Raw genomic sequence first — 57,671 nt, 5'->3', positions numbered from 1 at the left:
AGAGCAGACCGACCGTGCCCGACCCCTTTGCGCCGTTCGAGTCTTCGCTCCCTCGATGGCGGTTATCCGGATCCAACGGTCATCCGCGCACACATTCGCTCCGGCAGTTGGTCGGCCTTCCCAGACGCTGGCCGGTTGGTAGTTGGCTGGCAGCTTCAATGTGCGACGCTGCCAGTCAACATATACAAAGTGCTGTTCTCCCACAATGAGTGGCCCGATCAACGGACGCCGGCTGGTCTATGTCGAATCTCCTCTTCATGCTTCATTTTCCGACCGGTGGTATCGGAATGATCCCCGGGAAGACGTAGGCTTGCAGAAGCGCTATCAGACCGATAACCGCGGCTCCGGCGATTGAGTGCCAGAAAATCGTGCGGAAGATCGGTCCCAGCGCATGCGATCTCTCCTCTGGCTCGTCATAGCATGCCGCGCAGGCCACCATGATGGACTGCGCGTCGATCATTTTTCCCATCACGCCACCGGTCGAGTTCGTGGCGACGATCAGGATCGGATTCAAATTGAGTTGTTGGGCAGTGATTCGCTGCAGGCTACCGAACAGGGCATTGGAAGCCGTGTCGGAGCCCGTCAGGAAGACGCCTAGCCAGCCCAGGTAGGCGGCAAAGAAGGGATATAGGAAGCCGGCCCCGGTGAACGCGAGGCCGAGCACCGCGTCAGTACCCGCGTACCGCGTCAGGAAGCCGAGTCCAAGGACCTGCGCAATCACCAGGACCGGAATCTTCATGCGCTGGAGGGTCTGGGCGAAAGCCGCTTTCCATTGCGCCGCGCTCAGCCTGAGAACCAGGCCGGACAGGATCGCGGCCACGAATACGCCGGTCCCGGCGGCCGAGAGCCAGTTGATGGTGAACCTTGCCACTTCCGGCTTGGCATTGACCGGCGCCACCGGCGGCATCCGTTGCACCAGGTTGTGCAGGGCCGGCATGTCCCAGACCGGTAGCGAGAGCGTTCCTGAGAACGGTGAGCCGAGCAGGGCTGTGGAAAACGTGACCGAGGAGAACAGGTTGTTCAGATACTTCTTAAACTCCGGCATGCCCCAGATGGCGCAGCAAAGGATCAGGATCACCCAGGGCAGCCATGCGTAGACTGTCTCCCGGGTCGTGTACGAGTACTTCCACTCGGTACTGTCGACTGTGGCAGTCGCGCTGGACTTGCCGGCAATAGCCAGCGCCTCGCGCTCGGCCCTGAGCAGGAAGCGTGTCTTCGGATGCCACACAAAGCGCAGGAACAGCGCAGTGCAGATGACCGAGAAGACGCCGGAGACCACGTCCGTCATCAGGTGGAACTCGTTGGTTCCTGACGCGAACCACTGGATGACGGCGAACGATGCCCCCGCGCACAGCGCCGCCGGCCACACCTCGAATGCTTCCTTCCAGGTGCCGCCTTCCATCTTCACGAACGTGGCAACAAGCCAGAACGGGACCAGGATCGAGACAAAGGGCAGTTGGCGGCCGGCCATTGCGGACAGCGTGACCTGGTCCAGGCCGCTCACCGCGGCCAGCGTGACGATCGGCGTCCCAATTGCTCCCCACGCGACCGGCGCGGTATTGGCCAGAAGATTCAGGACGGCGGACTGGAAGGGCTTGAATCCCAAGCCAACCATCACCGCACCGGCGATTGCCACCGGCGTCCCGAAGCCCGAGGTTCCCTCGATGATCGCCCCGAATGAAAACGCGATCAGCACGCACTGCAGCCGCCGATCGAACGAGATATGGATGATGGACTCCTTCACAATCTCGAACTTTCCCGTTACCACGGTCATCGTGTACAGGAACATCGCGGCCAGGATGATCCAGATGATTCCCAGGAAGCCGGACAGCGACCCGAGCGCAAAGGCTGACGCCGCGGAGGCAAGCGGCATCCTGAAGACGATGCAGGAGACCAGGAAAGCTGCGATGACGCCATAGAACGCCGCATAGGGCGCGGAGATGCCGAGGTGCACGTTGCCTTGTGAATCGCGGTGCCGATGCAGGGCGATGAAGTACAAGAGCACAAGGATCGGGATCGCTGCCACCACTGTGGAAAGGAACACGTTCCCGAGCGGATCGTACGTCTGCTGGTACATGGTTTCCCTCGTCGGTTACCCCCGTTCAAATGAATCGGATGCTGCACATTCATTGAGCGAATTGGTATCCGGTACGCGAGTTGTTCTTTGGCCGGCGAAGAGCAGCGGGGTCCGCAAAAATTCTACCGCCGCGTGTGCCAGCCAGCAAACCAGAAGGTGTTCCGGGATCCTGGCCCGATGTCACGACCGCGCGCGTGGGTAACAACAGGCATCGTCATGGCACAACGGGCAGGCATGGCGGTGGAAGCCTGCGCTTTCTGGGCTAGCCACCTAAACTTGCATTGATCAGAAGCATTTCCCAGTAATCGGTGGCTGGCCGGAATCCGTGGAACTTGCAGCTTCCATGCCAACGCCACGTCACTTGAAGTGAGGCATCTGTCAGTGCACTAGGAGGGCAAGATGTTCAAGCATCTTCTGGTAGCGGTCGATGGGTCTCCATTGGCCGAAGCGGCCTTTACCAAGGCTGTGGAAATCGCTAGCGAGACTAATGCCGAGATCACCGTAGTCCGAGCTTGCCCGGACTATCACGTCTTTTCCTACGTCGAGCCGCTCAGTGATTCTCGTGAAGAGTACACAAGAGGGGCCAAGGAGGAAGCGCGGAGATATCTTGAAAGCCTCCAGCACCAGGCCAGCAACGTTGGCGTGCGCTGCAGCACGACCTATGTTGTCGATGATCACCCCTACGATGCCATCATTCGTACGGCCGAAGGCGAGAAGTGCGATCTGATTGTGATGGCATCTCACGGGCGACGAGGCGTGAAGGGGTTGCTAATCGGTAGTGAGACGCAAAAAGTTCTGACGCATAGCAAGATCCCGGTGCTGGTCTATCGGTAGCAACGCGGGCTGGAGCGATGAAATGCGTTCTGAGTCAAAGCCAAACTGGCGCGATCACGGGGTCAAGATCATTCCTGGCTCCCAACTCGATCTCAATACACCTCAAACGCCTGGCATGATGAGAGCGGCCGCAATCACAAATGCGCGGGCGGGGGCTAGCAAACTTTGGGCAGGCACGGTCACCATTGATGCCAATGCCAAAACGGGGGCTCACCATCATGGCGAATTGGAAAGCGTCATTTACGTTGTGAGCGGCCGGGCACGTATGCGATGGGGTGAAAATCTGGAGTTTGTCGCAGAGGCAGGGCCTGGCGATTTCATCTACGTTCCGCCATTCGTACCTCATCAAGAGATCAATGCGAGCAAGACTGAGGTTCTCAGTTGCGTGGTGGTCCGCAGCGGTCAAGATCCAATTGTCATTAACCTGGATATCGAACCTGCCGAGCCACCGGAAGAAGTCTATTGGGTCGATCCCATTCATCCGCATCCGTGAGTCCGACATGGGTATGAGCGGTTTGGGCGCGGGCGTGCGGGAGGACCGCAGGCAGGTAACGCTGCTGCCTGAATGCCTCGATGATTTCATTGCCGAGGACAACCCATCAGGATAATCGACTCGCTCGTAGATGAGCTGAAGCTCACCGTGCATGGATTCGACGGCATAAAGCCTTCAGCCGGATCCAGACGCTGAATGCACAAATGAAAAGCCTGAAGCGGGCATTGCCTTCGAGTAGCTCGAACGGCTCCTACTTCGTGGCCATTTTAGTCATCTGGCAAACAACGCGTCAACGCCAGAGAAGGCCAATAAGACGACGCACACATACGGCGCGAATGACTGCTGTCTGGGTGTAAGCGACGCTAGATCGCCTGCACAGACAGGCGGGCCGAAGACCGCTTCTGGCCGGTCTCGGACCAATGCTCGTCCCGATACTTCGACCGTCCCTGATAGACCCAAAGTGGCCGGTGAATAACTCAGGAAGCGCCCATTCAAAGATCGAATGGGGTGTGGGCTAGTTTCACACGAACTTGCTTGGACAAAGTCTTGGCAGCGGGCGATTCCCGCACCGCGCCCCGCAGAAGTTCTTTATTGGATTCGGACAGCGGACCCTCGTGATCGATCTCGGCGCCTAAGTTCGTATGTCTCGAGGCGCTCGATGGCGACCTTTACGCTGAATCCTGTGAAGCTCAGGCCCGCCCTTTGTCCCACCATTTCAGGCGATGACCTTCTACTCTGCGGCAGGCTGCTCACGCATGCGACGGGCTTCGTCGCGCAGGAACTGCTGGTAATCGTCCAGATCGCCGTCGAAGGGCTCGACGCCGCCCTTGGTGACCAGCCAAAACTCGTCACATACGGCGCGCAGCAGGGCCCGGTCGTGACTGACCAGCATCACTGTGCCTTCGAATTCGTTGAGCGCCATGCCTAGCGCTTCGCGTGTGGCCAGGTCGAGGTGGTTGGTAGGCTCGTCGAGTAGCAGCAGGTTGGGGCGCTGCCACACGATCATGCACAACACGAGCCGCGCCTTTTCGCCGCCGCTCATCGTGCTAACCGCCTGATGGACCATGTCGCCACTGAAGTTGAAGGTGCCGAGGAAGGTGCGAAGCGATTGTTCGGTGCCACTCTGGCCGGGGGCGCGCATGTGCGCCGGCGTGTCCTTGGCAAGGCGGATCATGTGTTCCATCGGCGTGTCAAGCGGGCGCAGCACGTCGAGTTCCTGCTGTGCGAAGTAGCCGATATTCAGCCCTTTGCCTTCGCTGATTTCGCCGGCAATCGGCGCCAGCGCGTGCGCCACCGTCTTCACCAGCGTGGACTTGCCTTGGCCGTTGGCACCGAGAATGCCGATGCGCTGCCCGGCCAGCACGGAACGGTTGATGCCCCGCACGATGACCGTGGGCGGCGTGCTCGGCAGTGCGCCGGTTGGCGCCGGGTAGCCAAAGCTCGCGTCCAGCATCGACAACAGCGGGTTCGGGACGTTGAGCGGCTCCTTGAACTCGAAGTTGAACTCTGCGTCGGCAAGCACCGGTGCGATCTTCTCCATGCGTTCGAGCGCCTTGACCCGGCTCTGCGCCTGCTTCGCCTTCGAGGCCTTGGCCTTGAAACGGTCGATGAATTTCTGCAGGTGGGCGATCTTGTCCGCCTGCTTGGCCATCGCTGCCTGCTGCAATACGAGTTGCTCAGCGCGCATGTCTTCGAATTTGCTGTAGTTGCCGCCATAACGCACGAGCTTGGCGTTGTCGACGTGCATCGTCACCTGCGTCACCGCGTCGAGGAATTCGCGGTCGTGGCTGATCACTACCAGGGTTCCTTGATAGCGCTTGAGCCAGGCTTCCAGCCAGACCAGCGCGTCGAGGTCGAGGTGATTGGTCGGCTCGTCGAGCAGCAGCAGGTCGGATGGGCACATGAGCGCGCGCGCCAGTTGCAGTCGCATGCGCCAACCACCGGAGAAACTGTTGACCGGCTGGCTAAGCTGCGCAGCACTGAAGCCAAGGCCCAAGATCAGCGCTTGAGCACGTGCGGGGGCATCGTGTGCACCGGCGTCGTGCAGGGCCATGTAGGCGTGCGCCATGCGCATGCCGTCGTCGCTGGCCTCGGCGGCGGCTACTTCGACCTGCGCGGCCAACAGCACGGTGTCACCCTCGACTACGAAGTCGGTCGCGCTCTGCTCGGTCTCCGGCATCTCCTGCGCGACCTGGCCCATCTTCCACGCAGCGGGAATCGAGAACTCGCCACTGTCTTCGTGCAGCGTCCCGTTGAGAAGGCCGAAGAAGGACGACTTGCCGGCGCCATTGCGGCCGACAAGACCAATCTTTTCGCCGGGGTTGAAGGTGACGGACGCGCGGTCGAGTACGACATTGACGCCGCGACGCAGCGTGACATTACGGACGGAAATCATAGGGAGCCACTTCGGAGGGGATTGGCATGATAGCCGACCGGACGTGCAGGGCTGTCTCTTTTCTGGCCGCACGCGTGAAGAGCCGCTTGCGCTTTGCGGCGCCCACGGGCCACAAAGCAAGGAGCCCCTGGCGCACCGGGCGTTCCGGCTGCGGGGCCAGCGAACATAGCGGTGAATGATGGCTCCTGGCTGGGAAGCGACTTCCGTCAGCCGCAAAGCGGTCGGCTCTTGCCGGATGCCGCCGTCGCGTTTCCCATCCACTCGGACAAGGAACGGGGTGCCTCAGCGAGCGGCGTTCGGATGAAGGTGACGCAGCAACGCGGGAGGCGGGGATAAGGCACGATAACGGGGCCCTACGTCGATCATCCGGATCGAGGTGTCTACCGCGCCACCATCTCTGGATCTAGTCGCGATCTACACACGATGGGTGTAGGCGCCCCCACCCGATCTGGGCGCACCTACACTGGCGCGATCGGCTCAGTGCAAAAGAGTCTGCGCGCGCACGTATCCCTTTACGCGATGCAGAGGGGCTTGTATCATAACTTCTCATGAATTTTGAGAACTCTCACAGCTCATGAGAACTGACGAGAAAGTGTTGCCTGATCCCTGGCATTTTGGTCGCCCCGAGCTGGCGAACGCGTATCTGCATGCTTTTGACTTGAAACTATCCGCAGCCCGCGGACTGTTCGCTCGCCGTCGCATGGGCAAGACCGAGTTTCTGCGCCGTGATCTGATGCCGTCCGCCGTTGAGCATGGTTACCTCACAGCGTACACAAACCTTTGGGATAACCGTACCTCGCCTGAAACGGCCCTTGTGGCGGCACTTAGCGACGCACTCGAACCCAAGGGAGCCGCCGCAATGTTGTCCAGGCTTCGCGCACCGGTCAAAAAGATGAAAGCCAGCGCGAAGATTCCGGGTGGGTTCGAAGGCTCATTGGAAGCCGAACTAGAAAAAGCTGGCGTGGACAGGACTGCGGCGCTGCACGAAGTACTAAAGCAGCTTGATCGCACCAAAAAGCCACTGCTCCTCGTTATTGACGAAGCCCAGGTTCTGGCCGGCGCGGACCACAGCGATTTCGCTCACGCCCTGCGCGCGGCGCTCGATATCCGGAAGGATCGCGTCAAAGTTATTTTCGCCGGCAGTTCCGAGACGACCCTTCGCGCCATGTTTGCGAGAGCTTCGGAGCCGTTTTTCAACTGGGCCCCTCTCGAGCCGTTCCCCTTGCTTGGAGACGAGTTCGTTGCCTTCACAGTTAAGCTCCTGAACAGCATGGCGCGCCAGAAGCTAACGCTGGAGCAGGGTATGCGCGCGTTCGACGAACTGCATCGCACCCCGGAGTTCTTCAAGCGGTTTGTCGAAAGGTACATGCTCTATCAACCGCAGGGAGACGTCGCAGCGCTTGCCTACACAAAGGCTTCAGTGTTCTCAGACGAACACTCGCTCGCTCACTGGCGCAAGCTTAAGCCTGCCGACCGAGCGATTCTATATCTGCTGGCACGCGGTGAGTCTGACTTGCACTCCTGCGCCACACTGGAAAAGCTCGGTACCATGCTTGGCAAGCCCGCCACCCGGAACACCACGGCCCATGCACTACGCCGTTTGCTGGCCGATAACGTCGTGACCCGTCTGGCTATGGGCGACTACCGCATCGAAGATGAAGCATTTGCCGAGTGGATTCGCAAGCGTCAGGAGCCTGCGCCGGAGACCTGATTCCGGTGGGGCACGAAGGGGGCAGGGCCTAATGGGCTGAGGCTTAGACGCATACTTTTTTGCACACAACGCCCAACCCCGAAATTTTGCTCTAACGCTAATACCACAAAATCCGAGCGCACAGCGCACAAGACGCGCCTCCGCGGCTCGCCACACACTTGCCACTGGTCTGGTGGAGTGTCTAGATGAACCTAGGGCGAGTCGATCTCAACCTGCTGCGCGTGTTCGACGCGATCTTCGAGGACAGGAACCTGCTGCTCGCCGGCAAGCGGCTGCACGTGACGCAGTCCGCGGTCAGTCATGCGCTGGGCCGGTTGCGCGACCTGCTAGGCGACGACCTGTTCGTGCGCACAGCCCGGGGCATGGAGCCGACAGCACGCGCGATGAGCATGGCGGAGCCGCTGCGCAGCGCACTGCGGCAGATCGAGGCCGCGCTCGGGATCGAGCCGTTTGTGCCCGATGCCGCGAGGCGCGAGTTTGTCGTCGCTGCCAATGACTACATCACCTGGCTGTTGCTGGCACCGCTGAGCGAGCGCCTGGCGGCGCTGGCACCGCATGTGAATGTCAGCATCCGCCCATCCACGCGGCTGGACCTTGCCGGCCAGATCGACCTTGGCAGGATCGACATTGCCGTGGGGATCTTTGCCGACGTCCCGGGCCGGTTCCACGCGACGACACTGTGGGAGCAGGCTGACGTGCTGCTCATGCGGCAGGCACACCCAGTCGCGCATCGCACCGTGACGCGGGAAGACCTGCGCACATACCCGCTGTTGACGGTATCCACCGGTGGCCAGGAAGAGGGGGCGGTCAGCGGCTTCATTACCGAGCGCGGGCTCGCTCGTCAGTCGGAGATGTTCAGCCGGCAGTCACTGGAGGAGGCGTTTCCCGATATGGATGCCGGGCCGCGATTGAGGATATCGGTCGCGCACTCGCTGGCGATTCCCGCATTGCTGCGCAACAGCGACATGCTGGCGCTGGTGCCCGGGCCGCTGGCCCGGGCGTTCGTCAGCCAGGGCGGTTGGGTCTGCCGCGCCACACCGTATGCGGCCTCTGTTGCCGCGGTCCGTGCGATCTGGCATGCCCGCAATGCACACGATCCCGCGCTGCAATGGCTGCGTGGCGAACTTGCGGGCATTGCGGCATCACTGGGCGTCGGGGGCCTTGATGTTGTAGGCGATGCGGCCGGCGGGCAGGAAAAATAGTGCGATGACGGCGCCGCCCTTGGCTTCCGGGTAGTGGTGACTGCCGGGTTCCGGCGCGGTCCACCCCCCGTAGCACCATCCGTTCGGGCCGGCCAGCGCCGCGCCTTCGTCAAGCGCTACCACCATGTTGAACTCGCCATACGGATGGCTGTGGTAGTCGCCGCGGAACGAGTCTTCGGGATTGCGCTGCGTATTGCCGGTGCTGTCCATGTACACCGCGGTGATGCTGAACCAGTTAGTCTGCTCGCAAGGGGCGAGCAGGCGCGCGCGCCGATAGCGGCGGCCCGCGATCTCGGTATCTGCCGCCCAGCCTTCCTTCACGCCGGCAGTGATCATGCGCGCGAGGTCCTGGTAGAGGTCGCTGTGCACGCCGTACTTGTCATTGAGCCAGCGCTCGACTTCGGTGCCGGGCGTCATGTCCCTGACTTCTTGCAGGAAGGGCAGGCAACGTGCGATCAGGGCGTCCTTGTTGTCGACCGGAAGAGCGTTCTTCATTGGATATCCTCACTTCAGTGTGTGTGCGAATAACGATGCCACACGCCCTGCGGCTGCGGAAGCGATGATGCTTCAAGCTCAAATTGAACGTCGTGCAAGACGGCGCCGGCCGCGGTAGCGGCTCAGGAACGATCCCGCCGAAAGCGCGCCGGCGTGGTACCGGCAAGCCGGCGGAAACAGGTCGTCATGTGAGCTTGGTCGGCAAAGCCGCAGTCGTGCGCAATGCTGACCAGCGGCGTGTTGCCCTTCAGCAGCAGCGATTGCGCGTGCTTGACGCGCCGCTGCATGATGAAGCGCAGCGGCGCTTCGCCGGTCGAGGCGCGGAAGGCACGCATGAAATGCGGCAGGCTCAGTGCGGCCATGGTTGCAAGGTCGACCAGTGCGATCTCGGTGCCGAGATTGGCTTCGATGTAGTCGAAAACGCGGCGTAAGCGGTAGGGGGCCAGGCCACCCTTGTTGGCCGCGCGCGTCTGTGACTGCCGCCAGCGGACGATCTCGACGGCCAGCAGGCCGACCAGGCTCTCGCAGTACAGGCGCCGGCCCGTCCCCGGGGCGACGCATTCCTGCGCCAGCTTGTCCGCGATGTCCCACATCGCGCGATGCTCGAACATCAGCCGCGTGCCCAATGTGGCGTGGATCTGCTCGCTGTCGGACGCGTCGCGCATCAACTCGTCAGGGAAATGCACCACGGCACAGCGGAACTGCTCGATGCGTTCGGTGTGGCCATAGGCCTCGGCGCTGCCGGCGATCAGGCTGAGGTGGTCGTTGCCGTGGTAGGCATTGTCGAGCGGCTTCCACGGTTGCAGGCGCGCATCGATATGGCCGCCGGCTTCGCGCAGCGCTGCGCGCAACGACAGCCTGTCTGAGCCGATCGGGCGCGCGATGTCTTCCAGCGGGCCGAATTCCAGCACCTCGATCTCGGTACCGGCCCAGGAGGCGGTGACGCGGCTGCGGCAGGGGGTGTTGGCGACGCGGAGCATGGCGGGGTCCTCAATCGAGGCCGGATGCCAGCGGTTCGGCTGGTTTGTCCGGAGGTCGGGATACACTGCATTGTATGCAGCAAATCAGATGCAGCATACAGATATAAGTACTGACCCTCCATACTGGAGTGCTCTTTGCCTCGCAAAATCCACACTATCTGCGAATTCCCGGGATATTTATGCGTTTTAGAGCTCTCCAATTTGTTCACTCGCTACGTCTACAAAGTAGATTGTGCGGAACTGTATGCAGTTAGCGCTCCACGGGAAAAATCTCCGATCGCCTCATTCAATATTTGCCGGACACGCCTGCCTATCCTGAACTCGCTTCCACAAAAGGAGCGAAAAGCCTGTCGACCGGCCCATTCGGAGCCGGAAAGGCCAGAGAAGAGGGGTGAGAAGTGAAGGAAGATAAAGCGCCGATGACGGCCCGCGACGCGATCGAAGGACGCGTCGCCGTCCGTCGCTTCATGCCAGGGCAGGTTCCGCTGGACGTGGTCCGCGACATCCTGCGAACTGCCAGCCATGCGCCCAGTGGCGCCAACTTGCAGCCGTGGCGCGTCTATGTCGTGGCCGGTGCCGCCAAGGCGGCCCTTTGCGCGCAAGTCGAGACGGCGCACCGCCATCACGCCGAGGCGCACGCGGAGGAGTACCCCTATTACCCCGACGCTGGCCTGGAGCCGTATGCCTCGCGCAAGCGGCAGTTCGGGCAGGTCTTCTACGGGGCCCTCGGCATCCAACCTGACGATGTACAAGGGCGGGCCCGGCAGACAGCGCGCAATTTCCGCTTCTTCGACGCGCCGGTGGGCATGGTCTTCACCATCGACCGCAGGCTCGCGCAGGGAAGCTGGCTCGACTATGGGATGTTCCTGCAGAACGTCATGCTGGCGGCCCGGGCCTGCGGGCTAGATACCTGCCCGCAGGTTTCCATTGCGCGCTTCCACAAGGTGCTGCGGTGCTGCCTCGCCATTCCCGACGATGAGCTCGTGCTGTGCGGCATGTCGCTGGGCTACGCCGATACCAGTGCTCCCGAACTGGCGATACGCCAGTCCCGGCTGCCAGTGGATGCCTTCGCCTCATTCCAGGGATTCGACGCGGCGGCTGCATAGCTTGTCGAAGCCGCACGCCGGGCGCGTATGTCCGGACTTCCATGCATCAATCAGGGACGTGGCCGTGTCCACAACCTTCCATGACGCTTTAGCAGGAGACACCCCCATCATGATGTCCAGAGAACAGAACGAACTGATGACGCGCGTCGGCGCGGATACCCCCGGCGGCCGCCTGTTGCGGCAGTACTGGCAGCCGGTGGCGCTGGTCGATGAGTTCGAGGGAGAGCGCCCGGTGCGCCCAGTTCGCCTGATGGGCCAGGACTTTGTCGTGTTCCGCGATGAGCACGGCCAGTACGGCATGCTCGACCGCGACTGCCCGCACCGCGGCGCGGACCTGAGCTTCGGGCGCCTGGAAGACGGCGGCCTGCGCTGCCCGTTCCACGGCTGGCTGTTCGCTCGCAACGGCACGTGTCTGGAAACGCCAGCGGAACCCGCCGGCAGCAAGCTGTGCCAGCGCGTCCGCCAGATCGCCTACCCGATCGTCGAGCGCAGCGGCGTGCTGTTCGCCTTTATCGGTGAAGGCGAGCCGCCGGCATTCCCGGCCTTCGACTGCTTCATTGCCCCGGACCCGTACACGTTCGCGTTCAAGGGGCTGCTTGAGTGCAACTGGCTGCAGGCGCTCGAGGTCGGCATCGATCCCGCGCACGCGTCCTTCCTGCACCGCTTCTTCGAGGACGACGACGTCTCGGAAAGCTACGGCAAGCAATTCCGCGGCGCCTCGGCCGATTCGGCGATGCCGATCACGCAGGTGCTGCGCGAGTACGACTGCCCGGACATCAGCATCGCGCCGACCGACTATGGCATGCGCCTGACCGCGCTGCGCGAACTCGGCGACGGCCACCGGCATGTGCGCGTGACCAACGTGGTGTTCCCACAGGCCTTCATTATCCCAATGAGCGCGGAGATGACGATCGCGCAATGGCATGTGCCCATCGACGACACCAGCTGCTACTGGTACGCCATCTTCACCAGCTTCACCGCGCCGGTCGACAAGCAGCAGATGCGCGAACAGCGCCTGGCGCTGTACGAACTGCCGGACTACCGGCCGCGTCAGAACAAGCGCAATCACTATGACTTCAACCCCTACGAGCAGCGCACGCAGACCTACACGGGCATGGGCCACGACATCAACGTCCATGACCAGTGGGCAGTCGAATCGCAGGGCCCGATCCAGGACCGCACTCGCGAGCACCTGGGCACAACCGACAAGGGAATCATCGCCTACCGCAAGCAGCTGGTCGCGGCAATCGATGCCCACCAGCGGGGCGAAAAGGCGCTGATGATGGTCGACGCCGCCGAGGCGGCAACGCTGACCGGGCCGGCATCGATCGATGGCGTCAGCGTGAACCAGCCGGCTGACGAGTACTGGATCGGGGCCGATGCCAGGCGTAGGACCGAATCGGAATGGGCCTCGCGCGGCTGAGTGGCGGCGACAGGACCGACGCATCGAGATTAACCAACCGAGGCGGCTGCACCGCGTTGCTCGATGCGGTGGGCCGGACCCATATGGCATTTGTAGAACAATTCGGCCTCTGGACCGATTCCCATGGCCGTGCCGCGGCAGACGTCGCGCAGCGGCTGGCCGCGGGGGACATCGAAGTCGTGCGTTTTTCCTTCCCGGACCAGCATGGCGTGCTGCGAGGCAAGACGCTGGTCGCATCGGAAGCGATCAAGGCGTTACGGGGCGGCGTGAACGTGACTACCACGCTGTTCGCCAAGGACACATCGCACCGCACGGTCTTTCCCGTGTTCAGCGCGGGCGGCGGCTTCGACATGCCCGGCATGCAGGGCGGGGCGGATGTGACGCTCATTCCCGATCCGTCGACCTTCCGGGTGCTGCCCTGGTCGCCGAAGGCCGGGTGGATCCTGTGCGACCCGTATTTCCAGGATGGCCGGCCCGTGCCGTTCGCCACGCGCCGTATCCTGCGCAACGCGGAGGAGCAACTGGCGGCGGCCGGCTACCAGCTTGTCACCGGATTGGAAGTCGAGTTCCATGTGTTCCGCCTGGTGCGCGAGCACATGACCCCGGACGATGCCGGCCAGCCCGGCGAGCCGCCTGAAGTTGAGCTGTTGTCGCACGGCTACCAGTTCCTGACCGAGCTGCGCTATGACGCCACCGAGACCGTGATCGAGCTGATCCGCGAGAACGTGCAGCAGCTTGGCCTGCCGGTGCGTTCGCTGGAGATCGAGTTCGGCCCCAGCCAGTTCGAATTCACCTTTGCGCCCGCGACGCCGGTCGCCACGGCCGATGCGATGGTGCTGTTCCGCAGTGCCGTCAAGCAGGTATGCAAGCGGCATGGCTACCATGCGACCTTCATGTGCCGCCCCAAAATCCGCAATGTCGTGTCGAGCGGCTGGCACCTGCACCAGTCGCTGACGCGGCTGGGCGACGGCGGGAACGCAATGATGCCCGACGCCGTCGGCCAGGACCTGTCCGAGGTCGGGCGCCATTACCTGGCCGGCCTGCTGCAACATGCCTGCGCGGCGACAGCTTTCGCCACGCCGACCATCAATGGCTACAAGCGCTTCCGCGCGTATTCGTTGGCGCCGGACCGCGCGATCTGGGCGCGCGACAACCGCGGCGCCATGCTGCGCGTGCTGGGCGGGCCGGGCGATGTGGCCACACGGATTGAAAACCGCGTCGGCGAGCCCGCTGCCAATCCCTATCTCTATCTCGCGTCGCAGGTGATCGCCGGGCTCGACGGCATCCAGCGCCGCCTTGACCCGGGCCCGTCGGCGGATTCGCCTTACGAAACCCCGGCGCCGCAGTTGCCGCGGACGCTCGAGGAAGCGTTGGCTTGCCTGCAGGCAGACGATGCCCTGCGCGAGGGCATGGGCAGTGCGTTCGTCGATTACTTCTGCCACATCAAGCAGGCAGAGATAGCGCGATTCAACCTCGAGGTCAGCGACTGGGAGCAGCGCGAGTACTTCGATACGTTCTGATCAAACCGCAGTGAGGATGTCATGCCGACAATTATCTATGTCCTGAAAGATGGCAGCCGCAAAGACGTGGCTTCAGCGAGCGGAAAGACGCTGATGGAAGTTGCGATCGCCAACAATGTGCGCGGAATCGACGCCGAGTGCGGCGGTTGCTGTTCCTGCGCGACCTGCCATGTGTATATCGATGCGCCCTGGGCGGAGCTGCTGCCCGCGCCCGACGACATGGAGCATGAACTGCTGGACGGCGTGGCCGCCGAACGCCGGCCGGCCAGCCGGCTGAGCTGCCAGATCGTCGTCAACGACGCGCTCGACGGCCTGGTCGTGCATGTCCCGGAAACGCAGGGGTAGACCATGGCCGGACTCGTCATCATCGGCGCCTCATACGCGGGCACCCAGCTCGCGCTGGCCGCGCGCGCGAACGGCTTCGCCGGCAGTATCACCATGATTGGCGCCGAGCCGCACGCTCCTTACCAGCGGCCGCCGCTGTCCAAGGGCTTCCTCTGCGATGCGGTGGACGCCTCAAGCCTGCCGCTGCAGTCGCCGGAGCGATTCCTCGAAGAGCGCATCGCGCTGCGCACGGGCGTTACGGCCAGCGGCATCGACCGGCAGGCGCAGGTCGTTTCCCTGTCCGACGGCAGCCGGCTGCACTACGACGCGCTGGCCCTGACCACCGGCGCGCGCTGCCGGCCGCTGCCATGCGCCGGTGCGCAGCTGCGCCACGTGTATTACCTGCGCGATCTTGCCGATGCCTACGAGATCAAGGCGCGCGCGCGTCAGGCAAGGCACGCGGTGGTCGTCGGCGGCGGCTTTATCGGCCTGGAGGTGGCGGCATCGTTGCGCACGCTCGGTCTCGACGTGACGGTGATTGAACTGCAGGAACGCCTGCTGCAGCGTGCCGTGCCGCCGCTGATCTCGACCTTCCTGCAGCAGGCCCATGAAGAGGAGGGCGTACGCTTCCGGCTGGCGACCTGCATCCGCCAGCTCCGAGGCAACGATGTCGTCACCGGAGTGGAGCTGGAGACCGGTGAGATCCTGCCAACAGACATGGTCGTCGCTGGCCTGGGCGTGATGCCGAACGTGGAGTTGGCCGAGGCTTGCAGCCTGACGGTGGACAACGGCATCGTGGTCGACCGGTTCGCGCGCACCAGCGACCCGGCCATCGTCGCAGCGGGTGATTGCGCGGCTTATCCCAATCCTTGGGCGCCGGGCAGTACGCTGGGTGGCCGGTGCGTGCGTGTCGAATCGATCCAGAGCGCGAACGACCTGGCCAAGGTCGCCGGCGCCACCGTCGCGGGCCGGCTCTCGCCCTATGAAGCGGTGCCATGGTTCTGGTCCGACCAGTACGGCTACAAGCTGCAGATGACGGGATTTTCCGCGGGCCACGACCAGGCGGTGGTGCGCGGCAATGTGGCCGCGGGGCGCTTCACGGCGCTTTACCTGAAGGACGGCACGGTTGTCGGCGCCCATTCGGTCAATCGCCCGCAGGACCACATGGCGGCGCGGCGCCTGGTGGCCGCAAGGGTGCGTCCGGATCCCGCCGTGCTGGCGGACGAAGCGGTGGCGCTGAAGTCGCTGCTGTCGGCGTAGGGGCGGGCTGGTCTGGTGTACCATCTCGCAAGCTGCATGCAGCTTGGCCGATCTCGTATGCAATGCGGCCGTGGCCACCATCTCAAGAGGGTGCAATGGAATCCCACCAGACACGTGTCCTGGTTCAACTGCGTGACCTGATCCTGAAGGGCGAATTCGAGCCGGGCGCGCGTCTGGCCGAGATCCCGCTGGCCGAAAAGCTCGGCGTCTCCCGCACGCCGGTCCGGCTGGCGCTTGCCTCGCTGGAACAGGAAGGCCTGATCGAGCCTTCGCCCAGCAGCGGCTACATGATGCGCCGCTTCACCCCGCGCGAGATCCAGGATGCGATCGCGGTACGGGGGCACCTGGAGGGCATGGCTGCGCGGCTGGTCGCCGAGCACGGGCTGTCGCGGCAACTGTCGCTGGACCTGCAGGATTGCCTGCGCGAGGGCGACCGGGTCCTGACCAAGGCGCAGCTCGACTATGACGACTATGTCGCGTACAGCAATATGAACGACCGCTTCCACGCGCTGATCGTTGAGGGCAGCGGCAACAGCGCGCTGGCACGCGCCATCGAACTGAACAACCGGCTGCCGTTTGCCGCGGCCAGCGCCATGCTGCCGATGCAGTCCGCGGTCCAGGAAGGCCAGCAATGGCTCGTCTACGCGCATCGGCAGCACCACAGCCTGTTCGATGCCATGAATCGTGGCGAAGGCACGCGCGCCCAGGCTCTGGCGACCGAGCACGTCAATGTTGCCCGCCTGAATCTCGAAACCGCGCTAGACCGCCCCGAGCAAGCCTCGCAGGTCATGCCTGCGATGCGGCTGTTCGTGACGGCGGCCTAGCGTCGGGCTCCCAGACCCTCTTCACCTGTAAGTTTGCAGTCAGGCCGCGGTGAAGGCCGCGGCCTCAGATTGCTGACAACCTTCACACGCTGCCGGTTTGCTCCCCTTTCCCCACTGCGCGGGAGGGGAGCGATCACCGGGGATGGCGGCTTAGGTCCAGCGCGCTGGTCGACGAACGCCTTACTACTGCGCCGGCCGGAGGCTACTCCAATGGTTTGTCAGCACCCTGAGGCCGCGGTCAATGCCACGGCCCTGTTGATGGCGGCGTTCATGCCTGGCACGCACCTCGGCGTCATGTCCCGCGCAGGGGTCCACGCGCGAATTCAACGCGTGATACGCGCGCAAAATCGGGACTCGCCGCATGCAAGTCAATCCATGTCCCGCTCGATAGACTGAATCCGGCCTGTGAAACTCGCAGCGGAGCCCTGCCCTGGCAACCCCGCGCCATCCATCGCCGGCCAGCGAAAGTCGACAGCAATCCTGCGGGCACGCCCCGCACGCGATGCATGTCGATATCAGTCGAAAACAGAGGGGCACGCAGCCGGGCTGCCACACGCCTCCAAACCGGAGACAACGCTCATGACGAGCTACTCATTCCCCGCCGGCGCGACCTCGTTGTCGCTACCTGGCTCGCGCGCCGCGAGCGCCACTGAAGTCGACGTCGAGGCCTTCATCGATTCGCATAAATTCTCTGGCTTCCAGTGGACCATCCTGGTCCTGTGCTTCCTGATTCTCGCCGCTGACGGCTTCGACACGGCCGCGATCGGCTTTATCGCGCCCGCGCTGGTCAAGCAATGGGGCGTCAGCAAGGCCGACCTGGGCCCGGTCATGAGCGCCGCCCTGTTCGGGCTTGCCGCCGGCGCACTGCTGGCCGGCCCGCTGGCGGACAGGGTAGGGCGCAGGATCGTGCTGGTTGTCTCGATCGTGTGGTTCGGCGGCTGGAGCCTGGCATCGGCGTTCGCTGGCTCGATCGAGGCGCTGACGGTGATGCGCTTCCTGACCGGCGTGGGCCTGGGTGCCGCGATGCCCAACGCGGTCACGCTGATGTCGGAGTATTCGCCCGCCACGCGGCGCGGACTGGCCGTCAACACGATGTTCTGCGGATTCACGCTGGGCGCATCTGCGGGCGGCTTCGTCGCAGCGTGGCTGATCCCGGCGTACGGCTGGAAGTCCGTGCTGCTGGTCGGCGGCATTGCCCCGCTGCTGCTGGCCGTCGCCCTCGTCGCGATGCTTCCCGAGTCGGTGCGTTTCATGGTGACGCGGGGATCCGAAGGCGCCCGCATCGCCAGGGTCCTGGCGCGTATCGCGCCGGGACGGCTGACCGGCACTGAGATCTTCGTCGTCAGGGAACAGGCGGAAACCACGCAATGCTCGCCGCTGGGCCAGGTCCTTTCGCAAAAGTTCGCGCTGGCTTCGGTGATGCTATGGGTCACCTACTTCATGGGCCTGCTGGTCTTCTACCTGCTGACCAGCTGGCTGCCGACCCTGATCACGGACACCGGCGTCCCGATCCGTAGCGCTGCGGTGATCACCGCGCTGTTCCCCCTCGGCGGCTGCCTCGGCACCGTGGCGGCAGGATGGCTGATGGACCGGGCCAGCCCATATCGTGTGGTTGCGCGGGCTTACGCGGTGGCAGGGCTGCTGATCTTCGCGGTGGGCTACGGGGCCGGCCACCTGGTCCTGCTGGGCGCCCTGATCTTTGGCGCCGGCATCTGCATGAACGGGGCGCAGTCCTCCATGCCGACGCTGGCCGCAGCGCACTATCCGACCAACTGCCGCGCCACCGGCGTGTCCTGGATGCTCGGCATGGGCCGCTTCGGTGGCATCAGCGGGGCGCTGCTCGGGGCCCAGCTTGTCGGGCTGGGGTGGAGCTTCATGACGATTTTCGGGCTGCTGGCGGTGCCGGCCTTCGGCGCGTCGCTGGCGCTGCTTGCGGCGCGCGTAAAGACTGGCAACGCCCACAATGCGCCGGGCACCGTCGGCGCGGAGGTCTGAGCCGAGCCGAGCCAGCGCAGGCCACCGCGTCGGCGGGCGGGCAGACGCCCGCTATCGCACGGGATTCGATTCACCCATCCACAAGAAAAAGGAAAACGTGATCATCCATGTGGCATCCATGTGGCGCCAGGCATCTCGTTCAGCAGCCTGAGCGCCGCGGTTTCCCCTTATCCCGAAGGAGTTTGCCAATACTGTCGGCTACAACAACTGGGCGGACTATTACCAAGTCATCGTCATCTATTCCGCGCTCGAACCGGTAGCGCTCCCTCTAGTGAAGAGGTGTGCGCAATGCCTCCGGCCTTTTCCATTGCCGACTCAAGCTGGGTGAAGCCGAATCTCAACGGGAGTTGGAATTGGTGGGGCTATTTGGACAATGAGCGACCCCAGGCCGGACGTTGCCTGACCAAGAAGGCGCCGCAAATCCGGATGACTGAAAGCATCATTGACGAAGTCACACGTTCGAGCCGAGCGATGGCCGCCACGTTCGGTGTCTTCCTGCTGGTAATCAGCCTGTTGGAGTGGGGTGCGAGATATGAAGCGCAAGCCGAGGTGCTCCACCGCAATGCCGAAGGCTTGACCGCGTTCCAGTGGAAAGTGGCACAATGCCTCCCGCAGATGGATACGTGAAGGGGGTCAGAAAGAACATGAGGCCGGCGAGTCGGGACGCTGCGATAAGGCACGATAACGGGGCCTTGTCGCTTGTCGCAGGGCGAGCAGGTATTTTTAAGAAGAGCGCCGGCTTTTTTGGTACATAGAGAGAACGTCTGCTTCGAGTCTGAGCCTTTAGATCATCAATCGAGGAAGAGTGTTGCGCGCGTCATTCCATGACGGGCGCCATCGCCCACACCGATCCGAAGGGGGCTGATGCCAATGCGGAAATGCTGCGTTCTCTCCCCGCACAGCCGCGCGCGAGCTGAGGGGCGCCAGGGGCGAAAAGGCGCCGGTTTCTCGCTCCAGATCCGTGCATCGCGCCCCACCCGAGGGCATTTCATGCACCCCGTTTGAGCGTCATCAAAGACTTTTTCCGAACGCACTTTAGCCCGCGAGAACACGGCCGTTAGGAAGGGAATCCGAATCCCGATCTTCAATCCATGACCTCCGTTTTTCGCCATGCCGAGCGCCTGATGGCGCGACTGAATATCAACCAGAAGCTCACGCTGATCGCGGTGTTGTTCCTGGTGCCGCTAAGCGGCGCGATGTGTGTCGTGCTAAGTGGTTCGGCGCATGCGATCCGCGCCACTGACAACGAAATGCGCGGGCTTGCCGTGGCCGGCCATGCGCTCGACTTCATGCGCGAAACGCAGGTGCGGCGCGGCGCGGCCAATGCAGTGCTGGCGGGCAATACGAGCTTCCGCTCGACCTTCGACAGTGCGGATAACAAGGCGGCCGCCGATCTGGCACAGCTGATCCAGGCCACCGCCGAAAACCCCGCCTTCGACCTCGATGCCGGAGCGCGCAAGCTGGAGCAGGCCTGGCAACAGATCCGCAGGCTGGGCCTGAACACCCCGGCCGGGCCGCTCTTCGAGCGGCACAGTGCGCTGGTCAGGCAGACGCAGATTTACATTGGCGACGTGGCCGACCGCTCCGAACTGGCGCTGGACGGCGAAGCCGCCTCGTACTACCTGATCAGCCTGCTGGTGGGCCCGATGCCCCGGCTGGCCGAGCAGAGCGCGCTGGCTCGCGGCCGCGGCGCCGGCATCATTGCGCAGGGCGGCTATGCCGATGCGGCACAGCAGGCCGACCTTGGCGCGCTGGCCGAGCAGATCCGCGACGGGCTGGAAGCGGTGCGGCGCGACATTGCACGCGTGCGCCACAGCGCACCTGCCTACCAGTCGCAGATAGATGCGGCGCTGGCCAAGCTGGCGGCGATGGACAACTTCCACCGCACGCTGAAGGTGCGGATGCTAGGGGCTAGCGGCATCGACATCGAGGCCAAGGCCTATTTTGATGAGGGAAGCGCGGCGATCAACGGCGTGCTGGCGGCCAATACGGAATTCTCCACCATCGCCGGCGCGATGCTTGCGCAGCGCATCGCTGCGCAGAAGCGGGAGTTTGCGCTGCTCGCCGGTGTAGCCCTGGTCACGGTGGCGATCGCGTTCTACCTGTTCATTGGGTTCAGCCGCGGCATGCGCAAGGACGTGCGCGAGGTGGCCGGAATGGTCGAACGCATCAATGCCGGCGACCTCGGCCTGCATATGGCGGTGCGCGGCCGCGACGAGTTCAGCGAGGTCAAGCGGCACCTGTTGTCCCTGGTGGACAGCTGGCGCGCGCTGATCGGTGATACCAAGGCCGGTGCGTACAATGTGCTGGCGGCCGCTAGCGATATCGCGCAGGGCAATCTCGACCTGTCGCAGCGCACCGAGGAACAGGCGTCTTCGCTGGAGCAGACCGCGGCCAGCATGGAGCAGCTCACCGCCACCGTGCAGCAGAACGCCGGCAGCGCCGGGCAGGCCAGCGAGCTGGCGCGCGAAGCCTCCGGCATCGCGCTGGCCGGCGGCGAGGCAGTGGGCCGCATGCAGCAGACCATGCAGCAGATCGAGGCCGATTCGCGCCGCATCGTCGAGATCATTGCGGTGATCGACAGCATCGCCTTCCAGACCAATATCCTGGCGCTGAATGCAGCGGTGGAAGCCGCGCGAGCCGGCGAGGCCGGTCGCGGCTTTGCCGTGGTGGCGACCGAGGTGCGCGGACTGGCGCAGCGCGCGGGCAGCTCGGCCAAGGAGATCCGCGCGCTGATCTCGCAGTCTGCCGACCGGGTGGCATCCGGCAACACGCTGACACTGGATGCGGCCGCGACCATGGAGAGGACCGTCAGCGCAATCCGGCAGGTTACCGCCATGATGGACGAGATCAGCCACGCTTCGCGCGAGCAGAGCACGGGCATCGCCCAGGTCAACCAGGCGATTGCGCAAATGGACCAGGTCACGCAGCAAAACGCCGCGCTGGTGGAGCAATCGGCCGCCGCGGCGCAGTCCCTGCAGGAGCAGGCGCTGCATATGCAGCAGGCGATGGCGGTGTTCCGGACAGAGGTGGGAGCCTAGCCGGCGCGGCCGCACCAGGCTTACCCGGCGTTCAGCGCCGGAAGATCCAGACGCATGGCGCAGGATTGCGCCGACATCCAAGCCACCTTCACTCGAAGGACTGCGAGAGCTTCGGTAGCGGGGCCTGACTTGATAAATTTAACTCTTATGCGCAGGAACAGACAGACAGACAGAATGGTTGTAGCGGTAACATGATTTACGCGTAACATTGGCCTTATGCACCAAGGTATCCGCCATCGCCCGCTCGTCGCCGCTCCGAGCGGCACTAATAGTCGCGAGCGGTCCGGATCGGACGTTGGAGGCTTGCGGTGACATCGAGAGATGACGAAAGTACGATGCTCGACCGGTGTGTGGCCGCGGCGCACGGGGATCTGCTTGTGGCTGGGAATCAGCGGGAGGCCAACGTCTTTCGCTTGGGCGCGATGGTCATCCAGTCCAGATTGCCGGCGGAATCGGCCAAGCTCATGGCGGCAAGTGACCGTCATTTTCTCAAACACCCCGGCGACCTGGTCCCTGCGGCTGACGTCGTGCACAATGGCTGGCTCTTCGGCTTGCCACCCCTGCGTGACATGCTGACCGCCCGGCTACGTCCCCAAAATCCGGTCCCCGTGATGCTGCAGCGGAGGTGAAGTGATGCTCAGGGAGTGCAGGCAGGGCGCGCGGTCTCGAGACGGGCTTCAGCCGATGCGCTAGCCTCCCTAGCCAACCGATCCAGCAATTGCTCGCCACCCGAGCTTCCCTACAGCGAACCGTTCATTGTCGAAAGGGCAGACCGCACCAGCTTACTCTGTCCACTGTGCATCCACCTCCCTCATCAAGTGCCCCGCGAGAATATAGTCCCCCAACTTCGCCGCCTTTGCCTCCAGGCTCTCTAGCTCATCTGCTGGCAAGTTGTTGAGCTCAAACTGACAGTACAGATTCCGCTGCCGGAACGTTGTCTTTGGTCGCAATAGGCCGGCAATGAGCGCAGCCGGCGAGCGGACGGCTATGTTCTCGTGCCCGCGATACTCGACGCGTATCCCAACCTTCTGGCCGAGTCTGCCGAGTTCAACTGCATCCTGCCAACCTGACTCGTAGTCCAACTCGACCACCGTTACTCCCTCTGTCTCCAGGAGCTTTAGTGCCTCCCCTCTGGTTCCAGCTCGAGCTGTCGCCATCCAGTCCTCCACAGCACCACTCGGCGGATGTATCCCTATTGGGCCGCCTCCGTCGTAGCGCGTAATTGTTCTGTCGCCACCTTGACCCTGCTCGCATGTTGCACGGCGATATTGTAAGCGGCGGAACCGCTTTCCTTGCGGGGTCTGGCTCGGCGAGTCGATTGAAGCAGTGTCATCCCAATCTTTGTGAAATACGAAACAGGTGGCGCCAGAAATAGAAATAATTTAGGATTGCCCGTACACATTCCTGGAGGAAAAAATGGCCACATACAAGCAGCTCATGGCGGAAAAGGAAGCGCTCGAAGCCCAACTGGCCGAGGTTCGCGCGACCGAAATCGCTGGCGTTATCGAGAAAATCCAAGGGCTGATGGCAGAGTATGAGCTTACCGCTGACGACATTGCACCAAAGCGTCGGCGTGGTCGCCCGCTAGCTGCTGGTAAAGTGGCCAAGCCAGCTGCCAAGGCAAAGTCAGCGCTGCCGGCAAAGTACATGGACCCGAAGACTGGTGCGACTTGGTCTGGCCGTGGACGAGCACCCACCTGGCTTGGCAAAAACCGCACGAAATTTCTGATTGCAGAGGCCTGACAGGGAGCGCATAGCTGCATGTGCGGAGGGACACTTTGCGGCTGTTCGACGGAAAGCTTCGACCTTCGACGAATACCAAACCTCCGCACGAAATCCGCAGACAGACTCATCTTCTCGGGCAATTCCAGCTCAGGGGATGAAAATTCACCGTTCCCGGCGGCGATAACCATAGCCTTTGTACAGCAAGGTGGGTGTGTTCAAGAGTCTGCCTCGCCCAATACGCCAAATTCGACGGGTGTCTTGGCGTAGAAAATGTGGAACTGCTCGTGACTACGGAAGTTCGGCTGACTCGGATGACACGATTAGAGCCCCCCGCGCCAGTTGAGCTTGAGTGTCCATGCCAGAAGCGCAGTCATTGTCAGATGCGCTGCTGCGGTGATTTCGCCGTAGGAGAGGTTTGAGATAGGCAGCACTGGGCCGGGGAACACTTGTTTCGGTCAACTCCGCGCTGCGAATGGGGGATGCCAAGGGAGAGCCGCTGCGCACCGGAAACAACAAAGCCCTTCGCGTTAGCGGAGGGCTTTGTTGTTCAAACTGTTCAACGGTGCGCAGCAGACTACAGTCTGCGAATCTTTGACGCTTGTGGGCCTTTCTGACCTTGCGTCACTTCAAATTCTACTTTCGCACCTTCCTCTAGCGACTTGAAGCCGGTGCCTTGGATTTCGCTGTGATGAGCAAACAAGTCCTTGCCGCCATCATCCGGCGTGATGAACCCATAGCCCTTCTCATTGTTGAACCACTTCACAATGCCAGTTGCCATCTCATCCTCGAAATTTGGTGCACACAGGCTGCGTGCGAGGACACCCCTGTCCCAGAATCGCTGCGCACCGCCACAATATGGTTGAATGTAGTAGGGTACTCCAGCTGCCAGCATAACCGAAGAGGTGCTGGCTTCATCTCAGGGTTTACCTTTTCTAAAGACTTGATGATGAGACCCGGCGAGTTGCGAGACGGATTAGTTCCGCAAATTGCAAGCTGAGGAAACCAAGGAATTGCATAAGCGGAGGTTATTCCGTCCAAACGGTGTCGACGCCCCGCAGTAGGTGCCCGGCGAGGATGTAATCTCCAAGCTTCATAGCCTTTGTCTCCAGGGCCGTCAATTCGTTGGCTGCCAGCTGGTCCAATGCAAACTCGCAATAAAGGTTCCGTTGCCGGAAGGACATCTTCGGGCGAGTAAGGCATGCAATGAGTGCAGCGCGTGACTTCACCGCGATGTTCTCATGCCCACGAAACGTCACGCGGACGCCGGTCTTCTGGCCCAAGCGCCCGAGTTCAATAGCATCTTGCCAACCCCACTCATAGTCGAGTTCGACTCGTGCTACTCCCGGAGCACCCAAGAGTTTAATGGCTTCCCCTTTGGTTCCAGCTCGAGCCGTCGTCATTCCTGCCTCCACTCTCATCATCGTCCGGCGCCCGCGCAACCGGTTTGCTACCGCCCGTCGACTCAATGTTGCCCTGTTCGCCTTCGCCAACGTACTTGACGTGAGTCAAGCTTACTTAATTCTGACCTGAGAGAATTCTAAGTCAATACAGACTTGCTACGAAGCCCTACTACAAGCCGGGTAAGCACGGCGAGCAGATTCCTTTTTTAGCCCGTCTAGCGGCTCATTCCTTCTTTCGACCTGATCCGCCGCGCCCTCCCTGAGGAGCCTCACCTCATCAGACCTCAGCGGTAGCGCTAATGCAAGCCGTCCGGTCGGTCGGAGAATACCTGCTGGCGTGGAGCTCATATCATGTCGCGACATATCGTGGGGCCACTCCTGAAAGCCCCCTACGCTCATGGGAGCGAACGAGAAGAGTAACTAGGGACTATCACGGATATGTCTGGTAATTGTATTGAACTGTCGATGGCGAGTAGCTAAGATGTCTTTTCGGAGCGCAAACAAGTGCTCCCCAGCCAGACTTGGCATCCGAGGGCAGCCGTCTGTATGAACCAGACGAGCTGTCACGGACGGTAGTGAAGTCCCATAGCACTATTAGACCAATAGCTTAGGAGACGACTGTGCTGAGTCATCATGAATTCGCCACCCTGGTACTCGTAAACGACAGCTCTGACCCTGCGGAGTTGGACAGCGCAGATGTGGAGGCACTGTGCGCGCGTCAACTGGTTAGGCTTGAGCGTCTTGGGCCAAATCACAGCCGACCTCGAGTCACAACCCAAGGCTATGCTTTTCTCCAGGCCTTCGGGCGTGTCCGCGCAAGCGATTGTCGAGCGCGCCAGGCCTCTCAATGAGCGCAATGCTATAACCCTTAGAGACTGCCGGCGTTGGCGCTCTTGCGCCCCATCGGCGTGGCCCGCCAAGTCTCAAGGGTGCAATCCTTATTCCCTCGATTCCCGCCCCATCGGAGCTCTCATCCGACGGCTCAGTGGCGCGGCCGCACTTAGGAGATGCAAAATGACTCAGTGGTCCCCCGAGCAATTCAGTAAGGTGCAAATGGCAGGCCTTGAAACATTGGCCGGGCTAACCGGCAAGGCGTTTGAGGGCTTCGAAAAACTGCTGGAGTTGAATCTGCAAACGATGAAAGCGGCGCTGGCAGAGACACGGGAAGGCACAAAGAAGGCCTTATCGGCTAAGGATGGGAAGGAATTCACCGAGTTGCAGATTGCATTCTTTCAGCCTGCAGTCGACAACGTACTGACGTATCGCCGTCAAATGCATGACATCCTGGCCAATATGCAGGCTGAGTTCGAGAAGGTCGTTGAGGTCCAATACACAACAGGCAAGCGCGGCCTGCAGGGTCTCATGGAAAGCGCAGTGAGCAACGCGCCGACAGGCTCAACGGCGCCGTTGGCCGCCTGGCAGGAGGCCGTCAAGGCGACCACGACGTTCTATGAGTCGATGCAAACGACGGCAAAGCAGGCCGTGCAAGTAGCCGAGAGCAGTTTCAACACTGCAGCGGCAGCCTCAAAAGGCATGCCACGTCGTGCAGCAAAGGCCTCCCAGGTAGCTGCAAAGTAATTCGGTCGGACCCTCGGTGGTGCCTTCGAGGTACCCCGGAGGCAACCAAATTCTGGAAGATGACGGGACTTGGAGAGTCGTTGGGCCCCGCATCATCTATGCGTACCATTGCTCAGAGGATTGGAGACATGACCAACAAAGTTGCCGTTGTCACAGGCGGCATGGGCGGTATCGGTGAGGCTATCAGCGTCCGGCTGCATGACGCAGGTAATACGGTGGCTGTCACGCATTCCCCCGGTAATAGCGGCGTCGCGAGGTGGCTGGGAAAGATGGAGGAAAGCGGGCGCAGGTTCCACGCCTATCCCGTTGACGTCGCCGACTACGAGTCGTGCCAACTGTGTGTGGCGACAATTCGGGAGGAGCTTGGCTCAGTCGACATTCTGATTAACAACGCCGGCATCACGCGCGACGCCAGCTTCAAGAAGTTGGACAAAGTCAATTGGGATGCGGTCATGCGAACCAATCTCGATTCGGTGTTCAATATGACGAAGCCGGTGTGCGAGGAGATGGTGAGGCGAGGCTGGGGCCGCATCATCAGCATATCCTCCATCATCGGCTCCAAAGGCGGCTTCGGCCAAACCAACTACGCTGCAGCCAAAGCCGGGATGCATGGCTTTACGAAGTCACTGGCACTCGAAGTTGCGAAGAGTGGTGTGACGGTCAACACCGTTTCGCCTGGCTTCATTGGCACCAAGATGGTGACTGCCGTGCCACAGGAGATTCTCGATACCAAAATCATCCCGCAAATTCCTGTTGGCCGTCTTGGGAAGCCGGAAGAGGTGGCGGCATTGATTGCGTATCTATGCTCGGATGAGGCGGCCTTCGTGACGGGTGCGAACATCGCCATCAACGGCGGTCAGCACATGCAGTGAGGTCTGAGTACTCTTCGTTATGGAAAGCAAAATACACCGCCGACGCGGACTAACGAGAAGGCCCGGCCACCAGCCATTTTCGTCTGTTGGTTACCACACGTTATAGCTTTGACTGCATTCGCCGATAATGCTACCGTTTTTGAGAACGGCGTCATCTATTCGAAAACACAAAGACGCAATAAATAGAAAAAATGAGGGGGAAAACCCAGGGGCGGGGCTGGACCGGGTGCGCGATGGCGTCTGGGCTGGAGCCGGCGATGACATCGCCCCACTTCATTTCCCTGGAGGGCCGGCTCCAGGTGATCCTTTTCGAGTTAGCTATGCATAGCAGGCGGCTGCTATGGGAGAATATCCCCTTACAATCGCCCCCCAACACCAGCTTTGGCGGCGGCATCACCTACTTGTTCGTGATCTTCTCGATCTTGACGTCCTTGAACTTGATCTCGCGTTCCTGCTCCAGGATGTGCGCGAGCATCTGCTGCGCCAGTGCCAAGACGTCCTCCGGCGTGAGGGCCTGACATCGCCTTGAATTCGGTGCTGTACTCCCGCCGGCGCGGCCGCTCAACTGTCGACACTTGATCCATCGTCTCCACGATCCTCCTTCGCGGGTGCGATGCTTCATCGCTTCAATCGATTCAAGGTGGAAGAACTGGTCGCTTACGATGCCTGCGCCGAATACGAAGGCGAGCAAGACACAGCAGGCTGCGAAGGTGACAGCGGATTCTTCCATCTTCGCATGCCCCCATATTAAGCGAAGGATTAACGAGTGCCCGCCCGAGCGTGATCGCTCCCAGGAAACACTGGCCGAGCACGTTCCTCCGTACGGCAACCAGCCGCGTCGGGAGGCAGCTTGCTGCTCTGGTACGGATCGGGCAAGAACTCCAGCCGCGCCCACGGGGCGTTGTCGACGGCATCGAGATCGAGGCAGTGTTTGAAGTCGCTCGCTGCCAGGCGCGTGCCTAGAAACTTGCCAAACGCATCGAGCAGAACCTGCGAGATCAGTCCTGCGCTGCCGCCGAGCGCTGGGCAGATGATCCACGTCGTGCCGTCTTTGGCGAAGATGCGCAAGCGCCTGACTTGGTCGGCCGGCTGGATTGCGTGGTCTTCGCCGGCGAGCCCGCCTAGCGAGAAGGCTTCGAGGTATTCGTCGGTATGGCGATGGCCCAGACAAACGACCAGCTTCGGGCGCCAGCGGGCACAGGTCTTTGCGAGGAAGCGGAAGCGTTCGCCGTGCCGGCACAGATCCTCGTAGCGCGTCTGTGGGACGAGTTCGGGCTGGCCTCGGAACGCTGTGGACCAAGGCGTTCGTCCATCGAGTTGGGCGGGCAGGGGAAACAGGCTGAGCCTGAACTCGGCGCCTCCAGGCGCGTAGAGATGGCGCCAGTAGTATTGTTCCCAGTCGTTGTCCCCGAGCCGAACGCGCAGCGCCTCAGCCCGCGCGGCGGCCATGATGCGGGCGATGTACTGAGGGCCGAGCCACTTGCCCATGTTTTCCCGCTGCTGGTGGCGGAACACCGCGTCCCAGGCGGGTGGCGCCACACGCGGCTGCAGCGGCGCAACGAGGGGCTCCAACCAGGCGCGCGGGCTTCTGTCGCATATCCAGACGGGAGCTCTTGGGTTGCCTCCTTCCATGCCCACGTACGAGGCAAAATAACGATCCAGTTCCTGACGCGCGAATACCCCTGAATGCTGCATATTATCTCTTGCTACCTGGTGGGACCCCCATACATCCAATGCCGCAGCATGCCGCCGCCTCTGGGGCGCGCGTGCCACTGCGGTCGTTTAGAAATTTTTTTCTGCAGGCGGGGTGTGAACGGGATCAGTGCGCCCTCGCGGGCGGCATCCTTGTGCCGATGGGCTCTTGGTGTAATGCCCCACCCGGTGCCGTGTCACCGGTAATTGCCTGCTAGTCGTTCCTTAATACCGGCGATATCTGGTCTGCCTGCTCAATCACAGGGGCAGGCCAGTACCCGCATGCCGCGCTGCCAGAAATACAGTAGCGTGGCTGCCGATAACGTAAAAGCAACGTCGACTGAATAACAAAATGCAAGCTGGCCCTTTCGACGGGTCAGGCTATATTCGTTCTTATGTGATTGTTTTTACCGAGGCAAACTGATATTACTTTTGTATTGCCTTGGCAGTATCCGCTTATCGATGGCGCGCGCTAAGGAGACAAAATCAAGATTTTTCCAAACGCACAGCCACGCGTCATTCCAGACTGGCTGCTTTCTTATCCCGATTCCTCTGCAGTTGAGTTCAATTTAACAAAACCTGCCGGAAATAGGAATTCCAATCTTTTAAGGTCTGACATAAGTGACTTTGCTGCATTGCGATATTTCTGGGGTTGCCTGCTTTTAATCCCCTCCATGGAGGGGATGAAATGCGGACGCCTGAACGGTGCGCGCTCTGCGAGCAATGCGAGCGTGGCAGCTTTGTTCGCCGTGCGAGGCATGGATAGCGGTCCGGGCAGCCGCCTGCACGATGCGCTTGAGCCGCTGGTAGCCGCGAAAATGGGGCGCGATGGTGTGAATGCCTTCGAGGCCCGCGACAAAGTACAACCACGCGGGCTTGAGCGGCGGCAGGACACATCGTCCTGCTGGGCGAAGAAAGAGGGTGTAGGCGCCACAGGGATACGCCTACACCCTTTAAGTTGGCAACGGGGTGCCGCTTGGCATTGTGCTGCATCGCAGCACCATCGGTACCCCTCATGCGTTGGGACGTACGAACTCGCCGGGCTGAAGCGTGGGGGAATTCTGGCTGGATATGCCGAGGAAGGATCAGAGGCGTTAACGTGTAGTCGTACTGCCCCGCCGCAGGCGATTGCTTCCCCGACCGGGAGGGCCGGTTCAGATTTCCAAGCGCTTCTCCTTGATCAGAACGACCGCACCGAAACTCAGCATGCATGTCGCTGCCATATACCAGGCCGCCGACATGGGATTGCCGGTCAACTTGATCATTCCCGTCACGATGAACTGCGCGGTGCCGCCAAACAGCGCGACGTTCAGCGCATGCGAAATCGCGGCGCCGCTGGCGCGCACCCGTGCAGGAAATGCTTCGAGCACAAGCAGGGTGCCTACGGCGGCGCCAAGTGCCACCATTGCGCTGATAAGCCCGACGCCAACCAGGACTGGCAGCGTGCCATCAGCACGCACAATCATCAGGAAGACCGGGAAGACCAGCAGCACTTTGCATCCCGCAGTGAAGAGGGCCAGCGGCTTGCGGCAGGGCAGCCGGTCGATGAGAAGGCCGGACAGCGGCGGGATGATAGTCAGCAGCAGCGCGGGCAATGTCGCTGCCAGGAATCCTGTGCTGGCAGGTACGTGCATCACGCGATGCAGATAACTTGGCATGTAGTAGACGATGACGTAGACCGGGATCGTTGAACCCATCCTGATCAGGATCGCCAGGAGCATGGTCCTGCGATGCTCGCGCCACAGCTCGCCGAGCGGTGTGGCGGCATCTCTGCCCTTTGTGTCGACGAGCGGCGCCTCGCGAAGCTGACGGCGAACGTAGAGGCCGACTGGCGCGATCAGAAGACCGATCAGGAACGGAAGGCGCCAGCCCCACGAAGCCAGATCCTCCGGCGACATCACCTTCGTGAGAAGCGCGCCCAGGGATGCGCCCAGCAACGCAGCCGCGCCCTGGCTCACGGACTGCCAGCTGACCACGCGGCCACGACTCGACACCGGTACGGTTTCCATCACGTATGTCGAGGCGACGCCAATTTCGCCGCCGACGGCAAAACCTTGCAGCGCCCGACCGATGATGACGATGAGCGGCGCAGCCTCACCGATCATTGCGAACGGCGGACAGAGGGCGATGGCCGCCGTCCCGATGGTCATCAGGCCGACGGTTCTCGTCATCGCCGCGCGACGTCCGACACGGTCGGCATAAGCACCGATCGTCAGCGCGCCAAGCGGCCGGATGAGAAAGCCAACGCCGAACGTGCCCACTGCCATCAGCAACGAAGTCAGAGGGTCTTCCGCCGGGAAGAACTGATCTCCGATCATTGCCGCGAAGAATCCGAACATGGTGAAGTCAAACGTTTCCAGTCCACTGACGAGAGACGTTGCGACAACAGTCTTTCGGTGTTCGCTTGCCTGAGTGTCTCCTTCCCCCATCTTCAACCGTCAATGCTCCAATTCATGACTTTCCCCACCTAAGCGTGGGGCCCACCAAAGCAGGGAAAGACCCGGTCCCACCCCCATCAATAATCAACCCCGGCAAGCCTGACCCCTTGCCTAACCCGTTAGGGTGTAGGCCTCCCTGTGCCTACACCTTCTTTTTTTGGGCTTTGGCAAATTGCGGAAAGAAGGGCGTAAGTATAGAGACGTCCGGAAATCTAGTGGGCAAGAATGCGCGGGATCAGAAGATCGAACAGGCCAGGAGCACACCTGAAAGAACAGCAGCAAGCCGGTTTGGCCCAGGATGAAATGCGGAGCTGTGTGACGGATTTTCCCACGCTCGACGAGGCACGTATTCTTGCTCGATGCCGCTGCGCGGGCATCTCTCCCTTTTGCGAATCCACTCTTATGGGGGGATAGAAAACTCGCTAAAAATGCCCTTTGTGCCTTGAAGATGTAGCCTCTGGAGCAATACACTTCGCCGGTCGTTCGCATAATGACGCAGTGCAAAAATGGCGCACCACCGCGCAGAGCAACGCGAAGCCAACACCGCCAGGTTCAAATCCGCAGGCAGCACAAACAAGCGGAAAGGCACCAGCAGGTGCCATGTCGGACAAGCGGAATCGCCGCGACACAGCCCGCTCAGGAGACGGCGGGCAATGCGGGCCTTCTTGTATCAAGGGAATAATCGAGACGTGCTAAAGCTTTCAAGCAGGCTGACGTTTGGCAGGGCCGTAATGTGCCTGGGGATCGTTCCGTTGCTGGCCTCCTGCGCACTAGCGCCAGGGATGCGCTTCGATCCGCAGCGTCCGCTCGATCCGGAGGATCCGGAATCGGTGCCCAAAATCACGCAGATCACGCCGGCGCTGGTGCGTACGCTTAAGGCATCCACACAGCCAGCAAATGCTGGGGTGGAGGAACTGTTCGCAGACCCGAAGCCCTACACGGTAGGCGCGAGTGACATTCTCTCGATCGTTGTGTGGGACCACCCGGAACTTGTGTTCCCCACGCAAACGTACTCGATTGGCACGGCTTACGAGATCCCGAACTACAGCGGCGCGGCGAACGTGCCGGGCTACGTCGTCAGTCCCGCGGGCACCATCCAGTTTCCTTATGCCGGTGTGCTCAAGGTTCTCGACCGCACGCCGGACGAAATCCGCGGACAGCTGAGCACCCAGCTCAAGCCTGTCGTCAACATGCCACAGGTCACCGTACGCGTGCTCGCCTTCCGCAGCAAGCGCGTCTACCTGGACGGCGAAGTCAAGACGCCCGGCCCCCAGAACATCGACGACGTACCCATGACCCTGGTCGAAGCGCTCAACCGCGCCGGCGGTATCAACGTCCTGACGGGCGACAACAGCCGCATCCGCGTTTCCCGCGAGGGCAAGAACTACGTCGTCAACCTGCCTGCGCTTCTGCAGCGAGGTATCGACCCCGCCCGCATCCTGCTGCGCAACGGTGACATCGTGCGCGTGGAACAACGCGAGGACAGCAAGGTATTCGTGACCGGCGAAGTCGTGCGTCCTGTCGCCGTTCTGCCGCGCAACGGCCGCCTGACGCTCAACGAGGCCATTGGTGAAGCCGGCGGCGTCAACCCCCTCTCGGCCAACGCCAAGGAACTCTACGTTATCCGCAAGAGCAACGATGGCGAAGCCGAGGTGTTCCACCTCGACGGCAAGTCCCCTGTCGCCTTTGCCTTGGCCGAGTCGTTCGAGCTGAAGCCGAAGGACGTCGTCTACGTGGATGCCGCAGGTGTGGTCCGCTGGAGCCGCGTGATCAACCAACTGCTGCCGAGCGGGAATTTCTTCACGTCCACGGCGAACGCGGTCAAATGATCAAGACTGTACTCGTGGTCTGCATCGGGAATATTTGCAGGAGCCCTATGGCGCAGGGGCTTCTCAAGCAGGCATTGCCCGATGCCAACGTCATCTCCGCCGGCCTTGGTGCGCTCACGGGCCATCCGGCCGATGCACACGCCATCGAACTCATGAGGGAGCTCGGCGTGGACATCACTGGCCATCATGCCCAGCAACTGAGCCGCGCTACCGCGATAAGTGCGGACCTCATTCTCGTGATGGACAACGCCCAGCGGCAAGAAATCCAGCGCCTGCACCCGGCCACCACCGGCCGTGTTTTCCGCATGGGTGAACTCGCCAAGTTCGACGTGCCCGATCCCTATCGTAAGGCCCGTCCCGCCTTCGAGAACGTGCTGCAGTTGATCCAACGCGGCGTGGAAGCCTGGGTGCCGCGCATCCAGGCGCTTCGATAACTGATTCGGTAGTAATGCAGATGACCCAGACTTCCCATCCAGTCGTTGTGGCTGGCCCCCCGGAGGACGAGATTGACCTCGTCCGGTACCTGGATGTACTGCTCGCCAGTCGTTGGCTGATCGCGTCGATTGCAGGCGTAGTGCTAGCGCTTGGGGTGGCTTACGCGTTCCTGGCGCGGCCGGTGTATCAGGCGGATATCTTGGTGCAGGTCGAGGACAACCCGAATAGCGCTAGTAGTCTGTTGGGAGACGTGTCCAGCTTGTTCGACGTCAAGGCCCAGGCCACGGCCGAGATAGAGATTATTCGCTCTCGTATGGTCGTAAGTAGGGCAGTGGAGAACCTGCATCTCTACACTAAGGCGACGCCCAGGTATTTTCCTTTCGTCGGCACATGGATCGCCAATCGCGACAAGGGATTGTCCGAACCAGGGCTCTTTGGCTTCGGTGGCTTCGCATGGGCCAAGGAGTCCATCAACGTTGAACGATTTGACGTGCCGGAATCGCTTGAGGGAGAAAAATTCACACTGACGGTGCTGAAGGATGGCCGCTACCGCTTGGATCAATCGAGCCTCGATGTGCCGCTGGAGGGACGTGTGGGGCAGCCGCTGGAAGGCGCGCAGAGTGTGGGTAGCTTCGCGCTGCTAGTGAGTGATATCAAGGCAAAGCCGGGTATTGTCTTCAACATTGTGCGGGACTCTCAGCTGAAGACGATCGAGAAGCTTCAGGATGACCTCAAGATCGCAGAGAAGGGAAAGCAGAGCGGCATCATCGGTGCCTCGCTCGATGGTTCCGACCCGCTGCTTACCGCGAGCATTCTTAACGAAATCGGCCAAGAGTATGTAGCCCAGAATATCAGGCGAAAAGCCGCCGAAGCGGAGAAATCGCTGGCTTTCCTGGGAGACCTGTTGCCCCAGCTCAAGAGCGAGCTGGAGCGGGCTGAGGTCAAGTACAACGAGATGCGCAATAAGCGCAATACGTTCAACCTCAGCGAGGAAGGCAAAGCGTTTCTACAGGAGAGCGTCACCGCGGAAGCCGGCCTGTTCGAACTAAAGCAGAAGCGCGCAGAGTTGAAGACGCGCTTCGCGGCTTCCCATCCGGCTGTGCAGGCGGTGGAGCAGCAAATCGCTGCCCTTAGTGCAAAGGTGGCCAGCCTGGCAGGCCGGATGAAGAATTTCCCAAGCGTGGAGCAAGACACACTGCGATTGATGCGCGACGTACAGGTCAACAATGATCTCTACGTTGGCCTATTGAACAATATGCAGCAGCTGAAGCTTGTCAAGGCAGGCAAGGTCGGCAATGTGCGCCTGCTCGACAACGCTCCGGTTCCCGAGGAACCCATTAAGCCCAAGAAGGCTCTGATCATTGCGCTAGCAGCTATTCTCGGCGTCCTGATTGGTGTCGTCGTGGCCTTCGTGCGCAATGCGCTGTACGGCGGTATCACGGATTCGCAAGACATCGAACAGCATGCGGGTCTGAGCGTCTATGCTACGGTGCCATTGTCGAGCGCTCAGGCTCTCCTCACCGTAGACATCCGCCAGCGCAAGCGCGGCAAATTCTTGCTCGCAGACCGCAATCCCAATGAGCCTGCGATCGAAAGTCTGCGCAGTCTGCGCACCGCTCTTCAGTTTACCATGCTCGACGCGGACAATAACCGCGTGCTGCTGACGGGCCCCACACCGGGTGTCGGTAAGTCATTTATCTCGGCCAACCTAGCCGTGGTGATGGCCTCGGGCGGCAAGCGCGTACTGCTGATCGATGCAGACATGCGCAAGGGCCATCTGAACCAGTATTTTGGCAAGGGCCGGAACAACGGGCTGGCGGACGTGCTACTCGGCAAGGTAGGCTTTGACCAGGCCGTACATCGCGAGGTTTTTGAGAACCTGGACTTTCTCAGTACCGGCGGCTTCCCCCCGAATCCCGCTGAGCTGCTACTGAACGATCGCATGGTAAAGCTTCTTGATGAGTTGGGTCGCCAGTACGACCTTGTCCTGATTGATACGCCGCCCGTGCTGGCAGTTGCCGATACCGCAATCCTCGCTGCACGCTGCGGCACGGTGTTCCTCGTGACGCGCTTCGAGAAGACCACCATCGGCGAAGTGACCGAATCCGCCAAACAACTGCGCCAGGCTCATGCCGATGTGAACGGCGTGGTGTTCAATGGCCTGGATCCGAATGCGTATCGCTACGGCTATGGCTCGAAGTATGGGCGGTATCGATATGCGTACTACGGCTATGCAAGCGAGTTACACCCAGTAGAAAAACGGGATGGAGAATAGGCAAGCCTTGTCTCAAATAGGTGAAGGTGAGTTGTCCTAGCAATCACCGGCGTCTTGACACGGGGAACTTACTTGGCGTCGAACTGATGTTGCTATCGTAACGCACGAAGTTTAGTCGGAGAGTTGCGCTCAAAAAATTGTATGGCCAAAACTCTCCCAGAGAGTGTCGATACGTGCAGAATCTGTGTTGCGATGCGAGCAGGAAATGCCGCAGACGCTGTTGTTTTACCCTTCGAGACGGCAAAAAATGCCGAAAGAGTGGACATTGGCTACCCTGTCCTGGGTGGCAATCGCCTCTGAAGGCCTGTGGTTTGGCAAGCAACTTTACTGAGTAGAGCTGTGGCACATAAAAGTTTTCGGCTCGCATGGGACGCCGGCTTGGTGAGGAACTTTCTTGCCATGGCTGTTTGGCAAGCTAGCAGCTATTTAATTCCTTTCCTGACATTTCCATATCTCACTCGAGTCCTTGGTCCAGAAGGCTATGGACTAATAGGTCTAGGGTTAGCCATTGCAATGTATGGCGTATTGTTTTCCGACTGGGGTTTTAATCTGAGCGCCTCTAAACAGATCGCACAAGCTCGCACGGAACCAGATAAGCTCACGCTATATTTTTGGAATACAATTGCGGCCAAAGCTATTTTATCTTTATTTACATTAGTTCTACTTTTCGCTGCACTTCTTTTTAGTGAGAAACTAGGATCCATCGCTCCCGTGCTCTTTGCAGCATGGCTTACTGTTATTGCAGCTGTCTTTACCGCAAGTTGGTTCCTTCAGGGGCTCGAGCGTATGGGAAGATTCGCTCTGGCTGCTTTGATAGGTAAAGCTATAACAGTTCCCCTTACATACGCGTTTGTAACATCATCTAAAGACGTTGCCACAGCCGTGGCGATACAAGGGGTCGGTGGAATAGTATGTGCTGTTTCCTCTCTTTATTTAGTAGCGAGGCTTCGACTGGTCGGAAAGCCTAAGATCTCGCTAGGGGCAATCCTCGCACAGTTGAGAGAGGGTAGGGAAGTTTTTCTATCCACCGCACTTATAAGCCTTTACACCAACAGTACTACAGTCATTTTGGGCGTCATCGCGGGCCCCGCTGCTGTGGGCCTTTATGTTGGCTCCGATAAGATTAGAGCAGCCGCACTCGGACTGGTTGCGCCAATAAGCAACACAGTATATCCGCGGCTATCGTGGTTACTTCAGGAGTCGCCCGCTCGCGGTTACGCCTTTGCTCGGAGATTGCTTGTCATCCAGGGCGCGATTACATTTATCGTTGCGCTTGGTCTCTGTGTTGGCGCTCGTCAGATTGTTGAGATAGCGATGGGTCCCTCGTTTCTAAGTGCCGTCCCCCTCATCTATTGCATGGCGTGGATTCCATTTTTGGCTGCCATACACAACGTCTGGGGTGCGCAACTTATGATCCCTCTTGGGATGGTCCGAGAATTCAGAGCGACTGCCATGTACGCAGCAGTATGCAATCTAGTGCTAATTGGGCCGTCGACATGGTGGCTGGGAGCCCTCGGAGCTGCTATCAGCCTCCTTGTGACAGTGCTGTTTGGCACTGTTGCCTTGGGATGGGCCCTTTGGCGTGCCGGCATTCCGGCATTTCCTGGGTTTCAGACTGATATGCTTATATCGCGATCATCCAACTCCGCATCGAGATGAACAGCGAGGGTTGCATTTCTTTTATTTAATTTTCGAATGGTGCAGGGGAGAAGCCGCAACTGGACGCAGTCTAATGGTTATCCAGTGAATGGCAATGAGTGCGGCTTGCGATCTTCCTAGGAGCTATTAAGCAGAATACACTGACTGTTTAGTTTTTATAATTCAGGGTTGAAATATCCAGTTTTCGAGCCAATCGAGTGAGTTCGCTACTGGGATAAGCCGACATTGGCGTCGTGATTCGTGGATAGTGGTGAGATGAAAAATACCAACGAGAAAGGTAAATTCTTGTCCGCGGGAAAAAAATCTGCTGAAATTTCGGCAGTACATGTCTTTCTTCATGGCGGCGGAGTTCAGCATGCTAATCGTTGATGTTCTTGTAATAATCGCTGTGTTCACGGCGACTTTTATCAGCGGTGATGTGCTAAATACGGCCGGCATGAATTATTCGGGGGATGTGTCGGGGACGTTGATTGAAAAAATACATCCATATAGTTGGATATGTGCCGCAATAATATTGGTCCTCTTGTTTTCAGGTAAAAACCCGTGGTCTGCACCGGGAATGCGGGTTCGTAAGGTAGTAATCGGCCAGTGCATCGCTCTAGCAATAATGATTGGCGTAGGGTTGCTAAAAGGGGCCCAAGGCGTCGGTTATATCCTTGATACCATTGTCGCGCCATCGGCGTTTATGATATTGGTTGGTCGGAGGCGGCTCAACATTGGGGTCATCTTGGCCAGATTGATTTTGATTTTTTTCTTCATAAATGGATCGATTGCTATTCTGGAATTTAGCACGAAAACGGCATTTGTGAACGTTCTGTATGAAAGCTCTAAATACTTTCGGGCAACGGCTCTGCATGGGCATCCTTTGAATAATGCATTAATAACCGTTGGCATAGGGCTCATTTACCTTGCTTCGTCCGCGAAGATTATGGGGCGGCTATTCGTCTATATTTTCGGTATAGCGTCGCTGATAGCTTTTGGAGCAAGGGCGGCGTCACTTATATTTCTAACTGTGGGCCTCTATCTAGCCTTGCCAAGAAGTAATGTCTATTGGAAGGAGATGTTTGCATTCAAAGTGAGTATCATCGCTCTATTTGCGGGGGCTGTCAGTTTTGCGCTTTTTTCAGGAATTTTGGGCGGGGTGGATGCGCGAATACCAACTGCAGACCTCCTTGATGACAGTGCTATGGTGAGACTGGATGTATGGCAAGTGCTGGCAGGCTTTACTCCGTCAGACTATCTGCTTGGATTGCCAGCTGAAAAGCTTGAAGCTCTGCTTTGGAATGCTCGTGTGGATATTATCGAAAATTATCTTTTATTTTATCTTTTTAATTACGGCGTGATCGCGAGCATACTGTTGTTGTTCTCGATTTGCGCTCCATTCTTCACGATCATCGGTGGTTTGAAGGGTAGTTTGCGGAATAGAATATGTTTGGCGATCTGGGCGTTTATGGTTTTATCCGCGACCAATAATTCATTGGCGACTAAGAGCGCTGTTCTGCTAATAATTTTTAGCTACCTCATTGCTATTGTGTCACCGAGTTATTCAAATATTCGGGAGCGAAAGTTATTTGCTCCCCCTTCGCTTTGTTAGAGGAGGTGTCGCGTGAAAGCCAAAATGGATTCAACCATCTAAGGAATGTAGCAACCAAGAAGTACTCTGAATTCCGACGGCTCCTCAGGGCGTGCGCGATCGCGGCCCGATGCGGCTCGCCAGATTGATGACAATGCATATGATTTGCCTCCATATGTTTTAGGGAGGATGAGGATTCATTACTTCCTCAGGATGTGGGGAAAGTCCACATACCAGATGGCCGGCTCGAAAACGTATCCACCTCCTCCTATGCTGACAGTCGATCCGATGAGATCTACCAGGTTAAAGTCTGCGGGCTATTTTGCGGTCGCTCTTGTAATATATTCTGGTTCAGGTGGGGTGATAGCCGCTAGCTGCCCGCAAGAGGAAGTTTTTGCGTCGAATTGGGCAGGTGGTATTGAAGACCGACTTGGCCAGCAAAAGGCGATGCCAGAAGCCATTCTTGCTATTACTCGGCCTACTGGTGGTCGATCGCCAGCACTTCGCTTCCACATTAACAGAGGAGATGATTTCTCGCGTGTAGCGAATGGAGTGCCTCGTGCTGAAATCTCATTCTCCGAGTTATTTCATTTTTCACCGGGTTGGGTATATAGAATCGAATGGGAAGTGTACATTCCATCGAATTTCACCTTCGATATGGCGCAGGCCGAGAGTATGCTTCAAATACACCAGGGACAGGGAAATGGTCCTCCCCCATTTGCCATCTTATTGAAGGGTGATGACTATATGCTCGAGATTCGCGGCGGTGCCCGGGCCCAAAAGCGTGCGGCGTTTTGGCTCGGTAGTATTTGGCCTGACCGGGGTAGATGGGGCAAATGGAGTATGACCTACCGTGCAGAGGAAAGTGGATTGCACGGGGGAGTCTCTATATGGCGTGCTGGGAAGCTGTTTTTTGAAGCGGAAGATATTGCAAACTCCTATCCTGCGGACAGACAAGCATATTTAAAAATCGGTATCTACAAGTGGGCATGGAAATATAGCCCGTCTGATATTGATGACCGCGAATTATTTTATGGTCCGTTGAGTGTAACTAGGTGCAGGGAGTGAAATAAGTATCCTTTCCTTCATGATGTGGCCATGCAACTTTTCTGCCGCCAAGATTTATATGACGGAACATTGACATGTCATAGAGGCGATCCAAGTCAAATATTTAATGACGGCCTGTAATTGATGCCACTCCGGAGGGGCGAGATTTGCGGCTAACTTGGTAGCCGGTGAGAAGTATGGCTCGAGCGCTGAGTTGTTTTTGAAGTGCCATTCTTTGCCGCTATTTATTGGTCGGCCATGGATTTTGAATGAACCTGCCAGGTCCGGAATCATTGGATCTCGATTGAATTGTTTTCGCTGGCACACCAGCCACGGTAGCGCCTTCGAGTACATCTTTCGTCACGATGCTTCCAGCACCTATGGTCGCATTGTCGGCTATCGATACCGCTTCGATAATGCACGCGTTGGGGCCAATATAAACTCCACTACCAATTGTTGCCGCTTTGCCGAGATTTGAACCAACCGTAACCCCTTGCGATATATTGCAATTACTGCCGAAACTTGCCGTTGAGCTAACAACGATATTTCCAGAATGTCCAATATAGAATCCGAAGCCAATTTTTGTCCGAAGGGGAATCTGTATTCCGAAGCGTAGTTGTTTCCGTTGAAGTATAAAAAAAAATGCTGCTCGTAGTGGCTTGAACGATGTTTGTGAGCCGAGCCTATGCCAGACCATGTAATTGAAGCCTGCGGTAAGAACGTAGTGCCTTAGAAAAGCGGAAAATCTCGTATTTCCAGCGTGGCGGTATAAATCACTTTTAATAAGATCTATGGAGCGCTTCATAACAATCATTTGATTGCGTATTTACTTGGCTTGTGGCGGTTTACCGAGGATCTTTAAGAATTAAGAAAATGGAATCATGTTGCATTCGCCCAGTTTTTGAGTTTGTTAATCAGAGTGCCTAGCTGCGTTGAGTATTGATGGTTGAATAAGTCACGTGGCGCATAAAGGGCAGATTCGGCAATGTTGTCGAAGTCCTTGTCATTCCAGCACACATAAAGTCCCGGAGTGTCCTCTAGGCTGCGAGCAGTATCACATTGATGGTTATTGCGATGCTCATTCAGATCCTCGCGTCTGGGGACTACGAGGATTGGCTTACGATGCTGACGCGCGGTCAAGATGCTGCCCATACCGGCATGCGATATTATTAGGGTCGCTTGCTGAGTGAGTTCTTCGAGCCTAGACTTTGGGAGGAAGGGGTGATAGGGGAACATCGATGGGATGTAGTCTCCACCATTGCCAATTTGAGCGTATATTGGAGGGAGTGTCTTATACGACGCCCAAGAGTCTACTAGACGAATCAGGCGATCAAATGATTTCTGAGTTCCCACAGTTACTAGTATCATAAGACTTGGCCCCAATAGTCCATTTTTTTGTTTTGTTCTGCAAGGTGCGGCCATTGCGTTAGGGTTACGTTGGCTAAGTGTTTTGCAAGACGGCCGGACAACGAGACCTGTGCGGAGTTGGCAATGCTGTCGAGCCAAAGTGTCTGCGCTCCCAACATTCTTCCGAATAGGATTGCAAATAGTCCCGGGGCTGCTCCTGTCGATACAATCAACTGAGGCTTTTCGCATCGTACCACTCGCAGTACCTGGAAAGCGAGTTTGATTAACTTTGCCGGTGTTTCTTTATTGGCATCCACTAGGCAATACTTATAAATCCTTTCTGGCGGCTGGCTACCATCCGCAACAGCCCAAACTACATCATGCTGCGCGAATGCTTCCGAGAGCAGGGAGAGCTGCACTAGATGTCCACCGCCAGAGCATACTAGCAAAGTCTTCTTTCTCATTAGATGGGAATCCCGAGGGTCTGCAAATAACGAACGGCAATACGGCTGGATTCGAAGTCGAGTGCACGTGCCTTCTGCTTCTGGAAGAGAGAGGTCTTTGACGTCATGTCATTGTCTCTCAGACTTTTTAGAATAGCCTCGCTAATAGCGTCGACGTTTCCTGGTTCGACCAGGGTACCGAGCTTTCCATCCAGGAGTACTTCTGAGGGACCATGTGGGCAGTTTGTCGAGACAATTCTTATTCCAACTGACAGCGCTTCGATCAAGACGTTTGAGAGACCTTCATGGTCGGATGTAAGGGCTAATACGTCCGATGTGCTGTAGTACCAACGCGTGTCAATTTGGAATCCCTCAAAAGATACATAGTTCTCCAGCGCTAGTTCGCGTGCCAAGGTCTTAAGATTCTGCGCCTCTGGGCCATCTCCAACGATTAGAAGTCGTGCGGATGGAAACTCGGGAATTATCTTCGCCAAGGCATGAAGAAGTAAATCTACTCTCTTGACGAAAGTTAAGCGTCCGACGAAGAGTATGGTCTTATTCTTGAGTTCGGTGGGCACGGAGTTATCTTTCGATGCTTCGAACGTTTTTGATTTTTTCGCCTTGTTTAGGGGGTTGTGTATTATTGTTGAGGGGATTCTATGAAAACCCCGTTGCGCAAAATCTCTCGAAATTCCGTGGGAGACAAATATTAAATTATCCGCGAACCTAAATAGAAATCTAGCGGCGTATAGGAAGAGCTTGTGTTTTCGCCCGAAAAGATCTTGCCAATGCTCAATGGCGCTATGCTCCGTAAGATATATCTTGCATTTTAGCAGGCCAAGCATTGCGATAGCCGCTGCGAGCATGTTTTGGTGGGTCAGAAACGATACCAGGTGAGTAATACCATAGGTCCTCACTGATTTGATAATCGGAATGATGGAGGCCTTTGTCGATGTCGCTTCGAGATCGATAACTCTGGAGAATGTACGGGCTTCTGCAATGAGTTCGCCACGTGCCTCCTGTAATAGAAAGTACACCGAGATTCCGTTTGCGGCGAACTCGCGGGCGAGCGTTACGGCCACGTGCTCCGCGCCCCCATGACATAAGTTCGGTAGATAAAATGCGACTACCGAGTTGTTTCGTTTGGTCTTCGAGATCATTGAAAAGTCGAGTCGACTACGTATTCTGCGAGGCGATCAACGAATTTTCATCTGGATTCTCTGGCGGCGTATGTGTCTTTTCTGAGATCGTTCGATAAAGGTCAATCAGAATTGATCGGGTACTCGAAAACGAGTGATGTACCTCATATAGATGCCGGGCCACGTTACCCATTGAAGTTCGCTTTGTGGGGTCTTCTATAAGTTCAAGCATTGCCCCCTGTAGTGCCGGTACCGACCGTGGGGTAATTAGTATGCCAGGTTCGCAATTATCGAAAAGCTCAGGGATTCCGCCGACGCGGCTAGCGATCACGGGTGTACCTAGAGCGAATGCCTCTATGATTATCATCGGCTGTGCCTCGAAGTGGGACGGCAAGAGCACTGCGGTGGCGTTATTTATGTACTCATCGCGTTGTTGTTGGTCCAGCCAACCAACGAGGTGTACTTGTCCTGCCAGATCTCGCTTGGAAATTTTCGACAGTAAATCAGATCGTTCGATACCTTCGCCTGCTATTATGAGGTCAAATTTGATGCCGGATGAACAAAGTCCTTGCGCGGCGTCAATTAGCTCATGGATCCCTTTTGCGGAGACTAGCGTACCGGCAAAGAAAAATAGTGGGCGAGCGAAAGCTCTATCCGAAGCTACCGGGAGAGGGGAAGATTCCGGAACGCAATTTCTTATTATTTTAATCTTAGTTTCTGCGCAGAAGTTCGCGTAGAACTTTCCCCAGTGTGGACTCAAAGCGATGTTGAAAGACGCTGCTTTTGTAATGATCCTTAGAAGCAGTCGAGTAGCTGCCGATCTCTTTGAGATGGATTCGATTGCTCCTGAGTGAAAGTGGCATATTGTTGGTATTCCATGGGCTCGGAGAAGCGCTAGCAGCAAGGCCTTCCGGACGATGCTTCCCCCTTTCGCTACGTGCAGATGCGCTAGATCGAAATGACTGCGGCGGATTAGAGAGGGGATGGAAGCCATTCGCTTAGTAAAACCCGCTAACTTTGTGAATTGGCTGCCTGTATGATGCGTTTCGACAAAGGTGATTTCGCAGTCGTCGCCGACCGCGGAAATTATGTTTCGAGCTGCCGAAGCCATTCCACCCTTAGAGTTCAGGGCTGGACCAGCCATTAATACTCTGATCGTCATTAGTAGCTCAGTCGGTGGTTCCGGTATATATGCGTGCGTGCGACTTGCTTGTTACTGACATAAGCTCTTCGGAGGCCGATGTCGCTTGCGTCAAGATTGTGCTTCTACCTATCGGGTAATAATCTATGCCCGCAGCTTTTAATTCTTCGGGCGGATATAGATTTCGTCCGTCAAAGATCACGGGGCAGCGAAGGGATTCCTTAATCGCTTTAAAATCTAGGGACCGGAATGACTTCCACTCGGTTACTACCACCAGGGCGTCCGTGCCTTCCAGGGCGGTCTCCTGGGTTGGCATAAAACGCACGCGATTTATCGCACGCGGCTCGGAAACCAAATCGCTCTGGACGGCTTTTTTCGCCTCTTCCATTGCCACCGGGTCAAAGGCCTGCACGCGGGCGCCACGCTGTACCAGCTCCTTAATAATCACGCGACTTGGCGCAGCGCGCATGTCATCGGTATTGGGCTTAAAGGCAAGGCCCCAGAGCGCAAACGTGAGGCCAGTAAGGTCCTCGCCATAGTGCTTGACAATCTTCTGTACCAAGACGCGCTTCTGGTCTTGGTTCACCGCCTCAACAGCGGCCAGGATGCGTGACGTCTGCCCATACTCAGCCGCAGTACGCTCCAGCGCCTGGACATCCTTAGGAAAACACGAGCCACCATAGCCAGTTCCCGCATACAGAAAGCTATAGCCAATACGCGGGTCAGAGCCAATGCCCTGACGCACCAGTTCAATGTCTGCGCCAACCACTTCCGCCAGGTTGGCCAGCTCGTTCATGAAGGAGATACGGGTGGCCAGCATGGCGTTTGCGGCGTACTTGGTGAATTCGGCTGACGCAACATCCATATTGAGGATCCGGTCATGGTTACGCGTGAAGGGCGCATACAGGGAGCGCATGATTTCCCATGCTTTTTGTCCGGAGACACCGGGCTCAGTGCCGATGACGATGCGATCGGGGCGCATGAAGTCCTCGATCGCGGCGCCTTCCTTGAGGAATTCGGGGTTCGAGACCACGGCAAAGTCGAGCGCCGGCAGGCCGCGTTCCTGCAGTTGCGCGGCGATGCAGTCCCTGACCTTGGCCCCAGTACCCACGGGTACGGTCGACTTGTCCACCACGACCTTCGGGGTGGTCATGTATCGCCCGATATTGCGGGCGGCGGAAAGGACGTAGCGCAGATCCGCGGAGCCGTCTTCGTCCGGCGGGGTGCCCACGGCGATGAACTGGATATCGCCAAAGCTGACACTGGTTTCGATGTCGCTGGTGAAGCGCAGGCGGCCGGCGGCATGATTGCGCGCGATGAGTTCTTTCAGGCCGGGTTCGTAGATGGGGACTTCGCCGGCGTTGAGCATCTCGATCTTGGTGGCGTCAAGATCCAGGCAAAGGACATCGTTGCCGAGCTCAGCCAGGCAGGTGCCGGTAACAAGGCCTACATAACCACTACCGATGATGGTGATCTTCATGTGCGCAGGTCGAGGGAGGAGGAGATCGATATGAAGCGCCGGCGTCTTTGCGCGCCATTGCGTTTACGAATGCATTGACCAGCGAGAGCACGGCAATGGCGGCTAACGCTGCCGCCAGGTCCGTAAGCAGGTCGGCCAGGTTGGACGAGCGGTATGGAAAGAAGCCCTGGATGATTTCGTCCAGGCTGCCCAGCATGGCGACGCTAGCCAGCGTGATGACGGCCCGGTGCCGCGAAAAGGCCAGGAAAATGGCCCCAGCCAGGCAGGCGTACGCGCACAGGTGCATCAGCTTGTCGCCATACTCCCGGTTGAGCGCCTGCGCCTTGCCCGGGATACTTCCCACCACAAGCATGGTCAGGAAGAACGCGATGGCGGCCGCAAGATATAGCCTGCCCCGCGGCGTGACCAGCCCTGTAGCTTTGTGGCTCGGACGCGACGGATCAATACGCATTACGCCCCGTCCATCCCTTGAACGCCGTCCAGAAAATAATCCTCACATCCATCCAGAACGACCAGTTCCGGATATAAAAGATGTCGTGCTCCACCCGCTTGGCCATCTTGTCCAGGGTGTCGGTCTCGCCGCGGTAGCCGTTGATCTGGGCCCAGCCCGTGATGCCGGGCTTGACGCGGTGACGCATCATGTAGAAGTCCAACTGCTCTTTGTACATATTGTTATGCGCCATGGCGTGCGGCCTGGGGCCTACCACGCTCATTTCGCCCCTGAGCACATTGATGAACTGCGGCAGCTCATCCAGGCTGGTGCGGCGCAGGAAGGCACCGATCGGCGTGATGCGGCTATCGCCTTTGGTGGCTTGCGTGACGGTGCCATGCTCGGCGTGGACCTTCATGCTGCGGAACTTGTAGACGTGGATGACGCGGCCGTCCATGCCAAGGCGCTCCTGCTTGAAGAAGACGGGGCCCGGGGAGTCGCGCTTGATCAGGATGCCAATGATCAGGAACAGCGGCGACAGGGCGATGAGTACGAGCGCGGCAAAGGCGCGGTCGAAGATGGCCTTGATCGTGCCGCGCACGCCGAGCGCGGGCGGCCTGTTCATTTCCACCGCGGGCATGCCGAGGAAGTTGCCGACGTTGTGGTTGAGCAGGTCGAAGTCGAGCACGCTCGGCATCCACTTGATGTCGATGAAGTCATTGCGCAGGGAGAAGTTGATCTCCTGCATCAGGCGGTACTCGCTCATCGGCAGGGTGAGCCAGATTTCGTCGATCTCATGCTCGCGCGCGAAATCGGCGATTTGGGCGCTGTCGGTGATGCGGCGGCGTCCTTCCGGCGTGGGCTCGCCTTCGGTCGCGTAGATGCCGCTGATCTTGTATCCGGTGGCGTGGCTGGCGGTCGCGCGGCGGTACATTTCCTGCCCGGTACGGCCATAGCCAACGATAAGCACGCGCTTGCTGTTGGCGCCGGTGACGCGCACCAGGTTGAGCACGACGCGGCTGGCAACACGCAGGGCCAGCAGGCCGGCCAGCGAGAAGGCGTACCAGTACACCATCCACAAGCGGGAGAGGGAGTCGGCCTGGTGCAACAGGTAGGTCAGCAGAATGCTGATCAGCCAGACCAGGCTCCACGCGGACAGCAGGCGCGTGGCGAGCGAGAACAGGCTGCGGCCGCGCCATGAGCTGTAGAGGTCGAACCCGGGCAACACAATGAAGGCGATCGCACAACCAAAGTACTGGACGAACAGGTGGATAGGGGCGTGCGCGCTGGCAAAGCGCGCTTCGGTGGCCAGTATTGCCGCCAGCCAGATGGCGCCGGCGTCGAGCAGGCGAACCATCAGCGCGAGCTGATCGTGATGCCTGGCAAACATATCGCGATAGACACCCATTTGCTTCCCCTGAAGCGTTCGCGTAATGGGCGCTCAAGCGAGTGCCCATGCCTCTTGTTGTCTCCTCCGAACTTGCAGGCCGCGCACAGTGGCAGCCAGGCTCGTCGCTGGCATGCATCTTGGTGTGCATGCTCTTGGCGCGGACACAGCAGAGTCGTGCGGGACTGCTTTGCGGCAGTCGGTTTCATGGTGTGGCCGCGGTCAGCTAGTGACCGGCCACCGGCCGCATCCTTGAGGGCCGTCCCTGGAACTGCAACGCTCTCTTCCTGCCGGCGCGCTCGCGCCGGTGTGCTTTGTGTCTTCAGGGGCGAATAGTGCGGTGCAGCGTGACCCGTCGGTACCCTGCATGAGAAGGGAAAGCGTGGCGATGTTTGCGTGGCATCTTTGCATCGTGCCCTACCATTTTGAGACGCATGGTCAAGTGCAAGGGACCGCCACGGCTAAAATCTTGCGTCGGCATTGCGCGCAACGCGGTAGTGCCGATCTCAAGCCGGTGTCACGGCAATCTTCAGCAGGATGCAGCAAGACATGAAAGGGAACGTTATTACCCGCGATGAGCTGGACGCCTATTTTTCTTCCTTCGTGGGCATGGAGGGAGGCAACCCGGCGGCAGCGGTCTGGATTTGCGATCATGTACCTACCACGGTGGGCTTGCCGCTGGAGGCGCCGCTGGCTCCGCAGCGAGTTCCCAACGCCTGGGACGCGCATTTTCGTGTCGCTCATGCACGCGATATGGCAAGGTGGCAGACGCACCAGCGCATCGCGCGCATCATCTCGGCGGCCTGGGAAATGGTGTTGTTCGGCCGGCGCGATAACTGCAGCTGGCAGCGCTATCTTGCCGAGTATCTCTACCGTGCGCGCGGGTGGGAGTTCAAGCTGAGCCTGTTTCCGCTGCCGATTCGCGCGGACAACGGGCTGCCCTGGAAGCGGCTGTATGGTGCGCAGCTTCAGCTCAACCCCAAGGTCAACTACTTGTCACTGTGCCGCAACGGGGGGCGCTTCCGCTTTATCGAGGCATTGCGCCGGCGCCAGCGCCCCAAGGTAGTGATCTGCCTGGGCGAACGTCACGAGGATGACTACCTGCACGCGTTTGGCATGCGCGGCCTGCCGTACACCGACCATTTGCTGAAGCCGGCCGACCAGGCGCGGGTACTGCGCGTCTACCAGGACCAGGGCACGCACCTGATCATCTGTCCCGCGGTGGCCGGCGCTGCCGGCCTGGCATCAGACGTCCTGCTGAATGCGATGGGGCACTTCATCAGCCAGTGGCTGACGATCGCCGACTTCCAGATGCGGCCGGAAGAGCCCGAGCGACATCCGCAGGAAGAGGCCGAAGCCGCGGTGTGACACCGTCTGGCCACCGCCGCCGTGGTGCCATCACGCGGCATGACGCTGCATCCATTGCTGATAATCCTTGCCCTGGACTGCGTTCGCGGCATGCCAGAAGGCACGGTTGCCGGCGTCGGCGGCGTAGGCCCGCAGGTCGCGCGGCGACATGCCGAGGGTGCGGCGGAATGCGCGCGTAAAGTCGGACGGGCTGTTGAAGCCCAGGCCGTAGGCGATGTCGTTGACAGCCAGGTGAGGGTAACGCACCAGGTCCTGCGCGGCAGCCCGCAGACGGCTCTTGCGGATATAGGCCTGCACGCCGCCTTCGGGTTCGAACAAGCGGTAAAGGGTGGCTCGCGAGATTTCCAGCTTTGCCAGCAGTCTGGCGGGTGACAGTCCGGCCTGGCCAGGGTCGGCGTCGATCAGCCGACGGGCGCGTCCCAGCACGGCGCTGCGCACCGCGGCGCGAGTACTGCCGTCCAAGCCCACGCCCTGGCGCAGGGCCCCGACCAGCAGCTCCACGCCGGTGCGCATGGCGTGTACGGCGGCCTCGGGTGTCATCGTTGGCAGATCGCGACTGAGCGCGACGGCGTGTGCGACGGCCAGTCGGCTCAGCGGTGTGTCGGTCTCCACGATGCGTCCGTGCGCGGCCTCGGCTTCCATGAAAATCGCATCCATCGTTATGCGCGGCACGAAGAATGAGAGCGCGCGTGTTGCCTCGCGCCGCATCTGAATAGGCTGCCCAAGGTCCGTCAGCAGAATACCGCCGTGGCGCGGCTGAGGATTGCGGCGCTCGCCGGCCACCACGCCGGCGCTGCCTTCGACGAAGACCTGTATCGCGTGATGCCGTGCCGAGTCAGTCGAGATACGCGCGAGGCTGCGTTGCAGCGTGACGCGATCACAGCGGCAGTCCGTGAAAGACATGTTCTCGATCAGGTAGCGATCGATGGCTCCGTGGAAGGGCGCGATGAGGCTGTCTCGCGTGACTTCCAGGTCCATGACGTGTCCGACGCGTTGTCGCCACGCAAGTATCTGGCCCCGGGCGGCCTGTGATCCACCGGCACCTACCTCGAAGTAGCTGTGCGGCAAACGTTCGAGTTCGCCGCGCGTGGGCCGGGTAGCGTGGCGCGGTGGGGCAGGGGCGTTTGACACGATCGATGACGCGAAGCTTGGTGAGTGTGCCGATCGGCAAGAACATTGGCACACGAGGGAGCGCTACTTTAACCCAAGATTAAAGCGCGCGCGTGTTATGCGGGGACGCTCGTACCTTGGCTTGCTGCGAGGGTCATCGAGGCCGTCTCGCGCGCGCGTATTTGCCGCGTCGTTGTGTTGAACGTTACCCCGCTCAAGAAGGGAAACGAGATGACAACGTATCCCTCGAACGGGGGGTGAAAACAGGCCGATTAGCGTGCAGAATCCGGGACCGCATAGTTTGTGTGGTGCACAAAACCTGATCACACACGGCGTTTTTGCATCCTTCGCTCAACCACGCGGTAGTGGCATGAAAAAAGAACTTAATACAGTGTTTACGCGTGATCAGTTGGAAGAGTATTTCGCGTCGTACGTAGGGATGGAAGGGGGTAATCCGGACGCGGCGGTATGGTTCTGTGACAGCTCGCCGCATCCGAGGGCTGAGTCGCTGGTGGCGCCGCTGGTTCCGCATGCGCAGCCCGGTGCGTGGGACGCTGCGTACCGCCACAAGCATCGCGAGCACATGGAGCGCTGGCAGTCGCACCAGAAGATTGCAAGGATCATGGCCGCAGCGCGCGCACATATCTTCAATACGTCCCTGGGCGAGCGGGACTGGAGGCATTACTTCGAGCATCATCTGTACGCGCCGGACGGCGCGGAGTTCAAGCTCAGCCTGTTTCCCCTGCCAGCGCGCCTGATTAACCAGACACCGTGGTCGAAGGCATTCCGCGGCCAGCCGGAGCTTGTGCCCAAGCAGCGTTACGTCGACCTTTGCCGCGAAGGTGAGCGCTTCGCCTTCATCGACAGGATCCGCCGGCTCTGGAAGCCAAAGGTGGTGGTATGCCTGGGCGAGCGGCACGCCGACGATTTCGTGCAGGCGTTCGCTCTCGGGGATGTGCGCGGCGCCGACCACATCCTCCAGCCCGCTGACTTGCCCAAGACCTTGCGCGTGCTGGAGCGCGACGGCACCACTTGGATCATCTGTCCGGCGCTGGCCGGCGCAACGGGACTGACATCTGACGTGTTGCTTGACGCGATGGGGCAATACATTGCCGGCTGGCTGGGACCGAACGATTTTCCAGCGCTCTGCTCCGGTGCAGACGCCTGTTAGCGAGGCCGTAGTGAGTCATGGCGAGCGTGCGTCGGCGATGCCGCAAGGCGGCTTACGGGACTGCGCGCAAGCAAAGGCTTTCCCCCGCCAAGTAGGGGTGACACCGATTTGGGGATTTGTTTATCTGTGTGCTGGCGCGAACTGCAAGCTGCCGCAGCAGGATCCGCTTGCAAGCTGGAGCGTGGCACGACAGGGCAGCGTAGGGCGCCGGAGACTGTGCGCAACAGTATTCCGTCGCAGGATTCCCCACCATGTATCGACGTACCGAAGTATCGATCTCAGGAGAGAGCAGCGTGCAAACCAATACCCGGAACATCCTCACCCTCGGCATCATGGCTGCCGCCGCAGCAACGCTGGTTGCTTGCGGTGGTGGCGGCGACAATTCGCCCACGCCTTCCCAGCCTTCTGTCACCGTGAGCGGCAAGGCGGTGGACTTCTACCTGTCTGGCGCGACGGTCACCTTCCTCGATTGCGGCAACAAGACCGCGACGACGAATGCAACCGGCGACTTCACCTTCCCTGCTGGTTGCACCACGAGCGCGCTCAAGGTGACCGGCGGCACCGATATCGGTACTAACCAGCCGTTCACGGGGGTGCTGCAGGCACCGGCGGTGACATACAAGGAGGGCGTGACACCGGTGATCTCGCCGCTGACCACGCTGGTGGCGCAACTCGGCCCGACGCAGGCCGCTGCACTGGCGGCGAAGCTCGGCCTGGCAGGCAAGGACCTGGCCACGCTGGACCCGATGCAGGACGCGGCCACGCTAAAGGCGGCGGTCGTGGTACAGCAACTGGTCGACCAGGTTACCAAGACGCTGACGGGCCTGGCTACGGGTGGCACGCTGACCGCCGAGGCTGCGGCCGCGGCGGCTGCCAAGGCGGTTGCCAACGCCGTGGCCAGCGCGTCGGGCACGGCTGACCTGACCAGCAGCGCGCTGGTGACGACCGTGGTGTCTGGCGCTGTGCAGAACGCCCAGAGCGGCCTGCCCGCGAGCCTGCAGTCGAACATTGCCGCCGTGGCAGCCAACGTGGCCGCACTGGCCGCCCCGCTGATCACGAGCCAGGTGTCGAGCGTGAACACAGCGCTGGACGACATCGCGCTGAGCAGCAGCCCGGCCGATACGTTGTCGAAGCTGAAGGCGAGCGGATCGATCAACGTCGTGACAGAGAGCGCACAGACCACGACGACCACGGCGCTGGTCAAGGCTGTGACGCCGGCCGCGCTGACCGATGCGTCGAACGCGTCCAAGCTGGCCGCGCTCGGCGACGCCGTGTCGACCGGCAATACCACGGCGATCCAGGATGCAGCCGCGAACCTGGGCAGCGCGGTGGACAGCACAGCGATCAACAACGTGGCGAACGCGGTCAAGCTGACCAACTACGTCCTGCTGTCGAACCTGACGATCAACGGCCAGGCTTACCCGATCACCGACACGATCTCGGTCACGGGCGGCACGCTGAGCTCGATCAAGGTCGCGCTGACGCAGAATGGTGATGCCTTCAGTGGCGGCCCGTCGCAAGTGCGTGCCGGCCTGAGCTATACCTACGGCGGCACCCAGGTCGACGTCATCATCGAGAACGTAACGCTGACGTTCAACGGGTCGCAACTGGTGAATGTGGTGGTGCCGGCCAACACGACTTATTCGTTCGAGCTCAGCGGCAACGTGTCGGCTGCCGCAAGCCTGACGAATTCCGTGGCGGACAATCTGTTCGACAGCACCAACGGCGGCTCGCTGAACCTGCCGTTCACCGTGTTCCTCGGCAAGCTGAAGTCTGCCGGTGCGCTGAGCCAGGCGCAGGCTGACGCCCTCACGCCGAGGTCGCCCAGCACGTTCCCCGTGACGTTTGCGCTGACAGGTATTAGCGGCAAGGACGTGAAGCTGGGTGCGCTGGTAGACGGCAACGTGGAAAACGCCAAGACGGCGTCGGTGAGGACCGCCGCAGCCAAGGTGACCGGCGACGGCCTCAAGACCACGGTTACGCTCAATCCGTGACCGACTCGTGGTGGTGCCTTCCGCCTGGATGGGGAAGGCCATGCACCCGGTCATCCGGACGCATGCCTCAGGGCAATGCCACGGGTGGCCGGGTTCTTTTTGTGTCTGCGTCGAGCCCCCTGGGGCGCGCCACGCATGAGGCTTGCCCGGCGGCCTCGGAGTTTCCTATGCAGCTGTTTCGCAAGCGCGGGCTGGACCAAGCCTGCGCCCTGATGCTGGGCCTGTCGTGCGCGGGCGCGGCCAGCGCCGCTCCGGACGATGTGTTCATGCAGGCAGAGCCCGCCACGGGCGAGTTCACCTCGGTGCGGGTGGAGGCCAGCTACGACATGGTCAATCGCACCGTGGATGTCTTCAACCTGCGCGGGCGGCAGGGCCCCGTGTCGGACAACGCCGGCGACTATCGCGGTGGCAAGCTGATGCTGGGCTACAAGTTCTCGCCGTCCTGGTCGGGGTCGGCCACCTACTGGCGCCGCGGTATTGATTACGGACAAGACCACAACCAGATCGACAGCTGGATGTTGGCCATGCACTACGACCCGCTGGCCGAGCCCGGCGCGCGCGATCGCATCATGCTTCGCTTCTCGCTATGGGGAGACCACGCCGGCAGCCTGAACCGCACGACGCCGGTCACGGTTCGCAACACGACCTTCAACAGCCTCACGGTGAACAACGCGAATGACGTCCAGGGCCAGGCCGACGTCATCTTCTCGGGCGATCTGACCGAGCGCAATCAGCTCACGGGTTTCGTCGGGCTCGGGATCGGCCGTGTGAGCATCGGAAGCATCAATACCCGTCTGCAGCAAGGCAATTGCAACTTCAATGTCTCCATCGGCTCTGACAATATCGCCAACGGCGCGCTGGCCGCACCGTGCCGCGCTGGCAATGCCACCCTCCAGTCGGCCTCGTTCGCAGTTGATGCCAGCCGGTTCGGGATCAATTTCAACGACGATTTCAATTACACCGCCGGCTACCTGAACCTGGGCGGCTCATGGCGCTGGAAGTACGAGAACTTCGCCGCGCGGCTGGGCTACCAGTTCCAATACCTGCTGCGCAGCAATGTCGATAGCCGCGCGAAAACCTATGGCTACTCGCCGATTCGCTCGAACCATACGCTGGGGCTGGAGCTATCGTATGCGGTAGTGAAGAACGTGGAGGTGTTCCTGCGCGGCCAGGCGTCGCTGTATAACTTCGTCGGCACCATCCCGTTCCTCTATAACGCCACGACCGCTGGCAAGCTGGACCGGTACTACGGCTACGGCTCGATCGGCATTCGCTTCTCTGGGTTCTGAATTCGAGATCCAGGCTCGGTCCTTCTCTTTGCCGATTTCGCTATGTCGCAATACATCCAGCTTGCAGTTCGAGCATTGAGCATCGGTACGCTCATCGTTATCGTGGCCGTAGTCTTCCGGCAAGCATATCTGCGCATTGCCACTACGGCTGGCATTTCCAGCCCTGCAGAGGAGCCCACCGCAACGCTGTTGAAGCGATGCGAGGCTATGCACAGCCGCCTGAAGAATCGCCATGTTTCCGAAGAAGCTGCGGAAGCAGACGGGGATTCGCGCGCCGTTTGTATTGAATTGTGATTGGATGAAGGAAAACGACGGGGTTCTTCTCGCGTGCACTACGAGAAGTTGATCAGCATGTTTATCTCAGCTCCAACCGTGCCGAAAACAGGACCAACCCTACGCAGTGACGCTTGCAGTCTTGTTTGTGAACCGCCGTATGCGGGACCGCACGTACGGTGATGTGAGAGGGCTGAGGGGGTACCCCTCACCATACTCAATGGCAGGCAGCCTTGTCAGGCAACCACGCTGTCAGCCAGATGATGGTCACGCTGCTCCAGGTAGCTGCGGAAGGTGGCGCCGACTTCCGGGTGCTTCAGCGCATACTCGACAGTGGCCTTCAAGTAGCCCAGCTTGCTGCCGCAGTCATAGCGGCGGCCCTGGTAGCGATAGGCCAGCACCTGCTCCTGGCTTAGCAGGGACTGGATCCCGTCGGTCAGCTGGAACTCGCCGCCGGCCCCCGGCTTCAGTTCGCGCAGGCGGTCGAAGATGCGCGGCGTCAGGATGTAGCGGCCGACCACGCCGAGGTTGGAGGGGGCATCTTCCGGCGCCGGCTTTTCTACGATGCCGGACATCTTGATGACGCCCTCGTCCCATTCGCGTCCGTCGACTACGCCATAGGAGCGGCTCTGCTCCGGCGCGATCTCTTCCACGCCCAGCACCGAGCAGTTGTAGTGGTTGTAGATCTCGACCATCTGCTTCATCACCGGCGGATTGCCGTCGATCAGGTCGTCGGCCAGCATGATGGCAAAAGGCGTGTCGCCCGCCAGCTTGGCGGCGCACAGCACCGCGTGGCCCAGGCCCAGTGCTTCGGGCTGGCGCACGTAGTAGCACGCGACGTTGGCCGGCTTGATAGAACGGACCACGTCCAGCAGCGCCTGTTTGTTCTTGGCCTCGAGCTCCACTTCCAGCTCGAAGGCTTTGTCGAAATGGTCCTCGATGGCGCGCTTGGAGCGGCCCGTGACGAAGATCATCTCGGTAATGCCAGCGGCCATGGCTTCCTCCACGGCGTACTGGATCAGTGGCTTGTCCACCACCGGCAGCATTTCCTTCGGGCTCGCCTTGGTGGCGGGGAGAAAGCGGGTGCCCAGTCCCGCGACGGGGAAGACGGCCTTGGTAACGCGGTTGTCCATGTCCGGTGTTCCTTTTGAGTGTTTAGTGGTTCAATTAGCTTCCGCAACTCGTTATCAATGATCGGCTTGGCCATCTCCCTGATCCGTCGTCTCAATGGCTCAGCCCACAACTTCTGCCTGCGGCGCGCAGTTACCTCCGACGCGGCAGCCTGCACGCTCCAGCCACCTCGCGAGGCGTATTGCGCTGCCCGATGGTCAACGTGTCGGCTGGATTAATTCGGAGCAGTTCGATGCTTGCCCGGTGGCATTTCGCCTCGATCAGTTGTCGGAATTTTGTGTAAAGCAGGCTCGAATGCATGCGGGCGCGATTTGGGCTGGCCTCTCACAGCGCCTTCTTCCTGGCGCTGAAGTCCAGGTCCTCCACACCAGCGGCTTCCTCTTCGTCATGGCGCCTTCGTGTGGCTTTCCCTTTCAAGAAGGCCGAAACGCGCAGACCTGAACACAGCGCGGAATGGAACGAACCATGCCGCCTCGAAGGCGACGAACGTTAGCAAATAGACCATCGCGGCTTAGCAGTGAAGTATTGACCCTGAGCGAAGCGCATTCTTGCCCTATTGTGCGCCGCAATCTGATTTTACCCGCGCGCTGGAGGCGCCGAACCCTTCGAAGTAGGGGATTCCTGTTCCTGGCGATATCTGGGCACAAGACTCGGTGTCCGAGGCCGACGATCGCTTCGCTGCGCACAATAGTTCGGCGACAGCCTAAGGTTTATGCGCATCAGGTCTGTGCGTGCGAATATCTGGCCTCACCCGGTTGACGGCAGGCGATTGGGTTGGCCACGCAGCTTGGATGCGACAGGATGCCCGCGAATCGCACACGCTCGACGAGCGATCACCCGCTGAACGATGTGCACCGCTTCGCCGCGGTTCAGCGCGTGCTGCCACTTCCTGATCGACTATTTCACGAATGCCGCATTTCGCCATGAGATGCGAGGACGTGAAGCGAGTTCAGGTGCGTATCGCCAAGGCAACAATGGAAGGCAGATGGGGCGAGGTGCAAGCCTAGCCTTGCAACGTCCGCTGACCCGATCGCGCAGCGGCAAGATGTTGGCCGTGAAGCGGGTGACAGAAAACTGCGGTAAGAGTACGCCGGGGGTCGACTGCAGGGTAAGGGCGATCCCCAGCGGCTAAATGGAAGGGAATGGAGTCGCTGCAACATCGCGGATATCGAGCACTGCCGCTGCGACGCATCTTGCCATCCGGGTGCTGGAAAGGCTAGATTCCCTCGATAAACCAATGGGTTGCCAGGGATGTGGCGGATTTTTGTGCGTCCAGCGAAGGCTGGCGTATTCAGCGGGAAAGAAAGCCCGCCGGGGTAAGAGTCAGAGCCCCGTAGCTTGGATGGCAGCGTACTCGGGAAACTGGGACGCTGAAGCCCATCGACAAAGTCGCCCTTGGGGCGATCGCGAGTCAGTAGGCTGTAACGCAAGTAAACGGAGATGTGGCCTCGATAGCTGCTACCCCGGAGGTCGAGCCTTCAAAAATCGGGCGAAGACAACAGCATACGACGCAACCTGACTGATGCGTCGTATGCCTCCGGCGGGGTGAAACCGACGGCATGCTGACAAGGATACGCTGAGCAACTGGAGAAGCCCTCCTCGTCCCGGCGCGAAATCGCCGGAGCAAGGTAGGCCCTATAACCGGCGAACCCGGGAAGTGGGTCGAAGGCGAGAGGGTGGCGGATGGGTCCGTAGTAGCTGTGAAGCCGGGTAACGCCGGTGGAGCGAAGGGGCCCTGCTGTTTGTAATGTCCTCGACAACATGG

At 59.8% G+C, this 57,671-nt stretch carries 48 protein-coding genes and 1 pseudogene; 30 read left to right on the top strand and 19 right to left on the bottom strand.

Annotated features, from left to right (window positions below; genetic code table 11):
- Positions 1-262 precede the first annotated feature (262 nt).
- On the bottom strand, positions 263-2,077 hold the full coding sequence (locus tag RM96_RS09395; RefSeq protein ID WP_039010044.1) for an L-lactate permease: 1,815 nt from the start codon (positions 2,075-2,077) through the stop codon (positions 263-265).
- Positions 2,078-2,476: 399 nt separating this feature from the next.
- Between RM96_RS09395 and RM96_RS09390 the strand changes: the two genes are divergently transcribed.
- Positions 2,477-2,911, top strand: coding sequence for a universal stress protein (locus tag RM96_RS09390; protein ID WP_039010042.1), 435 nt, complete (start codon positions 2,477-2,479; stop codon positions 2,909-2,911).
- 22 nt (positions 2,912-2,933) lie between these two features.
- The gene (locus RM96_RS36955; protein WP_082016489.1) at positions 2,934-3,404 is read left to right on the top strand and encodes a cupin domain-containing protein; all 471 of its coding nucleotides are present in this window, start codon (positions 2,934-2,936) and stop codon (positions 3,402-3,404) included.
- Positions 3,405-4,134: 730 nt separating this feature from the next.
- On the opposite strand, the gene RM96_RS09380 is transcribed toward RM96_RS36955, so the two are convergent.
- Positions 4,135-5,799, bottom strand: a complete 1,665-nt coding sequence (locus RM96_RS09380) for an ABC-F family ATP-binding cassette domain-containing protein (RefSeq protein WP_039010035.1) — start codon at positions 5,797-5,799, stop codon at positions 4,135-4,137.
- Between the two features lie 574 nt (positions 5,800-6,373).
- Here RM96_RS09380 and RM96_RS09375 point away from each other — a divergent pair.
- Both RM96_RS09375 and RM96_RS09370 read left to right on the top strand, forming a co-directional pair.
- The gene (locus RM96_RS09375) at positions 6,374-7,510 is read left to right on the top strand and encodes a hypothetical protein (protein ID WP_039010033.1); all 1,137 of its coding nucleotides are present in this window, start codon (positions 6,374-6,376) and stop codon (positions 7,508-7,510) included.
- Positions 7,511-7,695: 185 nt separating this feature from the next.
- Complete coding sequence (locus RM96_RS09370; RefSeq protein WP_052279425.1) at positions 7,696-8,712, top strand: LysR substrate-binding domain-containing protein; 1,017 nt, start codon at positions 7,696-7,698, stop codon at positions 8,710-8,712.
- On the opposite strand, the gene RM96_RS09365 is transcribed toward RM96_RS09370, so the two are convergent.
- Together RM96_RS09365 and RM96_RS36270 are read right to left on the bottom strand one after the other, a co-directional pair.
- Positions 8,653-9,207 carry a 4-hydroxylaminobenzoate lyase gene (locus RM96_RS09365; RefSeq protein ID WP_039010031.1) on the bottom strand — a complete coding sequence of 185 codons (555 nt, stop codon included), beginning with the start codon at positions 9,205-9,207 and terminating at the stop codon, positions 8,653-8,655. The two genes, RM96_RS09370 and RM96_RS09365, sit on opposite strands and share 60 nt — an antisense overlap.
- A gap of 122 nt (positions 9,208-9,329) precedes the next feature.
- Positions 9,330-10,187 (bottom strand): AraC family transcriptional regulator, encoded by an 858-nt coding sequence (locus RM96_RS36270; protein WP_052279424.1) that lies wholly within the window; start codon positions 10,185-10,187, stop codon positions 9,330-9,332.
- Between the two features lie 398 nt (positions 10,188-10,585).
- On the opposite strand from RM96_RS36270, the gene RM96_RS09355 reads away from it, so the two are divergent.
- The 10 genes from RM96_RS09355 to RM96_RS09310 all read left to right on the top strand — a co-directional run bounded on the left by RM96_RS09355 (position 10,586) and on the right by RM96_RS09310 (position 22,309).
- Positions 10,586-11,293 (top strand): nitroreductase, encoded by a 708-nt coding sequence (locus RM96_RS09355; RefSeq protein ID WP_039010029.1) that lies wholly within the window; start codon positions 10,586-10,588, stop codon positions 11,291-11,293.
- Between the two features lie 109 nt (positions 11,294-11,402).
- A complete protein-coding gene (locus RM96_RS09350) occupies positions 11,403-12,716 on the top strand; it encodes an aromatic ring-hydroxylating dioxygenase subunit alpha (RefSeq protein WP_039010027.1) in 1,314 nt (437 codons plus the stop codon).
- An 83-nt stretch (positions 12,717-12,799) separates the two neighbouring features.
- Positions 12,800-14,236 (top strand): glutamine synthetase family protein, encoded by a 1,437-nt coding sequence (locus tag RM96_RS09345; RefSeq protein ID WP_039010082.1) that lies wholly within the window; start codon positions 12,800-12,802, stop codon positions 14,234-14,236.
- A gap of 21 nt (positions 14,237-14,257) precedes the next feature.
- The gene (locus RM96_RS09340) at positions 14,258-14,581 is read left to right on the top strand and encodes a 2Fe-2S iron-sulfur cluster-binding protein (protein ID WP_039010026.1); all 324 of its coding nucleotides are present in this window, start codon (positions 14,258-14,260) and stop codon (positions 14,579-14,581) included.
- Positions 14,582-14,584: 3 nt separating this feature from the next.
- The gene (locus tag RM96_RS09335) at positions 14,585-15,820 is read left to right on the top strand and encodes an NAD(P)/FAD-dependent oxidoreductase (protein WP_039010023.1); all 1,236 of its coding nucleotides are present in this window, start codon (positions 14,585-14,587) and stop codon (positions 15,818-15,820) included.
- 95 nt (positions 15,821-15,915) lie between these two features.
- The gene (locus RM96_RS09330; RefSeq protein WP_039010021.1) at positions 15,916-16,644 is read left to right on the top strand and encodes a GntR family transcriptional regulator; all 729 of its coding nucleotides are present in this window, start codon (positions 15,916-15,918) and stop codon (positions 16,642-16,644) included.
- Between the two features lie 579 nt (positions 16,645-17,223).
- Positions 17,224-18,639 carry an MFS transporter gene (locus RM96_RS09325; protein WP_063925976.1) on the top strand — a complete coding sequence of 472 codons (1,416 nt, stop codon included), beginning with the start codon at positions 17,224-17,226 and terminating at the stop codon, positions 18,637-18,639.
- A gap of 288 nt (positions 18,640-18,927) precedes the next feature.
- Positions 18,928-19,266 carry a hypothetical protein gene (locus RM96_RS38545; protein ID WP_152624079.1) on the top strand — a complete coding sequence of 113 codons (339 nt, stop codon included), beginning with the start codon at positions 18,928-18,930 and terminating at the stop codon, positions 19,264-19,266.
- Between the two features lie 464 nt (positions 19,267-19,730).
- Positions 19,731-21,680 (top strand): methyl-accepting chemotaxis protein, encoded by a 1,950-nt coding sequence (locus RM96_RS09315; protein WP_039010018.1) that lies wholly within the window; start codon positions 19,731-19,733, stop codon positions 21,678-21,680.
- 335 nt (positions 21,681-22,015) lie between these two features.
- Positions 22,016-22,309: a hypothetical protein gene (locus tag RM96_RS09310; RefSeq protein ID WP_039010017.1), complete on the top strand. Its 294-nt coding sequence runs from the start codon at positions 22,016-22,018 to the stop codon at positions 22,307-22,309.
- Positions 22,310-22,462: 153 nt separating this feature from the next.
- On the opposite strand, the gene RM96_RS09305 is transcribed toward RM96_RS09310, so the two are convergent.
- Positions 22,463-22,837: a hypothetical protein gene (locus tag RM96_RS09305; protein ID WP_039010015.1), complete on the bottom strand. Its 375-nt coding sequence runs from the start codon at positions 22,835-22,837 to the stop codon at positions 22,463-22,465.
- A gap of 259 nt (positions 22,838-23,096) precedes the next feature.
- Between RM96_RS09305 and RM96_RS09300 the strand changes: the two genes are divergently transcribed.
- Complete coding sequence (locus RM96_RS09300) at positions 23,097-23,423, top strand: H-NS histone family protein (RefSeq protein ID WP_039010013.1); 327 nt, start codon at positions 23,097-23,099, stop codon at positions 23,421-23,423.
- A 556-nt stretch (positions 23,424-23,979) separates the two neighbouring features.
- On the opposite strand, the gene RM96_RS09295 is transcribed toward RM96_RS09300, so the two are convergent.
- Both RM96_RS09295 and RM96_RS09290 read right to left on the bottom strand, forming a co-directional pair.
- Entirely contained in the window at positions 23,980-24,183 is a 204-nt protein-coding gene (locus RM96_RS09295) for a cold-shock protein (protein WP_039010011.1), read from the bottom strand.
- Positions 24,184-24,430: 247 nt separating this feature from the next.
- Positions 24,431-24,805 (bottom strand): hypothetical protein, encoded by a 375-nt coding sequence (locus RM96_RS09290; protein ID WP_039010009.1) that lies wholly within the window; start codon positions 24,803-24,805, stop codon positions 24,431-24,433.
- A 1,014-nt stretch (positions 24,806-25,819) separates the two neighbouring features.
- Between RM96_RS09290 and phaP the strand changes: the two genes are divergently transcribed.
- Complete coding sequence (gene phaP, locus RM96_RS09285) at positions 25,820-26,383, top strand: phasin family protein (protein WP_039010007.1); 564 nt, start codon at positions 25,820-25,822, stop codon at positions 26,381-26,383.
- A 128-nt stretch (positions 26,384-26,511) separates the two neighbouring features.
- Positions 26,512-27,255, top strand: coding sequence for an acetoacetyl-CoA reductase (gene phbB / locus RM96_RS09280; protein WP_039010005.1), 744 nt, complete (start codon positions 26,512-26,514; stop codon positions 27,253-27,255).
- 759 nt (positions 27,256-28,014) lie between these two features.
- Here phbB and RM96_RS09275 read toward each other — a convergent pair.
- Entirely contained in the window at positions 28,015-28,743 is a 729-nt protein-coding gene (locus RM96_RS09275; RefSeq protein ID WP_238587193.1) for a transcriptional regulator, read from the bottom strand.
- 980 nt (positions 28,744-29,723) lie between these two features.
- Here RM96_RS09275 and RM96_RS40820 point away from each other — a divergent pair.
- A pseudogene (locus tag RM96_RS40820) lies at positions 29,724-29,807 on the top strand (zinc-finger-containing protein); the annotation flags it as partial.
- A gap of 294 nt (positions 29,808-30,101) precedes the next feature.
- On the opposite strand, the gene RM96_RS09270 reads toward RM96_RS40820, so the two are convergent.
- Positions 30,102-31,376 carry an MFS transporter gene (locus tag RM96_RS09270; RefSeq protein ID WP_039010077.1) on the bottom strand — a complete coding sequence of 425 codons (1,275 nt, stop codon included), beginning with the start codon at positions 31,374-31,376 and terminating at the stop codon, positions 30,102-30,104.
- 698 nt (positions 31,377-32,074) lie between these two features.
- Here RM96_RS09270 and RM96_RS09265 point away from each other — a divergent pair.
- From RM96_RS09265 to RM96_RS36940, 6 genes are all read left to right on the top strand, one after another.
- Positions 32,075-33,214 (top strand): polysaccharide biosynthesis/export family protein, encoded by a 1,140-nt coding sequence (locus RM96_RS09265; protein ID WP_039010075.1) that lies wholly within the window; start codon positions 32,075-32,077, stop codon positions 33,212-33,214.
- Entirely contained in the window at positions 33,211-33,648 is a 438-nt protein-coding gene (locus tag RM96_RS09260; protein WP_039010000.1) for a low molecular weight protein-tyrosine-phosphatase, read from the top strand. The genes RM96_RS09265 and RM96_RS09260 overlap by 4 nt, the downstream gene beginning before the upstream one ends.
- A 20-nt stretch (positions 33,649-33,668) precedes the next feature.
- A complete protein-coding gene (locus tag RM96_RS09255; protein ID WP_039010073.1) occupies positions 33,669-35,924 on the top strand; it encodes a polysaccharide biosynthesis tyrosine autokinase in 2,256 nt (751 codons plus the stop codon).
- Positions 35,925-36,230: 306 nt separating this feature from the next.
- Entirely contained in the window at positions 36,231-37,583 is a 1,353-nt protein-coding gene (locus RM96_RS36945; RefSeq protein WP_338011407.1) for a flippase, read from the top strand.
- 355 nt (positions 37,584-37,938) lie between these two features.
- Positions 37,939-39,177, top strand: coding sequence for a VpsF family polysaccharide biosynthesis protein (locus RM96_RS09250; RefSeq protein WP_152624077.1), 1,239 nt, complete (start codon positions 37,939-37,941; stop codon positions 39,175-39,177).
- 426 nt (positions 39,178-39,603) lie between these two features.
- Positions 39,604-40,224, top strand: a complete 621-nt coding sequence (locus RM96_RS36940; protein WP_193752419.1) for a heparin lyase I family protein — start codon at positions 39,604-39,606, stop codon at positions 40,222-40,224.
- A 220-nt stretch (positions 40,225-40,444) separates the two neighbouring features.
- Here RM96_RS36940 and RM96_RS36935 read toward each other — a convergent pair whose 3' ends face one another.
- The 8 genes from RM96_RS36935 to RM96_RS09230 form a co-directional block, all read right to left on the bottom strand.
- Positions 40,445-41,017, bottom strand: coding sequence for a serine O-acetyltransferase (locus RM96_RS36935; RefSeq protein WP_152624076.1), 573 nt, complete (start codon positions 41,015-41,017; stop codon positions 40,445-40,447).
- Between the two features lie 65 nt (positions 41,018-41,082).
- On the bottom strand, positions 41,083-41,571 hold the full coding sequence (locus RM96_RS36930; protein WP_082016483.1) for a glycosyltransferase: 489 nt from the start codon (positions 41,569-41,571) through the stop codon (positions 41,083-41,085).
- Entirely contained in the window at positions 41,568-41,969 is a 402-nt protein-coding gene (locus RM96_RS36925; protein WP_238587191.1) for a glycosyl transferase, read from the bottom strand. Before RM96_RS36925 ends, RM96_RS36930 begins: the two co-directional genes overlap by 4 nt.
- Positions 41,970-42,013: 44 nt before the next feature.
- The gene (locus RM96_RS09245) at positions 42,014-43,153 is read right to left on the bottom strand and encodes a glycosyltransferase (protein ID WP_039009996.1); all 1,140 of its coding nucleotides are present in this window, start codon (positions 43,151-43,153) and stop codon (positions 42,014-42,016) included.
- Positions 43,154-43,169: 16 nt separating this feature from the next.
- Positions 43,170-44,126 (bottom strand): glycosyltransferase family 4 protein, encoded by a 957-nt coding sequence (locus tag RM96_RS40815; protein ID WP_443112249.1) that lies wholly within the window; start codon positions 44,124-44,126, stop codon positions 43,170-43,172.
- A gap of 175 nt (positions 44,127-44,301) precedes the next feature.
- Positions 44,302-45,753, bottom strand: a complete 1,452-nt coding sequence (locus RM96_RS09240; RefSeq protein WP_082016480.1) for a UDP-glucose dehydrogenase family protein — start codon at positions 45,751-45,753, stop codon at positions 44,302-44,304.
- A complete protein-coding gene (locus RM96_RS09235; protein ID WP_052279422.1) occupies positions 45,731-46,204 on the bottom strand; it encodes a VanZ family protein in 474 nt (157 codons plus the stop codon). The genes RM96_RS09240 and RM96_RS09235 overlap by 23 nt, the downstream gene beginning before the upstream one ends.
- On the bottom strand, positions 46,194-47,573 hold the full coding sequence (locus RM96_RS09230; protein WP_039010068.1) for an undecaprenyl-phosphate glucose phosphotransferase: 1,380 nt from the start codon (positions 47,571-47,573) through the stop codon (positions 46,194-46,196). Before RM96_RS09230 ends, RM96_RS09235 begins: the two co-directional genes overlap by 11 nt.
- A 546-nt stretch (positions 47,574-48,119) precedes the next feature.
- On the opposite strand from RM96_RS09230, the gene RM96_RS09225 reads away from it, so the two are divergent.
- Positions 48,120-48,938 (top strand): hypothetical protein, encoded by an 819-nt coding sequence (locus RM96_RS09225; protein WP_052279432.1) that lies wholly within the window; start codon positions 48,120-48,122, stop codon positions 48,936-48,938.
- Positions 48,939-48,968: 30 nt separating this feature from the next.
- Here the strand turns inward: RM96_RS09225 and RM96_RS09220 are convergent, their stop codons facing one another.
- Complete coding sequence (locus tag RM96_RS09220) at positions 48,969-49,916, bottom strand: helix-turn-helix domain-containing protein (protein ID WP_039009993.1); 948 nt, start codon at positions 49,914-49,916, stop codon at positions 48,969-48,971.
- Positions 49,917-50,418: 502 nt separating this feature from the next.
- On the opposite strand from RM96_RS09220, the gene RM96_RS09215 reads away from it, so the two are divergent.
- The 4 genes from RM96_RS09215 (at position 50,419) to RM96_RS36915 (ending at position 54,796) form a co-directional block, all read left to right on the top strand.
- Entirely contained in the window at positions 50,419-51,219 is an 801-nt protein-coding gene (locus RM96_RS09215) for a transcriptional regulator (protein ID WP_039009991.1), read from the top strand.
- 293 nt (positions 51,220-51,512) lie between these two features.
- Positions 51,513-53,213: a hypothetical protein gene (locus RM96_RS09210; protein WP_039009989.1), complete on the top strand. Its 1,701-nt coding sequence runs from the start codon at positions 51,513-51,515 to the stop codon at positions 53,211-53,213.
- 167 nt (positions 53,214-53,380) lie between these two features.
- Positions 53,381-54,502: a hypothetical protein gene (locus RM96_RS09205; protein WP_039009986.1), complete on the top strand. Its 1,122-nt coding sequence runs from the start codon at positions 53,381-53,383 to the stop codon at positions 54,500-54,502.
- Between the two features lie 42 nt (positions 54,503-54,544).
- Complete coding sequence (locus RM96_RS36915; RefSeq protein ID WP_082016478.1) at positions 54,545-54,796, top strand: hypothetical protein; 252 nt, start codon at positions 54,545-54,547, stop codon at positions 54,794-54,796.
- A 215-nt stretch (positions 54,797-55,011) separates the two neighbouring features.
- Here the strand turns inward: RM96_RS36915 and galU are convergent, their stop codons facing one another.
- Positions 55,012-55,908, bottom strand: a complete 897-nt coding sequence (gene galU, locus RM96_RS09200; RefSeq protein WP_039009984.1) for a UTP--glucose-1-phosphate uridylyltransferase GalU — start codon at positions 55,906-55,908, stop codon at positions 55,012-55,014.
- Between the two features lie 845 nt (positions 55,909-56,753).
- On the opposite strand from galU, the gene RM96_RS40680 reads away from it, so the two are divergent.
- Entirely contained in the window at positions 56,754-57,038 is a 285-nt protein-coding gene (locus RM96_RS40680; RefSeq protein WP_338011406.1) for a reverse transcriptase N-terminal domain-containing protein, read from the top strand.
- The last annotated feature ends 633 nt before the right edge of the window (positions 57,039-57,671 follow it).

It is taken from the genome of Cupriavidus sp. IDO, assembly GCF_000812465.1.
Taxonomy (GTDB): domain Bacteria; phylum Pseudomonadota; class Gammaproteobacteria; order Burkholderiales; family Burkholderiaceae; genus Cupriavidus.
The sequence above is the reverse complement of the archived record's forward strand: the minus strand, read 5'-3'. Positions and strand labels throughout refer to the sequence as shown.

Excerpts from the sequence above, each read along its gene's own strand:
- RM96_RS09395 (WP_039010044.1), bottom strand. The coding sequence starts at position 2,077 with ATGTACCAGCAGACGTACGATCCGCTCGGGAACGTGTTCCTTTCCACA.
- RM96_RS09390 (WP_039010042.1), top strand. The coding sequence starts at position 2,477 with ATGTTCAAGCATCTTCTGGTAGCGGTCGATGGGTCTCCATTGGCCGAA.
- RM96_RS36955 (WP_082016489.1), top strand. The coding sequence starts at position 2,934 with ATGCGTTCTGAGTCAAAGCCAAACTGGCGCGATCACGGGGTCAAGATC.
- RM96_RS09380 (WP_039010035.1), bottom strand. The coding sequence starts at position 5,799 with ATGATTTCCGTCCGTAATGTCACGCTGCGTCGCGGCGTCAATGTCGTA.
- RM96_RS09375 (WP_039010033.1), top strand. The coding sequence starts at position 6,374 with ATGAGAACTGACGAGAAAGTGTTGCCTGATCCCTGGCATTTTGGTCGC.
- RM96_RS09370 (WP_052279425.1), top strand. The coding sequence starts at position 7,696 with ATGAACCTAGGGCGAGTCGATCTCAACCTGCTGCGCGTGTTCGACGCG.
- RM96_RS09365 (WP_039010031.1), bottom strand. The coding sequence starts at position 9,207 with ATGAAGAACGCTCTTCCGGTCGACAACAAGGACGCCCTGATCGCACGT.
- RM96_RS36270 (WP_052279424.1), bottom strand. The coding sequence starts at position 10,187 with ATGCTCCGCGTCGCCAACACCCCCTGCCGCAGCCGCGTCACCGCCTCC.
- RM96_RS09350 (WP_039010027.1), top strand. The coding sequence starts at position 11,403 with ATGATGTCCAGAGAACAGAACGAACTGATGACGCGCGTCGGCGCGGAT.
- RM96_RS09345 (WP_039010082.1), top strand. The coding sequence starts at position 12,800 with ATGGCATTTGTAGAACAATTCGGCCTCTGGACCGATTCCCATGGCCGT.
- RM96_RS09340 (WP_039010026.1), top strand. The coding sequence starts at position 14,258 with ATGCCGACAATTATCTATGTCCTGAAAGATGGCAGCCGCAAAGACGTG.
- RM96_RS09335 (WP_039010023.1), top strand. The coding sequence starts at position 14,585 with ATGGCCGGACTCGTCATCATCGGCGCCTCATACGCGGGCACCCAGCTC.
- RM96_RS09330 (WP_039010021.1), top strand. The coding sequence starts at position 15,916 with ATGGAATCCCACCAGACACGTGTCCTGGTTCAACTGCGTGACCTGATC.
- RM96_RS09325 (WP_063925976.1), top strand. The coding sequence starts at position 17,224 with ATGACGAGCTACTCATTCCCCGCCGGCGCGACCTCGTTGTCGCTACCT.
- RM96_RS38545 (WP_152624079.1), top strand. The coding sequence starts at position 18,928 with ATGCCTCCGGCCTTTTCCATTGCCGACTCAAGCTGGGTGAAGCCGAAT.
- RM96_RS09315 (WP_039010018.1), top strand. The coding sequence starts at position 19,731 with ATGACCTCCGTTTTTCGCCATGCCGAGCGCCTGATGGCGCGACTGAAT.
- RM96_RS09310 (WP_039010017.1), top strand. The coding sequence starts at position 22,016 with ATGCTCGACCGGTGTGTGGCCGCGGCGCACGGGGATCTGCTTGTGGCT.
- RM96_RS09305 (WP_039010015.1), bottom strand. The coding sequence starts at position 22,837 with ATGGCGACAGCTCGAGCTGGAACCAGAGGGGAGGCACTAAAGCTCCTG.
- RM96_RS09300 (WP_039010013.1), top strand. The coding sequence starts at position 23,097 with ATGGCCACATACAAGCAGCTCATGGCGGAAAAGGAAGCGCTCGAAGCC.
- RM96_RS09295 (WP_039010011.1), bottom strand. The coding sequence starts at position 24,183 with ATGGCAACTGGCATTGTGAAGTGGTTCAACAATGAGAAGGGCTATGGG.
- RM96_RS09290 (WP_039010009.1), bottom strand. The coding sequence starts at position 24,805 with ATGACGACGGCTCGAGCTGGAACCAAAGGGGAAGCCATTAAACTCTTG.
- phaP (WP_039010007.1), top strand. The coding sequence starts at position 25,820 with ATGACTCAGTGGTCCCCCGAGCAATTCAGTAAGGTGCAAATGGCAGGC.
- phbB (WP_039010005.1), top strand. The coding sequence starts at position 26,512 with ATGACCAACAAAGTTGCCGTTGTCACAGGCGGCATGGGCGGTATCGGT.
- RM96_RS09275 (WP_238587193.1), bottom strand. The coding sequence starts at position 28,743 with ATGGGCAAGTGGCTCGGCCCTCAGTACATCGCCCGCATCATGGCCGCC.
- RM96_RS09270 (WP_039010077.1), bottom strand. The coding sequence starts at position 31,376 with ATGGGGGAAGGAGACACTCAGGCAAGCGAACACCGAAAGACTGTTGTC.
- RM96_RS09260 (WP_039010000.1), top strand. The coding sequence starts at position 33,211 with ATGATCAAGACTGTACTCGTGGTCTGCATCGGGAATATTTGCAGGAGC.
- RM96_RS09255 (WP_039010073.1), top strand. The coding sequence starts at position 33,669 with ATGACCCAGACTTCCCATCCAGTCGTTGTGGCTGGCCCCCCGGAGGAC.
- RM96_RS09250 (WP_152624077.1), top strand. The coding sequence starts at position 37,939 with ATGCTAATCGTTGATGTTCTTGTAATAATCGCTGTGTTCACGGCGACT.
- RM96_RS36940 (WP_193752419.1), top strand. The coding sequence starts at position 39,604 with ATGCCAGAAGCCATTCTTGCTATTACTCGGCCTACTGGTGGTCGATCG.
- RM96_RS36935 (WP_152624076.1), bottom strand. The coding sequence starts at position 41,017 with ATGATTGTTATGAAGCGCTCCATAGATCTTATTAAAAGTGATTTATAC.
- RM96_RS36930 (WP_082016483.1), bottom strand. The coding sequence starts at position 41,571 with ATGATACTAGTAACTGTGGGAACTCAGAAATCATTTGATCGCCTGATT.
- RM96_RS09245 (WP_039009996.1), bottom strand. The coding sequence starts at position 43,153 with ATGATCTCGAAGACCAAACGAAACAACTCGGTAGTCGCATTTTATCTA.
- RM96_RS40815 (WP_443112249.1), bottom strand. The coding sequence starts at position 44,126 with ATGGCTTCCATCCCCTCTCTAATCCGCCGCAGTCATTTCGATCTAGCG.
- RM96_RS09240 (WP_082016480.1), bottom strand. The coding sequence starts at position 45,753 with ATGAAGATCACCATCATCGGTAGTGGTTATGTAGGCCTTGTTACCGGC.
- RM96_RS09235 (WP_052279422.1), bottom strand. The coding sequence starts at position 46,204 with ATGCGTATTGATCCGTCGCGTCCGAGCCACAAAGCTACAGGGCTGGTC.
- RM96_RS09230 (WP_039010068.1), bottom strand. The coding sequence starts at position 47,573 with ATGTTTGCCAGGCATCACGATCAGCTCGCGCTGATGGTTCGCCTGCTC.
- RM96_RS09225 (WP_052279432.1), top strand. The coding sequence starts at position 48,120 with ATGAAAGGGAACGTTATTACCCGCGATGAGCTGGACGCCTATTTTTCT.
- RM96_RS09220 (WP_039009993.1), bottom strand. The coding sequence starts at position 49,916 with ATGGACCTGGAAGTCACGCGAGACAGCCTCATCGCGCCCTTCCACGGA.
- RM96_RS09215 (WP_039009991.1), top strand. The coding sequence starts at position 50,419 with ATGAAAAAAGAACTTAATACAGTGTTTACGCGTGATCAGTTGGAAGAG.
- RM96_RS09205 (WP_039009986.1), top strand. The coding sequence starts at position 53,381 with ATGCAGCTGTTTCGCAAGCGCGGGCTGGACCAAGCCTGCGCCCTGATG.
- RM96_RS36915 (WP_082016478.1), top strand. The coding sequence starts at position 54,545 with ATGTCGCAATACATCCAGCTTGCAGTTCGAGCATTGAGCATCGGTACG.
- galU (WP_039009984.1), bottom strand. The coding sequence starts at position 55,908 with ATGGACAACCGCGTTACCAAGGCCGTCTTCCCCGTCGCGGGACTGGGC.
- RM96_RS40680 (WP_338011406.1), top strand. The coding sequence starts at position 56,754 with ATGTGCACCGCTTCGCCGCGGTTCAGCGCGTGCTGCCACTTCCTGATC.